The organism is Blautia wexlerae, assembly GCF_013300825.1.
Lineage (GTDB): Bacteria > Bacillota > Clostridia > Lachnospirales > Lachnospiraceae > Blautia_A > Blautia_A wexlerae_B.
In genome coordinates this window covers 1-41,536 of record NZ_JAAIMY010000027.1, presented here as the reverse complement: position 1 = coordinate 41,536, position 41,536 = coordinate 1, and the positions used below count along the sequence as shown (strand labels likewise).

Below are 41,536 nucleotides of genomic sequence, written 5' to 3'. Positions count from 1 at the left end.
CTCTTTTTCAGGCAGTACAGTCAGATGTGTTCCTTTCCGATTGTAAATCATTCTTTCATGATGCGGCGTCATTCATACAGACCTTTATCGGATGGACGATTTCTGCCGGGCAATCTGTGGCACAGATTAGTACCAAAATTCCTAATGCGTTTATAGCCGGAATCATATATTGGGTATTGCTGATATTGGTTGTCGGAATATGTGTCGCAGGGACAGGGATACTGGCGATACTGATAGAAATAAAGGTTATAGAATTATATAAGAAAAACTGTTGGGATGTTATTACCCTACTGATAATACTGACAAGTACTGCTGTCATCATTTATTTTGGAGAAACAATCAAAAAGGTACTGTCAGTAAATCTTCTATTGCTTTTTGTGCTTTCACAGGGAGCATATGTTGGACTTAGATGTTATTTGAAAAATCAGTTAAATACCAAGCTATATTGATGAAAATATGATAGAAAAACGTATAAGAGCAGGGGATAAAACGCACATCGTCCCCTGCTATTATATTATCCTTTTCAATTTCTATTAGGATATGTCTGTTTCATTGTTTCAGCAATGTAAATAACATTGGAAACTAACATAATGTGCTTTCTGCAACTGTGTTCGTCCCGCTGTTCTTCCCGGTAGAAAAACTGGTCTACGGAAATATCGAACATGGTAACGAGTTTGAAAAATAAATTGAAGCTGGGATGTTGTCCCTTGTTTTCAATATTCATAATCGTGCGGTCTGTCTTGCCGACCAGCTCCGCCACATAGGCCTGTGTCCAGCCCCTTTCCTCTCTGGCTTGTTTGATTGCCAGCCCGAGCCCATGAAAGTCAAACCTGATTTCATCTTGGTTCATTCTCATATCACCCTATATCATTGTACATTTCGGGTTGAATTATGAGAATGTAATGAAATTTGATGTTAAGTAGTATTTTATTTCATTATCAAATAGCCACATGATTGAATATAGCAAACGATTGTGATAAAGTTGATACGAATATGCCATAAAATTATATTCTGCAAATTGATCAATGTTAAAGAGAGGTATTTTATATGAATTACACAATTCTAATAGTTGATGACGATATGGCTATCAATGATATGCTTGTTAAATATCTTCGGAAAAATGGTTATATAACATATTCTGCTTATTCAGGAACAGAAGCCCTTCTTTTTCTTGAAAAGCAAAAAGTTAATCTGATTATTTTGGATTTAATGCTTCCCGGTCTTTCTGGTGAACAAGTTTTAGCAGAAATAAAGAAAACAAAAAATGTACCTGTAATCGGTCTATCTGCAAAAGAAGATTCTAAAAGTAAAATTTTCTTATTGAAAAACGGTGCTGATGATTATGTAACGAAACCCTTCGATATAGAAGAACTACTTGCAAGGATTGAAACGATTTTGCGACGGATTTATGAAAATCAATATACATCAAATTCCTTGTTATGTTGTGGCGATTTAAATTTAGATACAATAGGAATGGAGGCCACTCTAAAAAATCAAAAATTGCCCCTTACAAAAAATGAGTTTGCTATATTGAAAATGCTTATGGAACATCCGCAACAAGTATTTACGAAAGATATGATTTATGAGCAATTATGGAATGAAACTTTAGAGGGAACTGAAAATGCTATCAATGTTCATATCAGCAACTTACGCAAAAAAATTGCTGCAATAGATAATAGTAAATCATATATTAAAACGGTTTGGGGAATTGGGTTTAAGATGGACATATAATCTTTATGAAATCCTTAGATTTAGAAAATAATTTACTTAAACTTATCCCTTACACTAAAACCACAAGGAGGGATATATCATGGAATATATACTAAGAACGAACACAGTATCTAAAAAATACACAAATTATTATGCTGTTGATAAAGTATCCATTTCTATTAAAAAAGGCGAAATATATGGCTTGATTGGAGAAAATGGTGCTGGTAAGTCTACTTTAATGAAAATGATTGCAGGTTTGGTTGAACCATCAGAAGGCTCTATTGAACTATTTGGAAATTTTGTTCCCCAGACTGAGCGTTATCGTATTGGTTGTGTGATTGAATCTCCGGCACTTTATGCAGAATTAACCGCAAAACAAAATTTGGAAGTATTTAGAAATGCATATGGACTGTCAAGCAAAGAATCTGTACAACAAATTTTAAAGCAGGTGGGTCTGTCACAATATGAAAATAAAATTGTCAAAAAATTTTCATTAGGTATGAAACAGCGTTTAGCCATTGGCATTGCCTTGTTGGGAAATCCTGATTTTCTGATTCTTGATGAACCTATCAATGGCTTAGATCCGACTGGAATACAAGATATGAGGAATTTCTTATTAAAACTAAATAGGGAAGAACATATTACCATTATGATTTCCAGTCATATCTTGGGGGAATTGTCAAAAATTGCAACGAAATACGGCATTATTAAAAATGGCAAGCTGATTGAAGAAATCACTGCAAAAGAATTAAATGAAAAATGTCAATGTTGTTTAAAAATTAAGGCATCAGATACTGCACAGGCCGCTATTTTAATAGAGAAAAATCTCCATACTAAAAACTACGAAATTCTTTCTGATAATAATATTCGGATTTTTGAATATGTAGACAATCCCGGAATTGTAAACTCCTTACTGGTTAATCATGGAATTTCTGTTGATGAATGTACTGTAACAAAGGAGTCACTGGAAGATTACTTTAATGAAAAAATGAGAGGAGGCATAGTCAATGCTTAATTTAATTAGAGCTGATTTTTATAAAGCAATACATGGAAAAGTCTTGAAAGTATGTTTTCTTATGATGACAGGATGGATATTCTTATGTGCTTATGCACAAAAAGCAACGATTGGCATGAGGGAATATTTGGTAGGTACAGAAGTTTCTGCAAATTACTGGGATTCTTTTTTTAATTATTACCCGGTTGTATTCCCTTTGATTGTTTTTTGCAGCTACTATTTCTCAAATGATTTTCGTCAAGGGACTGTAAAACATTATATAGAAAAAGGTCTGTCACGATGGAGTTACTTCTTCTCAAAATTTGTAATTGGCTGGATTGTATCATTCTTTTTTTTGGTGTCTGCCTTTTTAATTGGTTTGTTATGTAATAAAATTTTTTTTGAAATAAGCGGTCTTACTTTTACAAACATTAGCAATATAGTGTCCTACATATTCTGTGAGGCATTATATCATATGGCTGTATCAACGCTCGCAATTTCACTTGTTTTTCTCATAAGAAACAGTTCAGTTAGCATGGCAGTTAATGCTTTGCTTATATTTTTTGGTTATCTGGTTCTTCATGGATTGGAAAGTATTTTGGGCTTAGGATATAACATCACAATTTTTTGGGCAATTAGTAATATCAATAAAACAAGAATAGATATGGCAGTTCAATGGCTTCCAACCGCAATTATCATTTTCTTCGCCTATATGATTATATTTGGTGGAGTTATAGGAACAATTTTCAAGAAAAGAGATATTACATAATGCAGGGAGGGATAATGTTATGAGTGTGGTACTTCAAATATATGCTATCATTGTGACACTATCTCTTATTATTGTTTTATCATTTTACTTGCTTCATCGTAGGGAGGTAACCCGGTTAAGCCAGAAATTGCAAACACTTTTACATTCATTTACCCATGCGGAATTGACATTAGATTTTCCCTCTTCCGATATAACCGATCTTGTAAATGCTTTAAATGAATTGCTTCGAGTTTACCACAAACAAGTATATTCATTACAAAAAAAGGATGAGGCAATCAAAGAAACAATTACAAATTTAGCTCATGATCTTAGAACACCTGTGACTGCTATTCAAGGATATACCCAAATGCTTCTACAATCGCCGGAGTTGTCCGAGGAAGATTTAGATGCAGCAGCTGTTATAAATGAAAGATTGAATGTTTTAAATCAGTTACTAAATCAGTTGTTTGAATTTGCACGAATAGAAGCTGATGAAATGGAATTTTCTTATACTACATTTGATTTAAATGCTGTTTTACGCTCTGTTGCAGTTTCCTTTTTTAAATCTTTTGAGGAACGCAAAATAATTCCAGCATTAAGTATTGCAGAGATTTCTTTTCCATTTTATGGAGATGAAAAAGCAGTAACCAGAATTTTTGAAAATATCATTTCTAATGCCTTGTCACATGGGAAAAGTGATTATCATTTTTCATCTTATGATAATAATGAATATTATTACTTTTCTTTTCAGAATATTACTGACAGCATAAGTGAATCTGATATAGATAAAATATTTAATCGCTTTTATACAACAGATTTATCTCGTTCTCGCAAAACAACTGGTTTAGGTCTCACGATAGCAAAGAATTTAACTGTGAAAATGGGCGGTTCTATCAGTGCTTCTCTAAATAATAATGTTTTTGAAATTGTAGTGTGCTTTCCTAAGCAAAAAGGATAAAAAACTGATGAACCTGCTTTGGTGGTTAAAAAAAACGCTTATAAAGTAGGTGTATTACATTGCTTATTCACATAAAAAACTTGATGGCGGTTTCAAAGCCGCCATCTTTCGTGCAAATAATATTCTAACACAAACATGGTGGCGTAGGAGGATACTCGTTCAAAGGAATAATATCAATAAATGAATTATGAATGGTCCTACTAGTCAAGACCACCGGCTTAGCCGGTGGCTTGCTTTGACCCTATAAGGGTCTATTACCGGCACTGGAGTCTAAAGACTCACTGAAATAGGTTCGCCAAGCGCAACATCATTTACCCACTAAGCCCTAAAGGGCTTCTTTTATTTGTTCGGTTTTACTGGCTCACCCGTGAACGGGTCAATATACTCTTTCAGTGTCATCTGGTCATATTCCAAATCTTCTTGTAACTGATTTGCTATATATTCCTGTATTTTCTGTTGTTGACCTCATAAATTATCAAAATACTGATTTACTTGCCTGTCTCTGAATTGACCTGTATACTGTCATCAGCATACAAAAAGGAAAAGGTCTCAGAGCACCCTCCTGGCAAGTTGTGTACTCTGAGACCCTGGTCACTAAACCATGGTTATTATATCAGATTATTCACTTGTCCTCAAGGAGGAGTTTGTGTTTTTTGTTGAGAGCAGTGTGACCACCCATATGTGCCCAATCTGTCAGGCTACGCTTTCCTACCGGGATTCCCGTCCACGTATCCGCAAAAAAGAAGGCGGTGTGAAGGAGCAGTTAATCATCCGACGGTTTCATTGTAAGAACTGCCACTCCTATCATAGTGAGCTTCCGGATTGTCTTGTGCCATATAAGCACTATGAAACAGAAGTGATCTCCGGAGTACTGGACGGTATTGTACAGCCGGATGACCTGGATTCTGAAGACTACCCATCCTTCACTACCATGCTCCGCTGGCTGCAGTGGTTCCGTGAAAATCATGAACGTATTAACGGATATTTAAGAACGATCCGGGAATTCCTGTTGGGTTATAACAAAGAAAAGCTTGCTTCTGTTTCACTGCTCGATTCTTTCAGAAACCAATATCAAAACTGGTTAGAAATCATCTTGCGTCAGATTTACAACAGCGGGGGATTTTTAGTCCCGATCCGCTGGTAAGGCTTATGCACCTACTTTGCATCGTCTGTCAAAGTAGCAAAGGGTATATTGGTCTCAAAAGGAGGTCATTATCTTATGAATACAACAATAAACAGACAACAATGGCAAGAGGAAGAAGCCCTCAGGCGTTTTCAATTGATTTCACCGCTTCTCCAGACTGGTCTGGATGATGCAAAGCGTATCCAGCTTCGCAAAAAGATTGCAGAAGAAAACAACATATCTGTCCGTTCCCTTTACCGCTATGAAAAAGCTTTTTCGGAAAGGCAGTTTACAGGGCTAAAACCTGCTGACCGTGAGAAACACCGGTCACAAAAACTTCCGGAAAACTTTTCGTTCCTGTTGGAACAGGCAATCCAACTTCGCAAGGAGGTTCCGGAGCGGTCGGTTGCCCAGATCATCTACATCCTGGAAACGGAAGGGCTTGCGGTACCCGGTACTTTAAAGCGTTCTACTTTGGAACGCCATATCTATAAGGCTGGTTACGGACAAAAGCAGATGCAAATGTATCAGGATGCAAGAAACAGTTCTTCCAAACGCTTTTGCAAACCGCACCGTATGATGCTGATCCAGGCGGACATCAAATATGGACCCAAGCTTCCAATCGGAAGAAATGGGGCTAAGGTACAGACTTACCTGTCCTCAGCAATCGATGACCATTCCAGGTATCTTCTATCATCCCGGTTTTATGACAATCAGGGAGAATCAATCATTGAAGATACGTTTCACCAAGCGATTTCCCGGTATGGAATCTTCGATTCCTGTTACTTTGATAATGGAACACAGTATATCGCAAAACAGATCCGTTCTTCCCTTGCAAGGCTGGGCATCCGTGTGATGTATGCAAAACCAAGATCCGGCAAAAGTAAAGGGAAAATCGAAAAGTTCCATCAGGTGGTAGATGCTTTTATCCGGGAATCAAAGCTGAAAAATATCAGAACATTGGAGGAACTGAACCGTTTGTGGGCAATCTACCTGGATGAGTATTACCACAAGAAAAAGCATGATGGCATTGCAGAATACTACGAAAGCCTCGGTGCCGCCATTCCGGAAGAAGGCATATCACCACTGCAGGAATGGAACCGGGACAGCCGTCCACTGACTTTTTTGGATACAGCCGTTGTAGCCGAAGCTTTCCTGCACCATGAGCAGCGAAAAGTGGATAAAGGTGCCTGTATCAGTTTCCGTGGGCAAAGGTATGAAACCAAACCTGCCCTGATCGGATATACGGTGGAAATCTCCTATGATCCGGCAAATCCTGAGATCATCACCGTTTCCTATCCCGGATTTGAACCTTTTCAGGTAAGGCCTGTAAAGATTGGACCGTATTGCGACAGGCAGGCAACACTTCCGGCTGCCATGCAGGGACAAGTGCCGACAACTTCCCGTTTTCTGGATGCGCTGGAAACGAAATATACACAGAGTAAGTACCAGATGGCAGATGCGATTTCATTTGCATCTTACAGGAAGGAGGCGAATGACTAATGTATGAATCATTCTTTGGCATGGAACATACACCGTTTGTCCGGGATGTCCCTCCTGAAAAACTGTTCGAATCCAATGCTTTCCGGGAAACTCTCGGCCGTCTGGCTTATGTGGCGGACCGCCAGATGTTTGCTGTTGTAACAGCTGATTCAGGGTGTGGAAAGTCAACGCTTATCCGCCGGTTTTATTCGGAACTTCCAAAAGAGGATTACATCATCCTTTATCTGTCAGACTCAAAACTGACCCCAAGGTGGTTCTATAAAGGTCTGCTGGATCAGTTGGGGCTGGAATCCCGTTTCTACCGCGGTGATTCAAAGCGCCAGCTGCAACAGGAGATCGAGGTAATCCGGGGCGTACAGCGTAAAAAGGTTGTCTGCATCCTGGATGAAGCCCACTTGTTGGAGAAGGAGACACTGGAAGAGTTTCGCTTTCTGCTCAACTACCGGTTTGATTCCATGAGTCCCATGGCTGTTGTTTTAGTCGGACAGACCGAACTGTGGGAAAATAAACTAAAGCTGCAGCGGTATGCCGCCATCCGGCAGCGCATTGACATGTACTGTACGCTGCCTCATCTTGACCGTTCTGAAACAGAACAATATATCGTAAGCCACATGGATTACTCCGGATGCGGGCAGGAAATATTTACAACCAAGGCATTGGATGAGATCCATAAGGCATCTGCAGGAATCCCACGGATGATCAACCGTGTCTGTGAAAAAGCTCTGATGTATGCGTTTCAAAATCAGAAACGATTGATCGATGATTATATGATCAAGTTCGTTGTGGAACACGAGATGCTTGGGATGGTAACTTCATAAAGCAGGTACCGCCTGGAAACAGGCGGTATTGCCTAACTGACTGGTGACAGAAAGTTAAGCAAGTGAGCGTCAACTGATGTGAGCAATCTGGTGACAGCTCATGAAATCACTAACAATTTTCTTTGCATTTTTCCCTACCGTATCTACATAATATCCTCGACACCAGAAATGTCTATTTCCATATTTATATTTTAAATTTGCATGTCTTTCAAATATCATAAGTGTACTTTTTCCTTTTAAGTACCCTACAAAATACGATACACTTATGCTCGGTGGAATTTCTACTAGCATGTGTACATGATCTGGACATATTTCCGCTTCTACAATTTTTACACCTTTTCTCTTACATAACATACTCAAAATATTCGCTATATCCTGCTTTATTTTTCCATATGCTACTTTTCTTCTATATTTTGGTGCAAATACAATATGATACTTACAATTCCATTTTGTATGTGATAAACTATTACTATCCATTTGGATAACCTCCTTTGTCCTTTAATGCGGTTGGCGAACCAACATTATTGTAACACAGGAGGTTTTTTACTGTAAGCTGAAGCATTCCTAACTCACCTGCATAGCAGGTGGTTTATTTGTTTCCCAAAGTTCCGTTTTTCGGATCAACGAAAAACTACACAATGGTAAACAGGGCTTTGCCCTAACAAGAAGAAAAGCGGCAGAGATTTCTCCCCTGCCACTTTGATTATGTAAAAAATATCTGTGTTAACGAGTCTCTTGCCTTGCTTGTATCTCGTTCATTTTTCCAATCGAAAATCAGATATAAACTTTTGTTTAAATTGCCTATAATTCAAGTGAATCTTCTGCATCCACCCACATCTGTAAATTACCATTAAGATATAATCTCGCATATTCCAAAGGTTCATCCACAGCCAATGAAGTAAGCGCACATTCTGATCTGTATGTGGTTTTTAGATTTTTTTCAGCTTCCCAGCAATCAATACGAAGCATATATCCGGCACTTGTGTAAACATCAATACTATCGTGGTTTATGTTGTATTTTGCATAAATTGTTCTCATCGTATCTTATCTCCATTTTTTTATAATCAGTTACAGAGTTAAATATCGAAAACATTTCAATCAGTTCACCATGTCGCTATTGTTATATGTTATAATGTGTTATGAAATTTTCTTTCCCTTAATTTTTCCCATATTAAAGTTCATGAAAACCAATGGGAGGATATAACACAAGGGAAAGAGTAAGGGAAAGTTCACTTGCTACAAACTTAGTATTTTCAAGGGTTTGCGAAGAATTTGATAATCAAATATAACAGTTATTAAATTTCCTAAAATAAGTGAAATATCAACTTGAATTTGACAAAGGAGTGTGATTGTATGAAAAGGCAACTGCAAGGTATAGCATTGATTTTAGTTAGTATCCTGCTGATGTTAGGATATGGCAATGTGGCTTTTTTTGATTTAAGTTTCAAATGGGCTTTAATCTTTTCAGTTATCGGCATTACTGGCGTTATAATGACATTTTTACCCGATAAGAAGTGAACACATTCCTTTGTCGGATGGGAATAGAGGACGGACAGGCAAATCAGCTTGCCCGTCCTTTTCTTTATCGCTCCTGTTCCTGCCGCTTGGTGTGGTTCTGTGTCTGCTCCGGCTGCTCGGCTTTCAGTGCAATATCAACGCACTTGCGTATCTTCTGAAGCTCGGCAACCTCGGCGCGGGTAGCTTTCAGTTTGGTGTAGTCGGTATCTCTCTGCTCTTTGAGGTCGGCGTATTCATGTTTCCATTTGGAGATAGGCAGCGTCTTTGTATCTGTCAGATTTGCATGGAGATAGCGGCTTGCTGCGTTCCATAGGGTCAGTTCGGCGCGGTGGGCTTCCTCATACTTATCCCGTTTGTTCGTCCAGCCGTTTTTCAGCTTTTTCAGTTCGGCATGAATGGGCTTATACTGCAAATAATTCTCGCCGTTCTCTATCAGCTTTTGCAGTTCTTTCATGCGCTGCTCGGCGGTTTTCATTCCCTCCCGGATTGAATAGGCTCTATCACTGACAGAGGAAAGGGCTGCGTCCAGCTCATCAAGATTAGAGATACCATGCTCGGAAAGATAGTTGACCGCCGCCGCTATGGTTTTCAGTTCTTCGGCTGCGTGCTGCTGTTGCCAACGCTGTGAATACTTCCGGCTCTTTTCTCTCTGAACGCTCAAATACTTCATCAACAGATTTGCGAGGTCGGGAGATTGCGACGGCTGTTCTGGGGCGGTTTCCCGCGCTTTGAACAGGTCGGCAATCCACTCTTTGAGCTTTCCAATCTGCGCCCGGATTTCCCGGATAAGGCGGTTTGCCTTTTGGATATTTCGGTTCAGTTCGCCTTTCTCGGTGGCGATACCTTTCTTCTCCATTTGGCAAGCAGCCACGCCCATGTGGACGGTGGGTATCTCGTCTATACCGCGCTCGGCATTGCTGCGGTGGTCGATGCGCTCTGGGCTTCCGTTCCTCTCCAAAAAGTCGTTGGTAAAGTCAGCCCATGCCTTGCGCCACAAGAGGGTGTTGTCCTTGTCGTTCCAGCCTGTAAGGTCAATTTTGTGCGTCTTGTATCTGCCGCTTGGCAAGCGGATACGCTCGCCGTTCTCGTCAAGGTCATATTCCTTTTTGGATTTCGCTGCCCATGTGCCGCGCTCGTCAAGGGGGCGCATGGTAAGCATGATATGACAATGGGGGTTGACGCTGTCGGTGTCATGGATAGCAAAATCCACGCACATTCCTCTGGAAACAAATTGAGAGGAACAGTATTCCCGGACAAGCCGTATCTGTTCCTCTCGTGATAATTCTATGGGTAGGGCTGCGTCAATCTCTCGCGCAAGCTGAGCGTTCCCGGCTTTCTCGTAAAGCTCCACACTGTTCCACAAAGTAGCGCGGTCAGAGAATGAGGGCGGGGCATGGGGCGGCAGCATGATTTCTGTATGGACAACGCCGCCTTTGCGAGTGTAGTCATGTGTCATTCCGTCCCATTCGTTTGTCAGCTTTTCGCCGCTTCGGTAGGCGGCTGCGGCAACGGCTGATTTGCCTTTTCCTCGGCTCACAATGCCGATGTTCCAATGGTAAATGGCTATGGGTATCACCTCCCGGATAGGATAATAAATCCCGCAAAAATGGTACAGACGCCAACGGCGGGTGTACTGTTTTTGTGGGTGTGCAGGGATAGCCGCGAAGCGGCGCAAGGGGTGCAGCCCCTTGTTGCGGCAAAGCCGCCATATCGGAGCGCGGGGTAAAATCCCTGTGCGGAGATAAGCCCTCGGCAGAGCGCACACGCCCGCAAGGGTGTATAAGTGCGCCCTTGTTGCCAAGGGATTATTTAGCTTGTCGTTTCCTCGGCTCGTTTTCTCAAAAACTCCCGCGCTGGTTCACTCGTCAAGGCAAGCCGGAGAAGTGCTGTGGCTTCCTCGTCGGTCATGTTCTTTGCTTCCGGCACAATACTTTCAAAGACTGCGCCCCGGACGATAAGGCGGTGGCTGCGCGTTCTGCGTTCTTCTTTGGATAGCTTCTGACGCAACATCTTTTCCCGGTTCTCAAACTGCCGGATTTTCTTCTTCCCGTCCTCAATCTCGGCTTGCAGCTCCTCACGGGTTTTCTCTCTCGGTTTCGTCATGGGTGGCCGCTCCTTTCTGCCTGTCGGCATAGAAAAAGGACAGTCGATTTCTCGGCTGCCCTTTTGGGTGGGTATTAAGTTTTATTGTGTGCTGTTTTATCTTACCCTTATTGTTTTGACACTTTACTTAAACGGGATATTTCATCATCATTATTCAATAATCGTGTTGATAGCAGACTGTACCGCTTTATATCTCCCCTCATTTGAGTGTGCCGCTAAACAGGTAATTAAATATGCTTTTCCATCTTTTTCATACAGAACAACAATGTTATAGGAAGATGCCATTGTTCCTGTTTTCATTCCTTTAACATTTGCATTATAGTACGGTGAATTTTCATCTAAAAATTCATTTGTATTTTTCCATGTAAATTCACCTTGCGGAGTTTGAATTGAAAATTCGCTTTTTCCAATACATTCTTTAACAAAATCGTAGTTAAGGAGCTTCAACGCTACGCGGTTAATGTCATCTAAATGAGAGTCAGCTTGCATAGACGCGCCACTTGGGTCATTATATAAATTTGTTTTGGAATAGCCTGCTTCGATTAAATACTCACTAAGTTCTGTCATGAAATAATCTATATATTCCGTTGCTGTATAACCTTCGCCTAATTCGTTTTTAGCGATATGATATGCCAACACATAGGCTGCGTCATTTCCGGAAGGAACAAGCATAGCCTCCATGATTTGTTTAACTGTGTATTCCCCAGCATACAGATTTGCTAAAGATGAACCCGCCGGAACAAGTTCTAATACCTCTTGATTTACTTCAACAATATCTTCCAAATCTACTTTTCCCAAAGCATAATCAATGGCAAATAGTTTTGCCAAACTTGCGACAGTGGGCAACTGGCTATCACCCTCGTAAAATAAATATTCTTCTTGCTCAATATCATAAACAGAAAATGAAAGAGCGTCCTGCGGAATGTTAAGCTCATTCGTACTTAGTTGAAAATCAATTTTTTTATAGATGTCCTTTAAGAAATCAAAACGATAAATCCCTGTTTTGTGTAGCCCAATTACTGCAACAAATGCTATAAACAACACTGTTACAAAAGCTATTATTATCTTTTTACATTTTCTATGCTTCTTCATATTTTTTCTCCCACGAATTTATATCTGCCATTCTGTGCCTTTGAGAAAAGTATAGCACAAGAACATGAACAAATCCACATTATTTCAACAAGTTTGTAGTGCTGTTTTCTCTGGCATATTGCCGCGCTGCTTCCCGCCGTTCCTCGCTGTATGGGGCGGTCAGACGGAAAGAGAAACGGCCTTTCTCAATGTCAAACTCCATGCAGCCCGTTTCCGGGTCGGTGTCGGTCTGCTTGCAGTTCTCCGGGTAGCGGCGGCTGTATGCAAGCATCCGTTTCTTTAGGTCGGTGTTGTGGGTGCGGATATGGATCAGCGGGTCTTTCTCGTCAAACCAAATATCGGTGGTCTTTTCCTGCTTCGTAAGCCCTGTTCTCATAAACTCTCCTTTCTGCGCCCCTGTTACGCAATAGGGGCATTTTTCGGGTGTTTTTCCCGGCTCTTGACTTGGGGAAAATGAGGATTTTCAAATAGAAACCGCCCGGACAGGGAATGGTTCGTCGGGGCGGCTGTTATCGCAAGATTTCTGTTTTTTCCGGCTCTTGACCGTCAGACGCGGATAAACGCGTACTGTCGGCAAGCACCAGTTTGAGCAGCTTGTCGCGGAATGTTTCTGTGCTGCTGTGATTGAAAAATAACTCCGCAACAATGGTCTGCCCGTTCCTCTGGGTCGTGATGATATTGTCGGGGGTCTGTTCTGCCATAGGCGGCTCCTTTCTCCGGGTGCAAAAGAGGGATTTCCCGTAACTCGGAAAATCCCTCTTGGTTGACGGTTATTCTGTTTTACTGTGTGGGCTGTGCGGCGGCTGCCTGCGCCTTTCTCCTTGCCCGGTATTCCCGCGCTTTCATGCGGTCATACTCCCGCTGCTTTTCAAGGTTTCGCGCCCGGTACTCCCTTGAATACTGCCGGTGGTAGGCGCGGCTCTTTTCCTTTTTGGCTTCTTCGATTTCCTCCCGCATTTGCCGGATTTCCTGCTCGGTCGGCTCTGCAAGCTGTGTCACTTCGTTCTCAAACTTGCCGATATAATTGAAATATATGCTGATGTGCTGGATTGCGTATCTCGCCCTTTTCTGGTCGCGCTCATGCACTTCAATCCGGCTGATAAACTCGTTGAGAATGGCGGGGGTAAGCTCGGTAAAGGCAGCATGGCGTTCCGTCAGCTTCAAAAACTTCTGCGCCCGTCCTCCCGCGTTCTCAAAAGCGGATAGCTGCTCTTGGAGCGTGGCAAGCTCCGCTTTCAGCGTGTAGTATTCTTCTGAATACTTCTGCGACATCTGCTCATAGCGGTCTTGCGGGATCGTGCCGAGGGCGTTGTCCTCATAGAGCTTGTTCAGCACCTTGTCAATCTGTTCAAGGCGCGTCGTGATTTGCGGAATACGCTTCTGCTGCTTCTTGGTCTGATCGGTCTGCTGCATGGCAAGGTTCTTTTTCACTAATGCTTCAAACTCCGCCCGATTGCTGATAGAATAGTCCTCGATTTTCTTCAGCACTTCCGCGATGGTCTGCATGAGCAAGTCCGCGTCCATGATGTGCGGGGAATGGCATTTGGGGTTCTTGGCTTTTCCCTTGTGGTACTCGCTGCAAAAAGCAACGTGCCGCTTGCCGCCGTTCCGGTAATCAATACGAATGTGCATTTTTGCGCCGCAGTCCTTACAGAAAAGTAAGCCGGACAGAGGGTGGATTTCCCCGTCCCCGTTGGGGCGTCTGACGGGTGCGTTTCCCAAAATCCGCTGTACGGTTTCAAAATCGCTGCGGCTGATAATCGGCTCATGCACATTTTCTGTGATGTGCCATTGGCTCCGGTCTACATAGTGGTTATGTTTATCCCGGAAATGCTTTGTAGTCTTGAAGTTGACTACATCGCCGCAATACTCCTGCCGTGTGAGGATATTGGTCAAGGTGGCTTTGTTCCACTTGCAGCGGTTATCCTCGTTGAGTGTCTTATTTTTACAGGTTCCCCGCCCGCGGTCTTTCATGTAGAAAGTGGGGGTAGGGATTTGCTCCTGTGTCAGATATACGGCGATTTGGTTGCGGTTCTTCCCACCGATAAACAGGCGGAAAATAAGGCGTACAACCTCGGCAGCTTCCTCGTCGATTATCCAAAAATCCTTGTTGTCCGGGTCTTTGACATAACCGTAAGGGGCTTCGGTGACAATCGGCTTTCCACTCATGCCTTTGGTCTTAATGCCCGTTTTCACTTTCTTGCTGATGTCCTTTGCATACCACTCCGACATGATATTGATAAAGGGCGCAAACTCCAATGTGTCGGGCTTCTCGCTGTCAATGCCGTTGTTGACCGCGATAAAGCGCACATTGTTCCGTCTGAATATCTCCATCGCGTTTCCGACTTGGAGATAGTCACGCCCCCAGCGGGTAAGGTCTTTCATAATGCAGACACCGATTTTCCCGTTTTCCACATCGTCCATCATGCGGGAGTAGGCAGAACGGTCAAAAAACCTGCCGCTTTCGTCGTCGTCGATGTAGTGCCGGATATTGGTTAGGTGCTGCCCTCTGGCATAGTTCTCCAAAAATATTTTTTGGTTCTGTATGCTGTTGCTCTCGCCGCCGTCCCTGTCCTCGTCGCCCACGGAAAGGCGGGAGTAAAGGGCTGTAATTTTGCTATAATCAGTCATGTGCATAACCTCCTGTGCGTCCATGTATGTGTCATTTACACTTAAAATTATGCACTCCATCTGGCAGAACCATACTCCACACCCAGCCGATATTTCCTGGCATTTTTCGTGCGGTAAATAATAATAAACTTTACAGCCACGCCTCCTGTAATTCCCCAAAACAGATCCATATGATTCAAGCTTGGCCAGAGATTCCGAAATGCCAGTTCAAAATAAGTAATAGTGTTCATAAATTTATCCCAGGAAGTTGCTCCGGTGTTTACCCGATACAGCCAGGCAATCTTATTGAAAAAATAAGCAAACATCAGATAGGGGAAATTAGCTAAAAACAGCTTTTTCTGATCTGCCCTCTTCAATTCACTTGCCTTATCCGTAATCTGATTTTTCACATCCGCAAGAATTTTTCCTGGGATACTCTCTGAAGAAAAAAAAGCTTTTCCAGATATTTTTCTCTTTTTCGGAGAGCCTCTGATATGCTGAACTTTTCCTCTTTTCTTCTTATGCTGCTGTTTTTTCTCCGTCATAAACTCTGCCCTCTGTCTTTCTGCTGTTCTCTTGCTCGTTCTCTGTTCTTTCCTTTAGACACAGCATCCTTAAAGTGCATAAGTTTTTTCATAATAGATGGTTTATCCTTTTTATTCATCTGTACACCCAAATATTTCTTAAATGCCAGATTCATCATTTCTGTATCCTGCCCTTTAAAGAACACATAGTAAGTCGGTGGCTTGGTCGAACTGTCTTTTTTCAAGGCAAAATCTAAGCGGTATTTCTTCGCCACACGCTCAAAAGACTTGATATTTCCATCTGTGATTTCAATATTGGATAAACCAGAACCCTGGCTTTTCAGTTCTTTGTATGACTGTTTTCCAACCTTGTAAGGATTCTTTCCCTTTTGCTTCTGTCCTGACAGATACTTCCGCAGCATATTTTTTAACACGTCGGCAGTCACTCTTGCAGTTTTAACCGACAATGCGATTGTTTTCTGTGTAACTTCTTCCTGCAATTTGCACGCCTCCTTTCGATTCTGATCCGCAAATTACGGTGGTACTAACAGATGGGGGAGATATATTTTCATTGGAATTTGACTCCTTTCCACTTCCCGACAAATTGTCGAGAAGTCATGGGTTTTAATTTTCCACTGTCTGCTTCAATAAATAAATTGTGCTGAACTGCACATATAACTTTTCTTCTTCCCAATCCATCTGATCCATCAGCAGGCATTGGAATAATACATCTACATCCTGCAATTTATAAATCCTGTTGCACGTTTCTGACAAACCTTTTAATTCCGGAATCTCTTGCATCGCATTTCGTCTGTGCATAAGACATTGCAAGTATAATGCTTCAAGATGTTTCTGGCTGAAAATAAGTGCTGTCGTATCCTGTTCATTGACTGTACATTTACGTTTTTCTAACTCTTCTTGGGAAATGTCCAGAAAACATCGGATATTTTCGACATATACATCACCATCAAATGTTGGATGCTTTTTCTTAATCCATCGTTTTGCCGCTACCTCCATATTCTTTCTGTCTCGATCAGATCTGGCACTACGGAAATTCAGCCTTTTGCCCATTTCTGCATAGATATTACTTTTCACCTGCCGCTCTGCCAAAGCTGCGTATTCTTCATTGCGAAAAAAATAATCTAAAAGTTGGTTCATCTTAGCCTGACTATCTACCAAATGATAACATTCCTCGGAAACCCCCAAACCTGCAAATGCAACTGGCGCACTTCCTTTTTTGATTTCTTTTTCAATTACTCTTAAAATGTCTCTCTGTGATTCCATTTCTCGGTTTCCTCTCTCTTCTTCATTTTTCTGATTCTTTTCACAAATCATCAATAAATTTTCATCTGCTCTTTTCGCTGTCAGTGTCAGTGAATAACAAACAAAGATCAGCAACAGTGATACCAATGCACTTCCAACACCAATCATAAAAACTTTTCCCCCACCAATACATGAAGCAATCCGTCCCATTTAAAAAACGGACTGATTTTTTTCAGCATAGCAATCAAGTCCGCTTCATTTTCTATTTCAATATCCAAAAATTCTATTACACTAATTTCAAGTCCATCCGCAATTTTCTTTAATTGTTCTACTTTCGGCTTTCGTATGCCTATTTCATACTTCCGAATTGTATTCACATTAATTCCTGTTCGTTCTGCAAGCAGCTCCTGCGATAGCCCTCTCTGTTTCCGAAAATAACGAATCTTTTCATTTATCTCCATGTCTTTCATCTGTTGAACTTCTCGACAATTTGTCGGGAAGTTGTTCCCTTTCCCTGTTTTCTTTTCCTTCATATCCATACATAGATATTTCCTCATCCAATAGCCTTGCAACCATAAAGCAACAAGACAGCAAAAACAAAAGCACTATTCCTGCCATAATAATAATTATCAAATCAATCACATCTCATCCTCCTATGTAAGCGGTACAGAAAAAGCAGCCTTGACAGACTGCTTTTTCAATCACCATATTCTATTTTTGTTCTCATGTAAAAAGGCTTCCGAAATTGTGCGAATCCCAAACGCTAATCCATCTATGTAAGCGTCTCTCTGTTCTGTTTGTTTAAGATTTAAAGTATATTCCTTGTAATCCTCAAACATTGCCTGCAGATCCGGACTCATTAGACTTATCATTTCCTTTTCTAATGTTTCACACAGTTCCTTTGTCTCTTCATAACTTTTACTTTGTGTCTCACATTGATTCATTGGATAAATGCTATAATACAATTTTTCCAGTTGCTTTTCGCTCATTTTTGATCACCATTTCTTTCAGTCTTTTTATGATCCATATAATTCCAGAAATGCCGTTTTTTAGCAAAATGCCTGCTACAGCTAATAATCTCCAGGCAAGAACCCCTATTCCAATCAAACTTCCTACCATCAGTTTAAGTACCACCAAACCAAGCATTTCCCCTGTCCCCACATTTCTTGGAACGACCAGCAAAAACATTTTCTGGATTCCGAAAGGTATTCCCACAAAAAGCAATAATTTTCTCCAGTCTACTACAATATGTTTATGGTTAATATCCCTTACAGCCAGTAAGGAATTATCCATCTTGTTGCTTAAGCTGTATAATGATGGAGCAATCGGTATATCGTCTTCCAATCTTGGACTTCGCGTCCGTAAATTAGACTGATAACCAGCTCCTCATTCGCAGCGTTCGTTTTATGCAGGTTGAATCGCCATAGGTGCATTCGCGTCACACCACAGTAGATTGAATAGGCAATGAGTAAAACTGGTATTTATCCATTGCAATAATCTTAAGGAGTGACAATTTATGAACGCAGTAGGTATCGATGTTTCAAAAGGTAAGAGTATGGTTGCTATCATGCGACCTTTCGGTGAAATTGTTTCCGCACCTTTCGAAATCAAACACACAGCCAGTGATATCCATTCACTTGTAGAACTCATCAACTCTGTTGAAGGGGAGTCCCGAATCGTGATGGAGCACACAGGACGTTATTATGAAGTCCTCGCCCATCAGCTTTCAAAGGCAAATCTTTTCGTCAGTGCCATTAACCCAAAACTTATCAAAGACTTTGATAATGATTCTCTTCGTAAAGTGAAATCTGATAAAGCGGATTCTGTTAAGATTGCCCGATATGCTCTTGACAAATGGCAAAATCTTAAACAGTATAATGTTATGGATGAATTACGCAATCAGCTCAAAACCATGAACCGTCAGTTCGGCTTTTACATGAAGCACAAGACGGCTATGAAAAATAATCTTATCGGCATCCTTGACCAAACCTATCCTGGTGTTAATACTTACTTTGACAGTCCTGCACGCAGTGATGGCAGCCAGAAATGGGTTGATTTTGCATCTACATACTGGCATGTGGACTGTGTCCGTAAAATGTCTCTGAATGCCTTTATCGACCATTATCAAAACTGGTGCAAACGTAAAAAGTACAACTTCAGCCAATCCAAAGCTGAGGAAATCTATGGAAAAGCAAAGGAACTTGTTCCTGTACTTCCTAAGGATGACATTACAAAGCTTATTATCAAGCAGGCTGTAAACCAGCTTAACAGTGCTTCTACAACCGTTGAATCACTACGCACACTTATGAATGAAACTGCATCCAAACTCCCAGAGTATCCTATTGTTATGGCGATGAAAGGGGTTGGTGCTTCGCTTGGTCCTCAATTGATGGCTGAGATTGGTGATGTTTCCCGTTTTACCCATAAAGGTGCTATTACTGCTTTTGCCGGTGTAGATCCCGGTGTTAATGAATCGGGAAGTTATGAACAAAAAAGTGTTCCAACTTCAAAACGAGGCTCATCTGATCTTAGAAAGACTTTATTTCAGGTAATGGATGTCTTAATAAAAACACACCCACAGGATGATCCTGTGTATCAGTTCATAGATAAGAAACGGGCACAAGGCAAGCCTTATTATGTCTATATGACTGCAGGTGCCAACAAGTTTCTAAGAATCTATTACGGACGAGTGAAAGAATATCTTTCATCTCTTCCAGAATCCTAATCATCATTATAATTCTCAGACCAGCACTGGTGTGGTGGTCTTATTTTGATACCTACTTTTCAACCTGTATAAAATTTTCAATGTTCTTCAATTTAGCCTTGACTTTTTATTTGCAGGCTAATATTTCACCATTCATGCACATAGGGTGAACAATTAAGCAGATAATCATAGCTATTGCACCAGGAATTATCAATTTTGTTATAATTTCTTTTCCTCTCATATGCCACCTCCGTACATATCATGATTTACTTTTGCCTGGTAATAATTGCCTATTGTCGTTATTGAATTCATAAGACAGGTAAGCAAGTACGCTTTTATGTTCTTTACTTCCCTGGTATTCTCATGCAGACAATCAAGTACATACTCTATGTGGCTTTCTTCCAGCAACAATAATCTGCTTTTTACGAACTGATATGGGTATTTCACTCCACTGATCGTAATATTCTCCCGTTCTATGCTGATTGTTTCCACAATTAGTGCCACAATTTCATCCAACTGTTGCTGTTCCCCTAGTCTGCATCGTTGTACAAGACAGTCATATTCAATATTTCTTTTTACAAGTGCAGTATTCATCTGGAATAACTCCATCTCTTCCATCAAATCCATTGACTGCTGTTCGGAAGAATCTGAAAGATTGATAAGATCAGTATTATTCCTGTCCGTATTACTAATATCAGTATAATTATATTTAGTATTAATTGGGTCGATTTTTCCGACCTCTGTAGTTCTGATTTTTCGACCACGATAAGTCGTATTTTCCGACCTCTTGAAGTCGGTTTTTCCGACCCCTTGAAGTCGATTTTTCCGACCACGATAAGTCGATTTTTCCGACTCCGATAAGTCGACTTCTTCGACCTCTCGATTTTGTTGAATACTCTCTTCGGATTCATCATTGTTTTTAACATCTTTTGATGTCCTTAAAATAAAGTTCTTTACATAAATAATATCCGGTTTACCAAATCCTTGTTTGACTCTTTCAATTAATCCGATTCCCTTTTTGGTATCCAGTTCTGCAAGCGTTTTCATTGCTTTATCTCTTCCACAATTCATATACTGAATAACCTGTTCAACAGTAAAAATAATATAAACCTTACCCTCTTCATCAAACCATTGATGTCTGATAGATAAAGCCATTCTGTCCAGCATCAGCCCATAAAGAACCTTTGCATCGCTGGACAGATTACGGAAATATTCATCTGTGAATAATACTTTGGGAATACGGTAAAAAGCAAACTGTTCCGATTCATAATCGTGAAAATAACCAAACTCTATTTTTGTGCTTTCGGATTTTGCCATTTTGCTTTCCCTCCTTCCCTCGTTATTGGCTTTTCTTCCAGTTATCAAGCAGTTCATAGATAACCTGTTCAATCTGTTCTCTGTTATATTCCTTTGGAAAATACTTTCGTATTTTCTTTTCAGTTAAAGTAACTTTTCCTGTCTCTGTTTTCTTTTCATTCAGAATAAGCTGTACCGCTAATTCTGTCAGATTACCTTCATCGCTGTATTGCTTCAGTTTTGTCGCCATTGAACCTGTAACAGAGCTTGCTCCAGACACTATGCAGTCTTTCACCCAAATCTGCTCCGTTTCTGATAAATAGGTTAATGAAACACCTACTGTAAAATTAATCTTTCCTTCATCCAACAATTTCAGCAATTCCGGAATAAGACAGGTCAAGCGTATGTAACGCTGAACGGTTCTTCCACTGTCACCGGCAGCCTGTCCAACCAGATCTGCACTGTCAACAGAAGCTGCGTTTTCGTCTTTTATGCCCTGATGTTTTACTGCATCCATCTTCATCTTATAAGCATATGCCTTTTCGCTTGGAAGCAAATTTTCTCTCTGTATATTAGAATCCACCATAACGATTACGGCTTCATCATCGGTATAGTTCCGTATGAGTACTGGCATTTTACTTTTTCCAGCCAGTTCGCAACCACGTTTTCTCCTGTGACCAGCAATCAGTTCATATCCTCCCTCTGCGCGAGGACGTACCAATGCAGGATTTAAGATGCCATAATTCTTGATACTTTCTACTGTTTCAGCCATTTTTTCATCATCATTTACATGAAATGGATGATTTCTAAAAGGATGTAACTCATTTAATGGCACTTCAACAATCTGATTAAGAGTATTCTGTTCAGCTTCATTGATTCCAAGCAATTCATCATAAGAAGTAAGCTGAATTTCTTTCTTAGGTTTACGCATGATTCAGCACCTCCTGGACAAGTGCTTGATAACTGTACGCACCTTTTCCTTTTGCATCGTAAGAAAAAATACTGACACCTTCTGATGCAGTTTCGGCAAGAGCTTCTGTTCTTGGAATTGTCTGATCAAAAATTATAATCTCTGCTCCATAAGCATCTCGTACTGCCTGCTTATTTCTCTTTGAATTATTATAATGACTGCTGTCCATTGTAAACAGAATCCCTTCAATCTGTAAATCAGGATTAAATCTCTGATGAATGCCTTTCACAACTTTCAGTAATTCCATGAGGCCATCTGCCGCATAGTATTGAGGCTGCACCGGAATCAAAACGCTATCAGCTGCACTTAACGCATTAATTGTCATCATTCCCAACGAGGGCATACAATCAATCAGGATATAGTCATAATCATTTTCCAAAAGTTCCAGATATTCTTTTAAGACTTTTTCTCTGTCCTCTACCGTAAATAATGACATGTCCATTCCCGAAAGAAGTTTATTAGATGGAATTACATCTATTCCTTCCTCATGGTGTAAAATTGCTTCCCTGGGATCAAATTCTAATCCCATAATGATATTTTCCATCATTGTTTTCAATGTTACCCTTAAGTTCTTTGGAAAACCAAGTCCCATTGTCAAATGTCCCTGTGGATCAGCATCTATCAGCATTACACGTTTTCCAACCTTAGACAGTCCTACTCCAAGATTAATAGTGGTTGTAGTCTTTGCTACTCCACCTTTTTGATTTGCGATTGCGATTATTTTGCACATGATATAATTCTCCTGTTTTTCTACTATTTTTTATTTACATTACTTTTTTCAATTTCAGCATAAGCTCTATAATATTTGCTCGTCCCTTTATTGGAATAAAGTTCCGATAATTCCATAACTTCAATTTTAGGATGACGCTGCAGGATTTTCTGAAACCATGCAATATCATTTTTTGTTCCCATCAGTCTCACTTTCAGCATTAATCTATTCCTCCAAGCATGGCATGTAACTTTTGATTGTACACTACATATTCCGGATAACGGATCTGTATTGCCTGCCAAAAATATGGTGCATATACACAGCAGAAGATATCCTCTACTGTATACTGTCTGCACTCGTTTACCTGTTCCTCTGCATCTTCATAATCCCAAACGCTTGGCGTGCTGTTACAGTACAGATTAAATGCCATCCTTACCACTTTTAAGCTACCGCTTGTCTGCCATCCTTCATGTAAACATTTCGTTTTAACAGACCCCGTTTTAAAATTATAAATTCTGTCAGCATTTTTTCTGGTATCTCCATTAATACCCAGACAATAACACAATGCCTTATGGTACACATCCTGATACCGTACTTCTTGTAATTTTTCATAGTAGAATTTTTCATGTGCATCACTGATAAAAATAATGTTTTCTGCTCCTAACGCTGTACTTTTCATTTTGAACCTCCTTGAAATAAAAAAGGACCTTACCAATTGTTCTACCAATTAATAAGGTCATACTATATGTTACTTTTCTAAATTCGTGCTAGGGATTCCTCTTTAGTAAAAACTTAGTAAAACATCCCTACTGGTTCAAAAATATACTGTAAAATCAAGGTTTTTCAGAATTTTGCTAAGGTAGTGCCGTGGCATACGAAAAGTACTCGAATCATTGTTTTTTCTCCTCTCAAATTGCCTTGAAATGCCGTATTTTGCAAGGTTTTATCAGCATTTCAAGGTATCGTAGTTTTCTTCTCATTTACTACATTTTTTGCAAAAAAGTGCAAAATGAATCAAATCACTTCCATCTGTAGTAGTCAAATCGTAGTCAGTTTAGAGGGTGCAGACTACTGCTCAAACAAATTTCCCAACTTAATTAATCTTCTAATATCTTTAAAATGCAGTGCTAAAATCTTTCTTCACTTTAATCATTTAACTGCATTACATGAACATCCATATCCAATATTATAGGAACATGCATAATAAAATACATTCAGTGATTTCTCCGTTATTTCGGATAAAAAATGCTGATACAGAAACCGGATGGAATGTGCAGATTCTAAGGTCAGTATGGATAATATCAGCAGAAATAAGGTATCTGCTGTCGGAACAGAAAAAGTTTCAAAATAAATCAAAAAATATTGATGAAGTCTACCACTCAGTGTTTTTTCGTTGTATAATGTTTTTGTCGTACAGGGTCACTTTCCTTTGTAATGTTTTGGGTCAAATTCATTATACTCATGGAATGAAAAATATGCATACTTTTTTTGTTTCGTTGTCCTTAAAATATCCGCACATATCGTAAGGCCCCGTCTCAAAGGTAATAAGCCTTAATCCATATTTTGCGGCATTAATTTTCATGCTCTTTTTCATGTCATTTGCAAAATCTATAAATTCCTTGGAATTTTTCCCATAGTCATCTTTTATTGTTTTTCCCTGATATTTTCTGTATAGTTCTTCCAAAACGTTTTCCTTTCATATTCTGAACTTTTGAAATGATGTCGCCATTGATAACATTTTTATTATACAGGAATAAGGCGGTAATCGCAAACACAATCCACAATACAAAATGATATTCTTTTTTTCTGGATGTTTCTGTGATATACTTATACGCGGTCGTATCAGACCGGAAAGGAAATATTATGTTACAAAAATTATATGTTTTTTTCAGGAAAGAAACCGTTTTGTCAATTGCAGTGATCCTGGCGCTTCTTTCTATGTTCTGGGTCAGACCGGATAAGGCTTATTTTACTTATATCGATTTCAGGACTCTCGGGCTCCTCTTCTGTTTGATGGCAATTGTAGCTGGTTTGAAGGCTGTTGGTGTTTTTGATATACTTGCCAAAAAATTGCTGATGGGAACATCGGGAACTGTGGGTGTGATCAGGCTGTTGGTACTCTTATGTTTCTTCCTGTCAATGGTGATCACCAATGATGTGGCATTGATTACTTTTGTTCCTCTTGCACTGATCATTGTGCATAAACTGCCAAAGGAACTGGGCAATTACTGGCTTCTTAAAATAGTAGCCATGCAGACAATCGCTGCTAATCTCGGAAGCATGCTCACACCAATCGGAAATCCGCAGAACCTTTATCTATATGCCAGAGCAGGGATGTCCGCGGCAGAATTAATAACCCTGATGCTTCCCTATTCCGCCACAGCACTTATCCTTCTTCTGATATGGATACAGGTAGCCGCTGCCAAAGCACCTCACGTATGCGGTTCCGAAAAAGATAAAACTCTTTTGGGATTCTCTGACAGAAAAGAACTTAACATGGAATACCTGGCCGCTTACCTGATCTTATTTACAATCTGCCTGCTCACTGTTGCACGTATCATTCCATACCAGATTCCTCTTGTATTGGTTCTTATATATATGCTGCTAAGAAACAGGGAAAATATAAGCAGGGTGGATTACTCCCTGCTTGCCACCTTTATCGCATTATTTATTTTTATCGGCAACCTTGGAAGGATTCCGCAATTCAGCAGTTTTCTGGAAAGAATCATGGCAGGAAGGGAAACACTTACTGCTGTTCTTGCCAGTCAGATTATGAGCAATGTTCCCGCTGCGCTTCTTTTATCCGGCTTTACAGATAATTATCGGGCTTTAATTGTCGGAACCAATATTGGAGGTCTCGGCACTCTGATTGCATCCATGGCAAGCCTGATAAGTTTCAAATATATTGCAAAAGAAAACAGGAATCTGAGAGGGAAGTATTTGGGAATATTCACAGCCTCCAATATTATATTCATGATATTCATGTTAATATTGTATTTTTTTCTTAGATAAAGGTTTTCCCGGAATTACAAAAGCTATAGCAATTCTTTCTTCGCAAAAAATTCTCCGCGGCACTCTCCCATCCTGGAAGAAAAGCCGCGGAGAAATAAATATATTTTCAGTGCCAATACAAAGATCATTAATCTTTACACCACTTTACAACTTTCAAATCGTCTTATAAATATAGTTTTTTCAACCTTCCTATTTTAGTTTTCTATATTCTTCATCACTTACCGGTTCAAGCCATTCATTGGAACCATTTTCGCCCGGAACTTCTATTGCCAGATGTGAAAACCATTCATTCGGTGCTGCGCCATGCCAGTGTTTCACTTCTGCCGGAATATTGATGCAGTTGCCTGGCTTCATTTCTACAGCTTCTTTACCTTCTACCTGATAATATCCTCTTCCGGCAACGCATACCAGAATCTGTCCGCCTCCACTTTTTGCATGATGGATATGCCAGTTATTTCTGCATCCTGGTTCGAATGTCACATTGAAAATTCCAACCTGAGAAGTAGAAATCGGTGCAAGAAAACTCCTGCCCGAAAAATACTGTGCAAAGCCATCGTTTGGTGCACCAATTGGAAATACCATCTCTTTTGCATGCGCCCGCATCGCTTCCTCTTCGTATGGCAAATCTCCTTCGCCTGTTTCCCACACTTCCTTTGCAAGATTGAAAACAGCCCATGCTTTTGGCCAACCTGCATAAAATGCGGCATGTGTGATCACTGCAGCAATCTCTTTTTGTGTCACACCATGATTTTTTGCATTTTGAAGATGATATCTTAAAGAAGAATCCGTAATTCCGGAAGCCATCAGAGCAACCACTGTAATAATGCTTCTTGTTTTTACGTCGATGTCCTGATTATTCCAGTTTTCGCCGAAAAGTACATCATCGTTAAAATGTGCAAATTCCGGTGCGAATTCACCAAGTGTATTTCTCCCTGCTGTCTGTACTATTTTTCCCATATTCTGTATACCTCCATAACGCTGTTATTTATAAAGAGTTTACCCATTCAGTGATTTCCTGTTTCGTTCCACAATTTAACAGTCTGCCTTCTGTAATAACTGCGTCTGATGCAGATGACTGCAATTCTTTCACAGTGTTCCCAAATCCACTTCCTCCGGATGTTGCAAAAAGCACAATCTTTTTACCACTGAAATCGTAAGCTTCTAAAAATGTATTGATGATTGTCGGAGCCACATACCACCAGATTGGGAATCCCAGAAGGATCTCGTCATAAGAACTCATATCCATCTCTTTTTTCATAATTGCCGGTCTATATTTTTTATCACTCATTTCCACACTGCTTCTGGATTTTTTATTCATCCAGTCAAGATCAGGCTTTGTATATGGAACTTTCGGCTCAATCTCAAACAAATCCGCCTTTGCTTCCTCTGCGATCATCTGTGCTACTTTTTTTGTTGTTCCGCTTGCACTGAAAAATGCCACTAATTTTTTACTCATAATAAAAAGCCCCTTTCTATACGTATTTTTCACAAAACAAAAAAATAGATGTATAAGATTTACATTCATCTTACACATCTATTTTAAGCTCTATCGCTTCATTATGTCTAATGCTTATATTGAATTTTGTTTTATGCCTGAAAAGCATTAATCTCCTCGATCATTTTACGGACTGCCAAAGAATATGGGATATTCCGTCGCCAGGCAATCACCGTACTGGTCGTGATTTCAGGAGAAATTCTTCGCTGTACAAGAATATCCTCTCGCCAATACTTTGCAGCACCCTCAATTGAAATTGGATACCCCAGTCCATTTGCTGCCATAACTCCGGCATTCGTTCCAAGATTACTCGTAAAAGCAATCTGTAATTTTGAAAAGTCTTTCCCAAACCAGTTGGCAAGTTCACTTTGAACGTTCATTCTTTCCGGCAGGATCAAGGGCTTTCCAATAAGATCTTCTTTTTTTATAAACTCTTTTTCTGCCAGCGGATCATCCGGCCGCATTCCGACACACCAGTGATCGCAATCTGTGATCCGGATATAATCCAGCCCTTCGGTGTCCACCGGCTCCATGAATAATGCAATATCTACAAGTCCTTTGTTCATCATCTCATACACTACATCTGCTGTTGCAGTATGCAATACAATCTGAACCAGCGGATATTTTTCTTTATATGTTTTACATATCTTCGCCAATGTCTCCACTGCTGCAAATTCACCGCATCCAATGGTTATCGTGCTCTCTACAACCTCTTCTTTTCCTTTCAGTTCCTCAAGCGTCCTTTCCTCAAGATTAAGAATCTCCAAGGCACGCCTTTTTAATAAAATTCCTTCATCAGTGAGCGATATTTTCTTCCCGTTTCGAATAAATAATGTTATTCCCAGGTCCTCTTCAAATGCCGCCATTTGTCTGGATAGCGTTGGCTGGGTAATATGCAATTGTTCTGCTGCTTTTGTAAAGCTCTGTTCTTTTGCTACTGTTAAAAAATAGCGTAATAATCTTAATTCCATATCTTTATATTCCTACAAATTTTTCTTGTAACCATTCTATCATATTGTATCCCAGACATCATCTATATCTTTAATATTTCTATATCCCATAGCAATGATAAATGGATAGAAAAATATGGAATTCGTCTTTCATTATCGCACAATCAAGCATACCGTAATAGTCAAGAATTATATGTCGAAGAAAATCATATTTCAGCTACTGATTCTTCATAATCCATCCGATCTCCAACCATCACTGCTTCTACAGAATGACAGCCAAGCATATTTAATCCGGTTCTCTTTCTTGTTTCTTTAGAATACACCTTACTCTTTTCATAATAGAATAAAACTCTTTTTTCTACAAATATTTTTATATTATATCATCCACACATGAAATCAAATACATAGCACTGTAAAATCAAAGTAAATATTTCGATCAACAGAACCTTTTATGACAACATTTCTTTCACACAAGTACTTCGATAATCACTTGGTGATATTTTATATCTTTCTTTAAATACTCGGTTAAACGTTCTCTGACTTTCAAATCCACTATCCAGACAAATATTTGTAATAGAATCACTCGTATTTTCCAAACGATGGCATGCATAGTTCAGCCTTGCATCGTTAAGATATTGATTAAAGTTTCTATGGAATGTCTTGGAAAAGAGTCTGGATAAAACATATTTGCTCACGCCCAGGTCTTTTGCCATCTCTTCCAACGAAAACTTCTTCTTGAAATTTGCTGATATATAGGAAACTGTCTGGTAAATAAGATCGTTGCTCCCCACACTGCTCTTTTCTACCAAATTTAATTTTCCTATGCAGCGTGCCAACACAATTTGAAGATATGCCTGTGCAACAGTAATATCCGACTGTTCTGTCTCTAAAATTGCATTTATAACCCTATATACCTCCGGTTCAACCTTTTCCGCTTTGATGATTGGATATTCAGGAGCCATGGATTGCATGATATCTGCAAATTTGGCTATCGTAAATGGCGATGCAATCAGATAAGTCGCTTTATTTACACCGGGTGTCAGTACCTGATAGTGATGAATAACATCTGGAAATACAAAGCCTATATCTCCTTTTTCCATATGGTATAGTTCCTGTCCGACACCAAGTTCTAATGATCCACTTGTTACACAAACGATCTCCAGTGCATTATGAAGATGTGGTTCAATATGTTTTGACTTCCTATTTATTGCTATAATCTCCTCTTTTGTGTCAACATATTTTAACTGCATGAAATACTCCCCTTTGCAACATTTGTCTATATCTTCTTTCGATTTGGCAAGCAATCCTTTTACACCTATCTTATAATCAACTTGTAAATAAGGAAAGGAGGAATTGCAAATGAGCAACCTAAAAAAATATCTGAATGACCTTTTAGTATTCTACACTGAATATTTTGTGCATCCTTACCATGTATAAATACTAAAAGGACTATTTTGTGAAAACTGAATATTTTCTTAAGGCCATTTCACAAAAATGAAGTGGTCCTTTTTTATTTTCAAAATACAGTTCAATCACTTTATATATAGAAAAAAGCACTGTCTCATCGAGTAATGACCAGACAACGCTTTCTCCTGTCAATTCTAATTTATGTCTGATGCATCTGTTACTTCATCTGCAGCAATTTTTTTTTCTGCTTTCAGTTTTTTATTTGCATCTTCTACATTCATTCTTGAAAGTACAAACATAATCAATACATCAAAGATTAACGGAAGCCAAAGATACATGAACTGCATCATATCAAGTGCAGACTGTGGCTGAGTTGCATTTGTTCCGACATATCCACTGAACTCAAGCATCCATCCAACAACAGCGGTTCCAATACCTCCACCGATTTTTACACCAAGAGAAGTACAAGAGTACATCGTTCCGTCAATTCTCTTTCCCTGCGTAAGATAAGTGTATTCAGAGCAAGATGCGATAACTGCATTCATATCTCCCTGCCATGGTCCCTGACCTAAGGCTGCAAGAGCTGTAAATGCCATCATCAGCGGAACACTGCCCATATATCCGGCAACAACAACAAGTGCTCTACCGATGACTGCTAAGACGTAACCTCTTAAGTTCAGTTTATACATACCTTTCCACTTACCAACTAATGTCGGTGTGAAAATCAGGGCAATGATCAGTGGAATATTTACTGACCATGCAAATTGTCCAAACAAATTCTTATTTTTCAGTACCCATGTCATGTAATAAATGCCAGCTCCAATCATGGCACCATATAACTGCTGTAAAATATATGTTCCACAAATCATCATGTAATATTTGTTTTTGACAAGAAGCTTGAATGCCTGTACCATTCCATACTTTTCATTATCATTCTTTACTTCTCCTTCATTAAGTTCTTCCTCCGGAAGTTCCTTAACAGAAAGTGCTGAAATCGTATTTACGACCAGACCAATGATTGCATAGATAATAGCAACCGTTCTCCATGCCGCAGCATCTCCACCACATTTATCTACAAATCCAACTGTAACCGCCTGAATCAGAAGACTTGTTGAAAATGCAAAAATAAAACGGTAAGATCCCATCTGTACACGCTCTTTGCTGTTCTTTGTAATCAGTGACGTAAGTGCTGAATAAGCAATATTGTTTGCTGTATAAAACACACCATTTAACAGTGTATAAGAAATAAAGAACCATGCATATTTAGCCGTTGTTCCCAAGCTGACTGGTATTGCAAAACAGCAGACCAGCGTAATGGCACAACCAATATATCCATATAGCATCCAGGGTTTCGCTTTTCCCATTTTACTGTGTGTTTTGTCAATCATTGATCCAAAAAATATATCCGTAAAACCATCAAATAGTTTTGATAGGGCAATCAGGGTACCTACGACACCTGCAGCAAGTCCTACTGAGTCCGTCAGATAGACCATCATAAAAGATGTCAAGAACGCATAGACTACATTACCTGCAATATCGCCTGATCCATATCCAATTTTGTTATACCATTTCAAATACTTTTTTTCTTCCATCGAATTTCTTTGCTCCTCATCTTCATCGCACTTAGAATCTCAATATGGCTAACCGTATGATATCTAATTCTGTTTTTTCTCTGATTTTGTCTGATTGCTCTGTATATCCGGACTTTACATAACAATCAGACTCTCTTTCCTTGTTTACGGGTTACATGAAACTTTATTATCCCTTTATATACGGTATCAGTGTAAACTGGAACCGGAATAATACATCATCAAATCGGTACTGCTCCAATACAACTGGACCACAACTATTAGAACCAATGCCATTTAATGCGTAGTCAACACAGAATACTACACTATCTGATTCTATTAATTCATAATTATGCGTTTTCTTCTCAAGTTCTTCCTGTGTATAATAAGAAGCATTGAATGAAAATGCCTTTTCTGCGGATGCCACAATTCCATATCGGCTGTTGTTAAGCTCTACATATTCACAATCATAATGGCTTCCATTTTCCTGTGGACGGATATAGTCCTCATGTAAATCCCCTACATCTGCCCGGTACAAACCGTGGCTCGCAGCCTGATGTTTATCACAATAACTTTCCTGTGGTCCCATTCCAAAGTATCTTACAGCTGAAAGTTTTTTATCCAGGAACATCCTCACACCAAATCTCGGAAGATCCGGGAATTCATCGTCTTTTGTTACTGCAATATCTGCATCAATCTTTCCAGCAGCTTCTATTTTCCATGTAATCGTCACATCAAGAATCTTCTGTACTGTCTCTGCCACAACGGAAGCATGGCTTGTAATCTTCACACCATGTTTTCCCTGCACAACCTCTGTCGTATAGGCTCTTGTGTAAGCCTTATCATAGTGGGCTTTCTTCCATTCAGACTTGATGTACATATCGTTATCTGTTGGAGCTCTCCAAATATTTAATTCCATCGGATGGTTCAAGTATTCCCGCCCTGCGAATTTCATCTCTGTAAAGAGTGCAGTACGTTTGTCTATGGTATAAGCAAATTCACGCCCCTTGATATGAATCTGTGTATCATTTTCATTTACCTGTAATTCAGAGTCCACTACTGTTTTTGGTATCCATTTCTCTGCAAGTTTACATTTTGTATCCTCTTTACTTACCTCAATTTCATCAAATCCAAGAATATGGTCTTCATCCAACAATGGCAATTCTTTTTTCACATGGTAAATAAGTTTTAAATAACACTTCCCATTCTCTGGAACATTGATCTTCAGGTTTGTTTTTCCTTCCCCGTGTGGTGCCACAGAAAACTCCGGAAGTATGCCTTTGCTGATCACAAGACCATCCTGTGTCAGCTCATAACTAATCTTCACATAATCTTTCAAGTCATCAAAATCCATGTAGTTATGAAGCACCAGTTCTCCGCTTTCTTTGTTATAGGAAATAACTCTTGCCGGGCGATAAACATTCTTGTATTCCAAAAGTCCTGTATGTACCGTTCTGTCCGGATATACTAATCCATCCATACAGAAGTTGCCATCATGAATTTCTTCGCCATGGTCGCCCCCATAAGCATATATAGTCTTTCCATTCTCAGCAGTTCCATGAGCAATCGCATGGTCACACCATTCCCAGACAAAGCCGCCGCACATTTTATCATTATCCTGAATCATCTGGAAGTAATCTTCAAAATCTCCAGGTCCGTTTCCCATGCTGTGACAGTACTCTACCAAAAGGAAGGGTTTGCTTCCATCTTTATCCAGATATTCCTGAATTTCGGAAAGCGCTGGGTACATCCGGCTGTACACATCCAGATTGCTGTAATCATATGTTTCATCATAATTACGATATCTTGCACTCTCATATTGTGTGATACGGTCTGAATCAAAATTCTTTGTCCATTCCAGTGCTTTTTCAAAGTTGCAGCCATAAGCACTCTCATTTCCCATTGACCACATGACAATACAGAAACGGTTTTTGTCACGTTCCACCATGAGTTTTACGCGATCAACGATTGCCTCTTCCCATACCGGATCATCTGCAATCTTCTCATTCCATCGTTTGAACCGATTGTAATCAGTGTCTTCTTTTCTGTAGATCATAAATGGACCATGAGCTTCAATATCTGCTTCATCTATTACCATGAATCCATACTTGTCACACATTTCATAGAAAAATGGTGCGTTCGGATAGTGGCTGGAACGGATCGCATTAAAATTATGCTGCTTCATTAACGTAAGATCGGTTGTAATCTGTTCCGGATTGATTGTAAATCCAGTAACCGGATCAGAATCATGTCGATTGACACCACGGAATTTAATCTTCTGTCCATTTAAATAAATAACCTGGTCTTTAATCTCTATCTTTCTTAATGCAATGTGATCTACAATTACTTCATTCTCTGTTTCAAGAATCAGTTTATATAGATATGGATTTTCTGTATTCCAAAGTTCCGGACTTGCGATTTCTAATACAGCTGTTCCTTCTTCAGCAATACTTCCTAGTGCTACAACTGCTCCGTTTCTATCTTCAATCGAAATTTTTACATTTAACGGAGAGTAGAATTTCATTTCAATTTCTACTTTCGCAAGCATATTCTCAATTCTTGTTTTAATATGATAATTACTGATTGCCTGTTTTGGGCGTTTCAAAATGTACACATCCCGGAAAATACCACTCATACGGAATTTGTCCTGATCTTCCAAATAGGAACCATCACACCACTTCATTACCAACACTGCCACCGTATTCGTTCCATCCTGAAGTACATCGGTAACATCAAACTCACTGGTCATATGCGAAACCTGGCTGTATCCTATGTAAGAGCCATTGATCCATACGTAAAAGCAACTGTCTACTCCTTCAAAGTTCAAAAAAGATTTTGGCGCTTTCTCATCTCTACTGTACTCAAAAGTATGTACATAGGCTCCACACGGAATGTCCTGTGGCACATATGGTGGATCAAACGGAAATGGATACCGGATGTTTGTATACTGGTGTGTATCATATCCAGCCATCTGCCATACACTTGGAACCTGAATCTCATCAAAATTTTTGGTATCATAATTCTTCTCAAAGAAAGAATCCTGAATGTCATAGATGCTGTTAAAATACTGGAATTTCCAAGTTCCATTCAATAACTGCATACGATCTGACTCTTCTCTGTGTTCCACCAAGTTATCCATTCTTCTGGATGCCGGAATATAATAGGCTCTGGCTGGCATTGTGTTTTCGTGCAGTACGCTTAGATTTTCATAATAACGTGGTACGATCATAAATAGCTCTCCTCCAATACATATACTTTTTTGTTCTTTGTTTTCCTACAGCAAACCTTATACTTTACTTTTTGTTTACGTTCCTTAGTTATGCTATATATAGCTTATCTTAATTCGCAAAATATGTCTATAAATTGGATTAGACAAAATATGCACTAAATGATACAATGATAAAAAGTACGAAAAGAGGTGCTGTCCTATGTATTTGAACACCGGTTATTTGAACCACTCACATATGGATTTCAAAGACAAAAGTCGTCAGCTGATTGTCGGTAGCTGTGGTACTTACCGTCTTTCCAGACATCCCAAACTTCCGACCTACCGTCCAAGGGGTCGTCTGGATTATCAGATTATATATATCACTGCTGGTTGTGGGCATTTTCATTTTGATAATGTAAATAATGAAACGATTGTTCCAGCCGGCAACATTGTACTGTACAGACCGAAAGAACTCCAAAAATATGAATATTACGGAGAAGATAAGACAGAAGTATACTGGATTCACTTCACAGGAAGCAATGTGAAAAATATCTTACGTCAATATGGGTTTCCGGATAAAGAACGTGTCTTTCAAGTGGGTACATCTAATGAATATGAACAAATTTTCAAACGTATCATTATCGAGCTCCAACGCTGTCAAGACAATTATGAGGAAATGCTTGTCCTTTTGCTACGTCATCTTCTGATCAGTTTCCACCGGGAACTGACAAGAGAGCACATATTAAAAAATGAATATCTTGATCATGAGATGGATAATGCTGTTACCTTTTTCAGTGAAAACTACAATCAAAATATCAATATTGATGATTATGCTGCCTCACGAGGCATGAGTGTCAGCTGGTTTATCCGAAATTTCAAAAAATATACCGGTTCTACACCAATGCAATTCATTGTGGGAATCCGCATCAACAATGCTCAGATGTTACTTGAAACAACAACTTATTCCATCAATGAGATTTCTAAGATTGTCGGATATGATAACCAGCTTTATTTCAGTCGGCTTTTTCACAAGTTGAAAGGATATTCGCCGAGAGAATACCGAAAGCTGAGAAACAAATTCTGAAATCCACAAAGAGGATACCACCGAATTATCAAAACAATGATTTGTAAGGAACCGACACCGAACCAGCATACTTCGGAGCCATCTATCTTAAAACAAAGCCTGCCGGAACACATATCATTCCCGCAGGCTTTTCCTATGCCTTATACAATCACTCTCTCTTCCCAAAATCCAAACTAATCCATCCAGCCCCGGATTTCAGTTTTCCCCATCCTTTCACAGTACCCTTACCATTTTTCACTTCTACAATAGTAAACACGCCAACTCCGGTAAACTTCCCGGTCTTCGCTGTATCTGTTCCCGCGCCTTCCATAATTTGAAGAAGCCTGGGTAGATGATTTATGAAACCAGTCTCCCAGACCTTCTGCTGTACACTGACCTACTACACAGTGCGGCGATATTCTGTCAATCTGCTCCGTTCTCAGTCCGGAATGGTTCGGACTGAGCATCGTGTACACCACCAAAGAACTATTACTGTATCCCATAATCACTCACCTTCTTCCTCATCCTCTGATGCATCATCGGAGTCTCCCTCACTTTTATCATGCAACTGACCAAGAACCTCTTTCATTTTCTTGGGGATCGGCAGCCCCAGATGTCCTGCATTCTCCAACAAACTCACACCCTCATTGGAAATATAGAAAAAAATCACCGCTGTCCTCAGCACAGATCCGCTGAATTAGCAGTATTGATCTTATAAACTCCCTTCTTATCATAAGAAGGCACATATAGATACCCCTTCCTCACACAGCATTTTACATTCCGCTCTGGATAGGAACCGTCCTTTGCCCTTGTGCCCACTTCCGACAGCTTCGCCTTGGACAGTGTCCAGCTTCTCTCCGTAAAGGAATAATCCTTTTTGGAGATCCGGATCCACACCATCTTCGCATCCCCGGAAGAATTCGGCTCATTGGAAAATCCATACCAGTATCCGTCATGTCCGTCCATAAATTCCCCGTACTTCGTATAATCCCCCAGGAACGTAAAACTTTCCGTTGTCAGTGTCTGTTCCTCCAGTACGGTATACGTGGTATCATCCAGCTTCTCATTCAGTCCGATGTTAAACACCGGGATCCGGATCTTCGTAATGGTCACACTGGAAGTCCCAAAGGTGATGGAATACAGCAGATTCTTTTCAAAATCCAGTTCCACTGCCTCAAACAGTGTCATCTGCTTCGTCTGCCCGATCTCATGCACGGAAGCATTGGTAAACGTGTGAATCCCGATCCTCTGCCTGATGGAAGTGATACAGGTGATCTGTCCCTCATCGGCCTGTCCTCCTGCAAACGTAAGCACATCCCCCGGATCCAGCTTCAGAAGCTTCTCCACATCCTTCAGCTGACTCTGCGTATTCCTGATTTCTGTATTAACCCCTTTCAGGGCAGTCTGCAATTTCGTGGTATCGCCGCCAATCTCGACAGTGATCCCCTTAATTCTGTTCCCTGCCATACGGCTCACCCCCTAAATCCCATAATAAAGGCACAAAAAAAGCACCTGCCATCCTGACAAATGCTTTCATCATTATTTTTATTTTTTTCTTTCCTGAAACCTGGAACTTTAAATATGCTTTATAAGTTTTTTCCAATATTTTCAAGTTCTTTTATAGAATCCTTGTTTTTTGCAAGTTCATCACTGGCTGTTGCATAATATGATTTTTGGAAAATCATATCCCATGAAAGATATTTCGCCATGCAATCGAACTGTTTGTCAATTAACTCATACTGGATACTGTCCACCGGGGATCCTCCCACAACGATTGTTCCAACTTTTTTATTTTTCAGCTGCAAACCGCGGCAGTAGCACTTATCAATAATAAGTTTCAACTGCGCAGACATTCCCCACCAATATACCGGAGTAGCAAAAAGAATCACATCTGCAGCAGTAATTTTATCAATCGTGGGATTTGTATCATCCTGATCAATACATCCTTTATAACATTGACAGGCCCCACATCCCTTACAAGGTGCTATATGAAGTCTGTCTGGTTGGATGATTTCAATCTCATTCTTTTCTGACGCCCCTTTTATAAATGCGTCAATCGCCGTCAGCGTGTTTCCCCTTCTGGCACTTCCGTTAATAATTACGATTTTCATGTATGTTACCTCCAGTTTCTGATTTCATGAAATCATTATACCTTTTTTCGCTTATCCTGTCATCATGTTTCACCAATCAGAACCTGTCAAAATCCTCCTGTGTAGCAACCTTTCTCCATCCTTTGTACTCATCATTCCTGCTCTCCACAAACATATCATTCACCATCCCGATAGTCAGCAGATCCAGGGAAGACTTTTCCGGATCCCCGTCCCCGATACTCTTTTCCAGAACAGATAAATCCTTGTAGATATCCCTCTGGAACTTAATCCTGTAAATACGCGGAATGGCGGCAGAAGCCTTAAAAGCAACCGCCTTCCCGTCAATCTCAATCTTCTTCATCATGCTCATATCTGAATCCTCCTCAGCTCAGTGCTTTTCCATTTCCTGAAGCATCCACAACAGACTTTCCACTATCAGATGCCTGCAAAGAAACCGGATCTGCAGCCGGCAGATACACCGACTTATACCAGTCTGCATAAACAGTTGCATCCGTAGTATTCCCTGTCTTTGCCTTTACCTCCACGCATTGGTGTCTGCTTGCCATCATTTGCTATATACGCCGGAGCTTCTCTCTTTGCGATAAACTCCTCTGCATGTTGTCTGATTGTATCCATGTCTTGCCTCCCGGCTCGGTCGTTGCTCCTGCTACGCAGGGTCGTCCACTGGACGACCGCAACCTTTTTCGTTTATGTAATCAATATCCTTCTGCTTCAGATGGAAACTGCTTCGAAACTTAGAATTATCCAGTCGCTCAAACAACTGTTTGTACCATTCATCCTTCGTCATATCATCACCACAAATCGTATTGTTTCATAGTCTCTGCATTTCGATATTCATGTTTCTCATAATATCCTATCAACTTCCCATCATCTCTGAGTGCCACCATATAAACATCTTTATTCTGTTTCTCATTGTGAAAAGTATAAATGATATTATGACTTTCATCTACTGCAAACCAGTCCACTACCTGCTGTGTTTTATCTCTTGATTCTGGATTATGACAATCTAACAGTCTTCTTCCAATAAGTTTATCGCCACCTCGCTTCGCATAGCTAATAACAGCTGTCGGATTCATATAAATAATCTCATGCTTAAGATTGCATATAACAACGGATGCCCTGTCCTGATCAACAATACTTTTATAAAAGCTGACCATCTATCTTTTTATGTATTTTTGTCTTCTTACTTTTTGCCATTTTATGTTATCCTTAGAACTTCACTACTTCCGGCTCATGTGTAAATGATGAAAATGTAGCTGTCGCATTCTTAAAATAGAACACCTCTGTATTTCCATCATCTGCTGAGTACATATTCTGTAAAGATGGATAAGCATCAAGCATAGACTGTCTTGCTTCTCTTCTATTATCTTCTACAAGTTCTCCTGCTACACGAAGCCACTCTCCATTCTTAAATGCACAGATTTCCACCTTTGGATTTGCATGAATCTGTTTTGAAACATCCTTCACCTTACCGGTCTGAATATACAATTTTCCCTCAAAAATATGTGCTGTTCCAAAAGGTCTTACCCTTGGCTGATCTCCTTCCACTGTTGCCAAATAATATATTTCTGCTTCTTTCAAAAAATTTACTACTCGTTCCATGGTATAATCCTCCTGCCTTAACTGTTTATCAGATACTTATAATAAATTACAACTATTCTTAGTATAACATATATTGCTTTATTAAGTATCAATAATTTGCTTTATGAGAAGATTGGAAAGAACGAGCCGGTATGTATTGCGGATGAAGTACCGTTTGAGATTCCGGATAGTTGGGAGTGGGTGAGAATTAGTTCCATCGGAAGTATTGTCCGAGGAAGTGGAATAAAAAGAGCCGAAACCATTGAATTTGGAAAACCTTGCGTACGCTACGAAGAGCTATACACAACATATCACACGTCTTTCAATCAAGCGGTTTCGTTTGTTTCAGAAGATTTATTTGAACGATGCAAGCATTTCTCTTACGGCGATATTCTTATGACTCTCGCCGGCGAGAATAAGCCTGATATAGTCAATGCTGTGGCTTATCTTGGGAATGATTTAATTGCAGCTGGCGGAGATCTGGCATATTGGACAGCTCATGGAATGAATCCTCTTTACTTCACATACCTTATGGCATCGCCGTATATAGTTGGACGAAAGGTTAATCTTGCTACCGGAAATATTATTGTTCATATTTCTGGTGATAAGTTAGGAACAATTTTAATTCCAATACCTCCATTGTCTGAGCAACAGCGTATCGTTGATAAAATCCTTGAAGCAGAAGTAAAGTTGGCAGAATATGTTGGAAAAGAAAATTCGTTGAATGTATTATGTATTACAAAATAATTTTCCTGATGCCCTGAAAAAATCAATTCTCCAATGGGCAGTACAAGGTAAACTTGTACCACAAGACCCAAATGATGAGCCGGCTTCCGTTCTTCTGGAGCGTATTCGTGCAGAGAAGCAAAAGTTAATAGCTGAACAGAAAGCGTTAACTCACTGTAAGGAGAAGGTATTTTGTGATGAATGTGAAAATACCAAATGGATAAGTCTGGATGTAAAAAAATAATTGTTCATTTGTTAGGCATAAAAGAAGATGGGTCAGATGTAATAGGTGTATATCCTTTATTGCCAAATGGTACATGCAGATTTATTGTATTTGATTTGATAATCATGAAAAAGGAGCAGAGGTTACGGACTTTCAATCGCGAGCGTGTACTTGCTGCGCAGGATGAACTCCAGATGCGAATAGCGCGGATTGGGGTTGCAAAACAATTGTCGGACTTGTAGATTCTGAAAATCCGTATATGGAATTATAACAGAAATGAATTACCTATGAAAAATACCTGACGATTGATTGCTGTTATATTCTGTTGCAGCAATAAAACAAGAGTAAAAATTAGTAGTAATGCTATCCGAATAATTTCCGCTATTTTCCCCTAAATGTAAAAGTTCTAATCAATGTTGTCAAATTACATATAACTGTTGTTAAAGAGGCAGAGTCGGTAACCAGCCAGCTATGAGCTGCGATTACCCGACTAAGGGAACGCCGCAGGGCGGCATCCTATCCAATATCGTACTGAATGAATTGGACTGGTGGGTGGCCTCCCAATGGGAGAACATGCCCACTCACTACGAGTACAAAACCAGACAGAATTTCTCATGTGCCATAAAGTAACACAAAAAACAACAGACAGCCACCACAATTCCGTAATGATTGATGCTTGACAGTCTCCTTCAAGTTCGCTATAATAATAAACGCAAAATTTTAGTGGACTTTTCCGGATTCGGTCATCTTTTTGCCACACAGCTATCTTGTGATAGTTGTGTGGCTTTTTTGTTGCCTGTATCTCGGAAGTATTAGCAGAATGGAGGACTATATCTGTATGGAAAAAAAATTTTTGTCTCTTATCAAGACACGCCGTAGTGTACGGGCTTATAAATCGGAACCTGTCCCTTCCAAGGTTTTGGACGCTGTACTGGAAGCAGGGACTTACGCTCCTACCGGCGGAGGACATCAATCTCCAACCATCATTGCAATTACAGACTCCAAATATAGGCGGGCGATTGCATTGGGCTATCCTGCCCAGGAAGCCGGTCAGCACGCAGCACGCAAACAAAACTATATTGTTCGGACAATTTGTGGAGAAGAGGGAAAGCATGCAAACCAATAACAAAATGGCGGTTGCGCCCGTTGGAAAACTCATCTGGCAAATGTCGATACCGCCGCTGATTTCCATGTTTCTGCAATATTCCTATAATCTGATAGACAGCGCGTTTGTAGCGCGGCTGAGTGAAAATGCTTTGACGGCGGTTTCCCTGTCGTTTCCCATTACAACTTTGATGAATGCGACATCTATCTGGATCGGCGTTGGCGTGAATGTAATGATTGCAGGGTATCTTGGACAGAGAAAGCAGAATGAGGCAAATGCTACCGTCACACATGGATTATTACTGGCCTTTGGAATTGGTGCTTTGCTCAATCTTCTGTCATTACTGATTATGAAACCCTACTTTGGGGCATTCACCAATAACGAAGAAAGCTTGAATGAAAAAGTAAATTCTACATTCTAATATACCTTGATTTTATGCGGGAT

Annotated in this window: 50 protein-coding genes and 6 pseudogenes; 16 read left to right on the top strand and 40 right to left on the bottom strand. The window is 40.0% G+C overall.

The window, feature by feature from the left end; all coding sequences use genetic code 11:
• Positions 1-449 (top strand): DUF6040 family protein (locus G4417_RS16785; protein WP_243872145.1); only part of this gene is annotated, 449 nt, incomplete at its 5' end.
• A 74-nt stretch (positions 450-523) separates the two neighbouring features.
• Here the strand turns inward: G4417_RS16785 and G4417_RS13055 are convergent.
• Positions 524-856, bottom strand: a complete 333-nt coding sequence (locus G4417_RS13055) for a helix-turn-helix transcriptional regulator (protein ID WP_005337285.1) — start codon at positions 854-856, stop codon at positions 524-526.
• A 191-nt stretch (positions 857-1,047) separates the two neighbouring features.
• Between G4417_RS13055 and G4417_RS13050 the strand changes: the two genes are divergently transcribed.
• The 4 genes from G4417_RS13050 to G4417_RS13035 all read left to right on the top strand — a co-directional run bounded on the left by G4417_RS13050 (position 1,048) and on the right by G4417_RS13035 (position 4,410).
• The gene (locus G4417_RS13050; protein WP_005423706.1) at positions 1,048-1,731 is read left to right on the top strand and encodes a response regulator transcription factor; all 684 of its coding nucleotides are present in this window, start codon (positions 1,048-1,050) and stop codon (positions 1,729-1,731) included.
• Between the two features lie 79 nt (positions 1,732-1,810).
• Complete coding sequence (locus G4417_RS13045) at positions 1,811-2,725, top strand: ATP-binding cassette domain-containing protein (RefSeq protein WP_005423704.1); 915 nt, start codon at positions 1,811-1,813, stop codon at positions 2,723-2,725.
• Entirely contained in the window at positions 2,718-3,473 is a 756-nt protein-coding gene (locus tag G4417_RS13040) for an ABC transporter permease (protein ID WP_005423701.1), read from the top strand. Before G4417_RS13045 ends, G4417_RS13040 begins: the two co-directional genes overlap by 8 nt.
• 19 nt (positions 3,474-3,492) lie before the next feature.
• On the top strand, positions 3,493-4,410 hold the full coding sequence (locus G4417_RS13035; protein WP_005423700.1) for a sensor histidine kinase: 918 nt from the start codon (positions 3,493-3,495) through the stop codon (positions 4,408-4,410).
• Positions 4,411-4,749: 339 nt separating this feature from the next.
• On the opposite strand, the pseudogene G4417_RS13030 reads toward G4417_RS13035, so the two are convergent.
• Positions 4,750-4,866, bottom strand: a pseudogene (locus G4417_RS13030) (IS200/IS605 family transposase); the annotation flags it as partial.
• Between the two features lie 190 nt (positions 4,867-5,056).
• Here G4417_RS13030 and G4417_RS13025 point away from each other — a divergent pair.
• The 3 genes from G4417_RS13025 to G4417_RS13015 all read left to right on the top strand — a co-directional run bounded on the left by G4417_RS13025 (position 5,057) and on the right by G4417_RS13015 (position 7,854).
• On the top strand, positions 5,057-5,554 hold the full coding sequence (locus G4417_RS13025) for a DUF6431 domain-containing protein (protein WP_173683765.1): 498 nt from the start codon (positions 5,057-5,059) through the stop codon (positions 5,552-5,554).
• A 75-nt stretch (positions 5,555-5,629) separates the two neighbouring features.
• Complete coding sequence (locus tag G4417_RS13020; protein ID WP_173683764.1) at positions 5,630-7,036, top strand: DDE-type integrase/transposase/recombinase; 1,407 nt, start codon at positions 5,630-5,632, stop codon at positions 7,034-7,036.
• Entirely contained in the window at positions 7,036-7,854 is an 819-nt protein-coding gene (locus G4417_RS13015) for an ExeA family protein (protein WP_173683763.1), read from the top strand. Before G4417_RS13020 ends, G4417_RS13015 begins: the two co-directional genes overlap by 1 nt.
• A 114-nt stretch (positions 7,855-7,968) precedes the next feature.
• On the opposite strand, the pseudogene tnpA reads toward G4417_RS13015, so the two are convergent.
• Positions 7,969-8,331 (bottom strand): annotated as a pseudogene (gene tnpA, locus G4417_RS13010) (IS200/IS605 family transposase); the annotation flags it as partial.
• Positions 8,332-8,655: 324 nt separating this feature from the next.
• Positions 8,656-8,892 carry a DUF6061 family protein gene (locus tag G4417_RS13005; RefSeq protein WP_005337278.1) on the bottom strand — a complete coding sequence of 79 codons (237 nt, stop codon included), beginning with the start codon at positions 8,890-8,892 and terminating at the stop codon, positions 8,656-8,658.
• 315 nt (positions 8,893-9,207) lie between these two features.
• On the opposite strand from G4417_RS13005, the gene G4417_RS13000 reads away from it, so the two are divergent.
• Positions 9,208-9,372, top strand: coding sequence for a hypothetical protein (locus tag G4417_RS13000; RefSeq protein ID WP_158538937.1), 165 nt, complete (start codon positions 9,208-9,210; stop codon positions 9,370-9,372).
• A gap of 64 nt (positions 9,373-9,436) precedes the next feature.
• Here G4417_RS13000 and mobQ read toward each other — a convergent pair whose 3' ends face one another.
• From mobQ to G4417_RS12935, 13 genes are all read right to left on the bottom strand, one after another.
• A complete protein-coding gene (gene mobQ / locus G4417_RS12995) occupies positions 9,437-11,173 on the bottom strand; it encodes a MobQ family relaxase (RefSeq protein ID WP_330598729.1) in 1,737 nt (578 codons plus the stop codon).
• Between the two features lie 8 nt (positions 11,174-11,181).
• Positions 11,182-11,475 carry a DUF3847 domain-containing protein gene (locus tag G4417_RS12990; RefSeq protein ID WP_147563635.1) on the bottom strand — a complete coding sequence of 98 codons (294 nt, stop codon included), beginning with the start codon at positions 11,473-11,475 and terminating at the stop codon, positions 11,182-11,184.
• 150 nt (positions 11,476-11,625) lie between these two features.
• Complete coding sequence (locus G4417_RS12985; protein WP_158365021.1) at positions 11,626-12,567, bottom strand: serine hydrolase; 942 nt, start codon at positions 12,565-12,567, stop codon at positions 11,626-11,628.
• 79 nt (positions 12,568-12,646) lie between these two features.
• The gene (locus tag G4417_RS12980; RefSeq protein WP_158365019.1) at positions 12,647-12,943 is read right to left on the bottom strand and encodes a hypothetical protein; all 297 of its coding nucleotides are present in this window, start codon (positions 12,941-12,943) and stop codon (positions 12,647-12,649) included.
• A 133-nt stretch (positions 12,944-13,076) separates the two neighbouring features.
• On the bottom strand, positions 13,077-13,268 hold the full coding sequence (locus G4417_RS12975; protein ID WP_112091126.1) for a transposon-encoded TnpW family protein: 192 nt from the start codon (positions 13,266-13,268) through the stop codon (positions 13,077-13,079).
• 79 nt (positions 13,269-13,347) lie between these two features.
• Entirely contained in the window at positions 13,348-15,198 is a 1,851-nt protein-coding gene (locus tag G4417_RS12970) for a recombinase family protein (protein ID WP_330598348.1), read from the bottom strand.
• Positions 15,199-15,245: 47 nt separating this feature from the next.
• Positions 15,246-15,722 (bottom strand): hypothetical protein, encoded by a 477-nt coding sequence (locus G4417_RS12965; RefSeq protein WP_173683760.1) that lies wholly within the window; start codon positions 15,720-15,722, stop codon positions 15,246-15,248.
• Positions 15,719-16,201, bottom strand: a complete 483-nt coding sequence (locus G4417_RS12960; protein WP_117457903.1) for a PcfB family protein — start codon at positions 16,199-16,201, stop codon at positions 15,719-15,721. The genes G4417_RS12965 and G4417_RS12960 overlap by 4 nt, the downstream gene beginning before the upstream one ends.
• 124 nt (positions 16,202-16,325) lie before the next feature.
• Positions 16,326-17,174 carry a hypothetical protein gene (locus tag G4417_RS12955; protein WP_243872144.1) on the bottom strand — a complete coding sequence of 283 codons (849 nt, stop codon included), beginning with the start codon at positions 17,172-17,174 and terminating at the stop codon, positions 16,326-16,328.
• The gene (locus tag G4417_RS12950; RefSeq protein ID WP_242650178.1) at positions 17,129-17,425 is read right to left on the bottom strand and encodes a helix-turn-helix domain-containing protein; all 297 of its coding nucleotides are present in this window, start codon (positions 17,423-17,425) and stop codon (positions 17,129-17,131) included. Before G4417_RS12950 ends, G4417_RS12955 begins: the two co-directional genes overlap by 46 nt.
• Entirely contained in the window at positions 17,412-17,606 is a 195-nt protein-coding gene (locus G4417_RS12945; protein WP_173717691.1) for a hypothetical protein, read from the bottom strand. The genes G4417_RS12950 and G4417_RS12945 overlap by 14 nt, the downstream gene beginning before the upstream one ends.
• Before the next feature lie 59 nt (positions 17,607-17,665).
• Positions 17,666-17,953, bottom strand: a complete 288-nt coding sequence (locus G4417_RS12940; protein ID WP_015541255.1) for a DUF6809 family protein — start codon at positions 17,951-17,953, stop codon at positions 17,666-17,668.
• The gene (locus G4417_RS12935; RefSeq protein WP_243872143.1) at positions 17,919-18,308 is read right to left on the bottom strand and encodes a DUF6050 family protein; all 390 of its coding nucleotides are present in this window, start codon (positions 18,306-18,308) and stop codon (positions 17,919-17,921) included. Before G4417_RS12935 ends, G4417_RS12940 begins: the two co-directional genes overlap by 35 nt.
• 172 nt (positions 18,309-18,480) lie before the next feature.
• On the opposite strand from G4417_RS12935, the gene G4417_RS12930 reads away from it, so the two are divergent.
• Positions 18,481-19,689 carry an IS110 family transposase gene (locus G4417_RS12930; RefSeq protein ID WP_055249025.1) on the top strand — a complete coding sequence of 403 codons (1,209 nt, stop codon included), beginning with the start codon at positions 18,481-18,483 and terminating at the stop codon, positions 19,687-19,689.
• A gap of 216 nt (positions 19,690-19,905) precedes the next feature.
• Here G4417_RS12930 and G4417_RS12925 read toward each other — a convergent pair whose 3' ends face one another.
• The 6 genes from G4417_RS12925 to G4417_RS12900 form a co-directional block, all read right to left on the bottom strand.
• Complete coding sequence (locus G4417_RS12925) at positions 19,906-20,985, bottom strand: DUF6017 domain-containing protein (RefSeq protein WP_227094344.1); 1,080 nt, start codon at positions 20,983-20,985, stop codon at positions 19,906-19,908.
• Between the two features lie 22 nt (positions 20,986-21,007).
• Positions 21,008-21,895, bottom strand: a complete 888-nt coding sequence (locus G4417_RS12920; protein WP_059085507.1) for a ParB/RepB/Spo0J family partition protein — start codon at positions 21,893-21,895, stop codon at positions 21,008-21,010.
• A complete protein-coding gene (locus G4417_RS12915; protein ID WP_005426615.1) occupies positions 21,888-22,664 on the bottom strand; it encodes a ParA family protein in 777 nt (258 codons plus the stop codon). The genes G4417_RS12920 and G4417_RS12915 overlap by 8 nt, the downstream gene beginning before the upstream one ends.
• A 23-nt stretch (positions 22,665-22,687) precedes the next feature.
• Positions 22,688-22,864 (bottom strand): hypothetical protein, encoded by a 177-nt coding sequence (locus G4417_RS12910; protein WP_005426617.1) that lies wholly within the window; start codon positions 22,862-22,864, stop codon positions 22,688-22,690.
• The gene (locus G4417_RS12905) at positions 22,864-23,322 is read right to left on the bottom strand and encodes a DUF6075 family protein (RefSeq protein ID WP_005426619.1); all 459 of its coding nucleotides are present in this window, start codon (positions 23,320-23,322) and stop codon (positions 22,864-22,866) included. The genes G4417_RS12910 and G4417_RS12905 overlap by 1 nt, the downstream gene beginning before the upstream one ends.
• Before the next feature lie 780 nt (positions 23,323-24,102).
• On the bottom strand, positions 24,103-24,327 hold the full coding sequence (locus G4417_RS12900; RefSeq protein ID WP_173683759.1) for a hypothetical protein: 225 nt from the start codon (positions 24,325-24,327) through the stop codon (positions 24,103-24,105).
• 179 nt (positions 24,328-24,506) lie between these two features.
• On the opposite strand from G4417_RS12900, the gene G4417_RS12895 reads away from it, so the two are divergent.
• Complete coding sequence (locus G4417_RS12895) at positions 24,507-25,655, top strand: SLC13 family permease (RefSeq protein ID WP_118254229.1); 1,149 nt, start codon at positions 24,507-24,509, stop codon at positions 25,653-25,655.
• Between the two features lie 189 nt (positions 25,656-25,844).
• On the opposite strand, the gene G4417_RS12890 is transcribed toward G4417_RS12895, so the two are convergent.
• The 6 genes from G4417_RS12890 to G4417_RS12865 all read right to left on the bottom strand — a co-directional run bounded on the left by G4417_RS12890 (position 25,845) and on the right by G4417_RS12865 (position 34,304).
• Complete coding sequence (locus tag G4417_RS12890; RefSeq protein ID WP_173683758.1) at positions 25,845-26,612, bottom strand: carboxymuconolactone decarboxylase family protein; 768 nt, start codon at positions 26,610-26,612, stop codon at positions 25,845-25,847.
• A gap of 28 nt (positions 26,613-26,640) precedes the next feature.
• Complete coding sequence (locus G4417_RS12885; protein WP_026648204.1) at positions 26,641-27,111, bottom strand: flavodoxin; 471 nt, start codon at positions 27,109-27,111, stop codon at positions 26,641-26,643.
• A 131-nt stretch (positions 27,112-27,242) separates the two neighbouring features.
• Complete coding sequence (locus G4417_RS12880) at positions 27,243-28,121, bottom strand: LysR family transcriptional regulator (RefSeq protein WP_119234895.1); 879 nt, start codon at positions 28,119-28,121, stop codon at positions 27,243-27,245.
• Positions 28,122-28,549: 428 nt separating this feature from the next.
• Positions 28,550-29,350 carry a helix-turn-helix transcriptional regulator gene (locus G4417_RS12875; protein WP_015527044.1) on the bottom strand — a complete coding sequence of 267 codons (801 nt, stop codon included), beginning with the start codon at positions 29,348-29,350 and terminating at the stop codon, positions 28,550-28,552.
• Between the two features lie 351 nt (positions 29,351-29,701).
• Complete coding sequence (locus G4417_RS12870) at positions 29,702-31,099, bottom strand: MFS transporter (RefSeq protein ID WP_173683757.1); 1,398 nt, start codon at positions 31,097-31,099, stop codon at positions 29,702-29,704.
• A 166-nt stretch (positions 31,100-31,265) separates the two neighbouring features.
• On the bottom strand, positions 31,266-34,304 hold the full coding sequence (locus G4417_RS12865; protein WP_173683756.1) for a glycoside hydrolase family 2 TIM barrel-domain containing protein: 3,039 nt from the start codon (positions 34,302-34,304) through the stop codon (positions 31,266-31,268).
• 199 nt (positions 34,305-34,503) lie between these two features.
• Here G4417_RS12865 and G4417_RS12860 point away from each other — a divergent pair, with 199 nt between their 5' ends.
• Complete coding sequence (locus G4417_RS12860) at positions 34,504-35,367, top strand: AraC family transcriptional regulator (RefSeq protein WP_173683755.1); 864 nt, start codon at positions 34,504-34,506, stop codon at positions 35,365-35,367.
• A gap of 224 nt (positions 35,368-35,591) precedes the next feature.
• On the opposite strand, the gene G4417_RS12855 is transcribed toward G4417_RS12860, so the two are convergent.
• From G4417_RS12855 to G4417_RS12800, 11 genes and pseudogenes are all read right to left on the bottom strand, one after another.
• Positions 35,592-35,849, bottom strand: coding sequence for a hypothetical protein (locus G4417_RS12855; protein ID WP_243268924.1), 258 nt, complete (start codon positions 35,847-35,849; stop codon positions 35,592-35,594).
• Positions 35,850-35,851: 2 nt separating this feature from the next.
• A pseudogene (locus G4417_RS12850) lies at positions 35,852-36,040 on the bottom strand (phage holin family protein); the annotation flags it as partial.
• A pseudogene (locus G4417_RS17575) lies at positions 36,031-36,546 on the bottom strand (hypothetical protein); the annotation flags it as partial. The pseudogenes G4417_RS12850 and G4417_RS17575, both read right to left, overlap by 10 nt.
• 114 nt (positions 36,547-36,660) lie before the next feature.
• Positions 36,661-36,813, bottom strand: a pseudogene (locus G4417_RS17570) (phage tail tape measure protein); the annotation flags it as partial.
• Positions 36,794-36,958, bottom strand: a complete 165-nt coding sequence (locus G4417_RS12835) for a hypothetical protein (RefSeq protein ID WP_173717692.1) — start codon at positions 36,956-36,958, stop codon at positions 36,794-36,796. The pseudogene G4417_RS17570 and the gene G4417_RS12835, both read right to left, overlap by 20 nt.
• Complete coding sequence (locus G4417_RS12830; RefSeq protein ID WP_055059602.1) at positions 36,933-37,457, bottom strand: flavodoxin family protein; 525 nt, start codon at positions 37,455-37,457, stop codon at positions 36,933-36,935. The genes G4417_RS12835 and G4417_RS12830 overlap by 26 nt, the downstream gene beginning before the upstream one ends.
• Positions 37,458-37,533: 76 nt before the next feature.
• Positions 37,534-37,806 carry a hypothetical protein gene (locus tag G4417_RS12825; protein ID WP_195566946.1) on the bottom strand — a complete coding sequence of 91 codons (273 nt, stop codon included), beginning with the start codon at positions 37,804-37,806 and terminating at the stop codon, positions 37,534-37,536.
• Positions 37,807-37,819: 13 nt separating this feature from the next.
• The gene (locus G4417_RS12820) at positions 37,820-37,981 is read right to left on the bottom strand and encodes a hypothetical protein (protein WP_330598340.1); all 162 of its coding nucleotides are present in this window, start codon (positions 37,979-37,981) and stop codon (positions 37,820-37,822) included.
• Positions 37,977-38,244 (bottom strand): annotated as a pseudogene (locus G4417_RS17770) (DUF4186 family protein); the annotation flags it as partial. The pseudogene G4417_RS17770 and the gene G4417_RS12820, both read right to left, overlap by 5 nt.
• A 4-nt stretch (positions 38,245-38,248) precedes the next feature.
• The gene (locus G4417_RS12805; RefSeq protein WP_173683753.1) at positions 38,249-38,614 is read right to left on the bottom strand and encodes a PAS domain-containing protein; all 366 of its coding nucleotides are present in this window, start codon (positions 38,612-38,614) and stop codon (positions 38,249-38,251) included.
• A 52-nt stretch (positions 38,615-38,666) separates the two neighbouring features.
• Entirely contained in the window at positions 38,667-39,059 is a 393-nt protein-coding gene (locus G4417_RS12800) for a pyridoxamine 5'-phosphate oxidase family protein (RefSeq protein WP_173683752.1), read from the bottom strand.
• A 96-nt stretch (positions 39,060-39,155) separates the two neighbouring features.
• Here G4417_RS12800 and G4417_RS12795 point away from each other — a divergent pair, with 96 nt between their 5' ends.
• The 4 genes from G4417_RS12795 to G4417_RS12780 all read left to right on the top strand — a co-directional run bounded on the left by G4417_RS12795 (position 39,156) and on the right by G4417_RS12780 (position 41,513).
• Complete coding sequence (locus tag G4417_RS12795; RefSeq protein WP_173683751.1) at positions 39,156-39,785, top strand: restriction endonuclease subunit S; 630 nt, start codon at positions 39,156-39,158, stop codon at positions 39,783-39,785.
• A complete protein-coding gene (locus G4417_RS17000) occupies positions 39,763-40,008 on the top strand; it encodes a hypothetical protein (RefSeq protein WP_243872142.1) in 246 nt (81 codons plus the stop codon). The genes G4417_RS12795 and G4417_RS17000 overlap by 23 nt, the downstream gene beginning before the upstream one ends.
• Positions 40,009-40,825: 817 nt before the next feature.
• Positions 40,826-41,113, top strand: coding sequence for a nitroreductase family protein (locus tag G4417_RS12785; protein ID WP_173683750.1), 288 nt, complete (start codon positions 40,826-40,828; stop codon positions 41,111-41,113).
• On the top strand, positions 41,100-41,513 hold the full coding sequence (locus G4417_RS12780; protein WP_243872141.1) for an MATE family efflux transporter: 414 nt from the start codon (positions 41,100-41,102) through the stop codon (positions 41,511-41,513). The genes G4417_RS12785 and G4417_RS12780 overlap by 14 nt, the downstream gene beginning before the upstream one ends.
• Positions 41,514-41,536 lie beyond the last annotated feature (23 nt).

What these genes read in the sequence shown, in the direction of transcription:
- G4417_RS13055 (WP_005337285.1), bottom strand. Translation starts at nt 856, where the DNA reads ATGAGAATGAACCAAGATGAAATCAGGTTTGACTTTCATGGGCTCGGG.
- G4417_RS13050 (WP_005423706.1), top strand. Translation starts at nt 1,048, where the DNA reads ATGAATTACACAATTCTAATAGTTGATGACGATATGGCTATCAATGAT.
- G4417_RS13045 (WP_005423704.1), top strand. Translation starts at nt 1,811, where the DNA reads ATGGAATATATACTAAGAACGAACACAGTATCTAAAAAATACACAAAT.
- G4417_RS13040 (WP_005423701.1), top strand. Translation starts at nt 2,718, where the DNA reads ATGCTTAATTTAATTAGAGCTGATTTTTATAAAGCAATACATGGAAAA.
- G4417_RS13035 (WP_005423700.1), top strand. Translation starts at nt 3,493, where the DNA reads ATGAGTGTGGTACTTCAAATATATGCTATCATTGTGACACTATCTCTT.
- G4417_RS13020 (WP_173683764.1), top strand. Translation starts at nt 5,630, where the DNA reads ATGAATACAACAATAAACAGACAACAATGGCAAGAGGAAGAAGCCCTC.
- G4417_RS13015 (WP_173683763.1), top strand. Translation starts at nt 7,036, where the DNA reads ATGTATGAATCATTCTTTGGCATGGAACATACACCGTTTGTCCGGGAT.
- G4417_RS13005 (WP_005337278.1), bottom strand. Translation starts at nt 8,892, where the DNA reads ATGAGAACAATTTATGCAAAATACAACATAAACCACGATAGTATTGAT.
- G4417_RS13000 (WP_158538937.1), top strand. Translation starts at nt 9,208, where the DNA reads ATGAAAAGGCAACTGCAAGGTATAGCATTGATTTTAGTTAGTATCCTG.
- G4417_RS12990 (WP_147563635.1), bottom strand. Translation starts at nt 11,475, where the DNA reads ATGACGAAACCGAGAGAGAAAACCCGTGAGGAGCTGCAAGCCGAGATT.
- G4417_RS12985 (WP_158365021.1), bottom strand. Translation starts at nt 12,567, where the DNA reads ATGAAGAAGCATAGAAAATGTAAAAAGATAATAATAGCTTTTGTAACA.
- G4417_RS12980 (WP_158365019.1), bottom strand. Translation starts at nt 12,943, where the DNA reads ATGAGAACAGGGCTTACGAAGCAGGAAAAGACCACCGATATTTGGTTT.
- G4417_RS12975 (WP_112091126.1), bottom strand. Translation starts at nt 13,268, where the DNA reads ATGGCAGAACAGACCCCCGACAATATCATCACGACCCAGAGGAACGGG.
- G4417_RS12970 (WP_330598348.1), bottom strand. Translation starts at nt 15,198, where the DNA reads ATGACTGATTATAGCAAAATTACAGCCCTTTACTCCCGCCTTTCCGTG.
- G4417_RS12965 (WP_173683760.1), bottom strand. Translation starts at nt 15,722, where the DNA reads ATGACGGAGAAAAAACAGCAGCATAAGAAGAAAAGAGGAAAAGTTCAG.
- G4417_RS12955 (WP_243872144.1), bottom strand. Translation starts at nt 17,174, where the DNA reads ATGGGACGGATTGCTTCATGTATTGGTGGGGGAAAAGTTTTTATGATT.
- G4417_RS12950 (WP_242650178.1), bottom strand. Translation starts at nt 17,425, where the DNA reads ATGGAGATAAATGAAAAGATTCGTTATTTTCGGAAACAGAGAGGGCTA.
- G4417_RS12940 (WP_015541255.1), bottom strand. Translation starts at nt 17,953, where the DNA reads ATGAGCGAAAAGCAACTGGAAAAATTGTATTATAGCATTTATCCAATG.
- G4417_RS12930 (WP_055249025.1), top strand. Translation starts at nt 18,481, where the DNA reads ATGAACGCAGTAGGTATCGATGTTTCAAAAGGTAAGAGTATGGTTGCT.
- G4417_RS12925 (WP_227094344.1), bottom strand. Translation starts at nt 20,985, where the DNA reads ATGGCAAAATCCGAAAGCACAAAAATAGAGTTTGGTTATTTTCACGAT.
- G4417_RS12920 (WP_059085507.1), bottom strand. Translation starts at nt 21,895, where the DNA reads ATGCGTAAACCTAAGAAAGAAATTCAGCTTACTTCTTATGATGAATTG.
- G4417_RS12915 (WP_005426615.1), bottom strand. Translation starts at nt 22,664, where the DNA reads ATGTGCAAAATAATCGCAATCGCAAATCAAAAAGGTGGAGTAGCAAAG.
- G4417_RS12910 (WP_005426617.1), bottom strand. Translation starts at nt 22,864, where the DNA reads ATGCTGAAAGTGAGACTGATGGGAACAAAAAATGATATTGCATGGTTT.
- G4417_RS12905 (WP_005426619.1), bottom strand. Translation starts at nt 23,322, where the DNA reads ATGAAAAGTACAGCGTTAGGAGCAGAAAACATTATTTTTATCAGTGAT.
- G4417_RS12895 (WP_118254229.1), top strand. Translation starts at nt 24,507, where the DNA reads ATGTTACAAAAATTATATGTTTTTTTCAGGAAAGAAACCGTTTTGTCA.
- G4417_RS12890 (WP_173683758.1), bottom strand. Translation starts at nt 26,612, where the DNA reads ATGGGAAAAATAGTACAGACAGCAGGGAGAAATACACTTGGTGAATTC.
- G4417_RS12885 (WP_026648204.1), bottom strand. Translation starts at nt 27,111, where the DNA reads ATGAGTAAAAAATTAGTGGCATTTTTCAGTGCAAGCGGAACAACAAAA.
- G4417_RS12880 (WP_119234895.1), bottom strand. Translation starts at nt 28,121, where the DNA reads ATGGAATTAAGATTATTACGCTATTTTTTAACAGTAGCAAAAGAACAG.
- G4417_RS12875 (WP_015527044.1), bottom strand. Translation starts at nt 29,350, where the DNA reads ATGCAGTTAAAATATGTTGACACAAAAGAGGAGATTATAGCAATAAAT.
- G4417_RS12870 (WP_173683757.1), bottom strand. Translation starts at nt 31,099, where the DNA reads ATGGAAGAAAAAAAGTATTTGAAATGGTATAACAAAATTGGATATGGA.
- G4417_RS12865 (WP_173683756.1), bottom strand. Translation starts at nt 34,304, where the DNA reads ATGATCGTACCACGTTATTATGAAAATCTAAGCGTACTGCACGAAAAC.
- G4417_RS12860 (WP_173683755.1), top strand. Translation starts at nt 34,504, where the DNA reads ATGTATTTGAACACCGGTTATTTGAACCACTCACATATGGATTTCAAA.
- G4417_RS12855 (WP_243268924.1), bottom strand. Translation starts at nt 35,849, where the DNA reads ATGGGATACAGTAATAGTTCTTTGGTGGTGTACACGATGCTCAGTCCG.
- G4417_RS12830 (WP_055059602.1), bottom strand. Translation starts at nt 37,457, where the DNA reads ATGAAAATCGTAATTATTAACGGAAGTGCCAGAAGGGGAAACACGCTG.
- G4417_RS12825 (WP_195566946.1), bottom strand. Translation starts at nt 37,806, where the DNA reads ATGAGCATGATGAAGAAGATTGAGATTGACGGGAAGGCGGTTGCTTTT.
- G4417_RS12805 (WP_173683753.1), bottom strand. Translation starts at nt 38,614, where the DNA reads ATGGTCAGCTTTTATAAAAGTATTGTTGATCAGGACAGGGCATCCGTT.
- G4417_RS12800 (WP_173683752.1), bottom strand. Translation starts at nt 39,059, where the DNA reads ATGGAACGAGTAGTAAATTTTTTGAAAGAAGCAGAAATATATTATTTG.
- G4417_RS17000 (WP_243872142.1), top strand. Translation starts at nt 39,763, where the DNA reads ATGTATTATGTATTACAAAATAATTTTCCTGATGCCCTGAAAAAATCA.
- G4417_RS12785 (WP_173683750.1), top strand. Translation starts at nt 40,826, where the DNA reads ATGGAAAAAAAATTTTTGTCTCTTATCAAGACACGCCGTAGTGTACGG.
- G4417_RS12780 (WP_243872141.1), top strand. Translation starts at nt 41,100, where the DNA reads ATGCAAACCAATAACAAAATGGCGGTTGCGCCCGTTGGAAAACTCATC.